50 protein-coding genes (1 of these 50 only partly in view) are annotated in these 57,671 nt (G+C 48.6%); 23 read left to right on the top strand and 27 right to left on the bottom strand.

What is annotated here, in order from left to right; all coding sequences use genetic code 11:
* Window positions 1–227 precede the first annotated feature (227 nt).
* Both V3O24_RS16485 and mfd read right to left on the bottom strand, forming a co-directional pair.
* Window positions 228–770, bottom strand: a complete 543-nt coding sequence (locus V3O24_RS16485) for a CsiV family protein (protein ID WP_331308060.1) — start codon at window positions 768–770, stop codon at window positions 228–230.
* Entirely contained in the window at window positions 767–4,234 is a 3,468-nt protein-coding gene (gene mfd, locus V3O24_RS16480; protein ID WP_331308059.1) for a transcription-repair coupling factor, read from the bottom strand. The genes V3O24_RS16485 and mfd overlap by 4 nt, the downstream gene beginning before the upstream one ends.
* A 320-nt stretch (window positions 4,235–4,554) precedes the next feature.
* Here mfd and V3O24_RS16475 point away from each other — a divergent pair, with 320 nt between their 5' ends.
* Entirely contained in the window at window positions 4,555–4,956 is a 402-nt protein-coding gene (locus tag V3O24_RS16475; protein WP_331308057.1) for a hypothetical protein, read from the top strand.
* Between the two features lie 175 nt (window positions 4,957–5,131).
* Here the strand turns inward: V3O24_RS16475 and V3O24_RS16470 are convergent, their stop codons facing one another.
* Window positions 5,132–6,739 (bottom strand): protein adenylyltransferase SelO family protein, encoded by a 1,608-nt coding sequence (locus tag V3O24_RS16470; RefSeq protein ID WP_331308055.1) that lies wholly within the window; start codon window positions 6,737–6,739, stop codon window positions 5,132–5,134.
* Window positions 6,740–6,979: 240 nt separating this feature from the next.
* Here V3O24_RS16470 and V3O24_RS16465 point away from each other — a divergent pair, with 240 nt between their 5' ends.
* From V3O24_RS16465 to motB, 4 genes are all read left to right on the top strand, one after another.
* A complete protein-coding gene (locus tag V3O24_RS16465; RefSeq protein ID WP_331308054.1) occupies window positions 6,980–8,713 on the top strand; it encodes a multicopper oxidase domain-containing protein in 1,734 nt (577 codons plus the stop codon).
* Between the two features lie 236 nt (window positions 8,714–8,949).
* Window positions 8,950–13,473, top strand: a complete 4,524-nt coding sequence (locus V3O24_RS16460) for an EAL domain-containing protein (protein ID WP_331308053.1) — start codon at window positions 8,950–8,952, stop codon at window positions 13,471–13,473.
* Window positions 13,474–13,887: 414 nt separating this feature from the next.
* Window positions 13,888–14,736 (top strand): flagellar motor stator protein MotA, encoded by an 849-nt coding sequence (motA, locus tag V3O24_RS16455; RefSeq protein ID WP_104422435.1) that lies wholly within the window; start codon window positions 13,888–13,890, stop codon window positions 14,734–14,736.
* 3 nt (window positions 14,737–14,739) lie between these two features.
* Window positions 14,740–15,702 (top strand): flagellar motor protein MotB, encoded by a 963-nt coding sequence (gene motB, locus V3O24_RS16450; RefSeq protein ID WP_331308052.1) that lies wholly within the window; start codon window positions 14,740–14,742, stop codon window positions 15,700–15,702.
* A 161-nt stretch (window positions 15,703–15,863) separates the two neighbouring features.
* On the opposite strand, the gene V3O24_RS16445 is transcribed toward motB, so the two are convergent.
* The 5 genes from V3O24_RS16445 to V3O24_RS16425 form a co-directional block, all read right to left on the bottom strand.
* Window positions 15,864–16,208 carry a hypothetical protein gene (locus tag V3O24_RS16445; RefSeq protein WP_104422433.1) on the bottom strand — a complete coding sequence of 115 codons (345 nt, stop codon included), beginning with the start codon at window positions 16,206–16,208 and terminating at the stop codon, window positions 15,864–15,866.
* The gene (gene nadA / locus V3O24_RS16440) at window positions 16,208–17,305 is read right to left on the bottom strand and encodes a quinolinate synthase NadA (protein WP_331308051.1); all 1,098 of its coding nucleotides are present in this window, start codon (window positions 17,303–17,305) and stop codon (window positions 16,208–16,210) included. Before nadA ends, V3O24_RS16445 begins: the two co-directional genes overlap by 1 nt.
* A 135-nt stretch (window positions 17,306–17,440) precedes the next feature.
* Window positions 17,441–17,959 (bottom strand): hypothetical protein, encoded by a 519-nt coding sequence (locus V3O24_RS16435; protein WP_146083302.1) that lies wholly within the window; start codon window positions 17,957–17,959, stop codon window positions 17,441–17,443.
* 150 nt (window positions 17,960–18,109) lie between these two features.
* Window positions 18,110–19,900: an aspartate--tRNA ligase gene (aspS, locus tag V3O24_RS16430; RefSeq protein ID WP_104422430.1), complete on the bottom strand. Its 1,791-nt coding sequence runs from the start codon at window positions 19,898–19,900 to the stop codon at window positions 18,110–18,112.
* Window positions 19,901–20,002: 102 nt separating this feature from the next.
* Window positions 20,003–20,260 (bottom strand): FmdB family zinc ribbon protein, encoded by a 258-nt coding sequence (locus tag V3O24_RS16425; protein ID WP_104422429.1) that lies wholly within the window; start codon window positions 20,258–20,260, stop codon window positions 20,003–20,005.
* A 107-nt stretch (window positions 20,261–20,367) separates the two neighbouring features.
* On the opposite strand from V3O24_RS16425, the gene pyrC reads away from it, so the two are divergent.
* Window positions 20,368–21,399 carry a dihydroorotase gene (gene pyrC, locus V3O24_RS16420; RefSeq protein ID WP_331308050.1) on the top strand — a complete coding sequence of 344 codons (1,032 nt, stop codon included), beginning with the start codon at window positions 20,368–20,370 and terminating at the stop codon, window positions 21,397–21,399.
* A 71-nt stretch (window positions 21,400–21,470) separates the two neighbouring features.
* Here pyrC and V3O24_RS16415 read toward each other — a convergent pair whose 3' ends face one another.
* A complete protein-coding gene (locus V3O24_RS16415; RefSeq protein ID WP_104422427.1) occupies window positions 21,471–22,232 on the bottom strand; it encodes a VacJ family lipoprotein in 762 nt (253 codons plus the stop codon).
* A gap of 101 nt (window positions 22,233–22,333) precedes the next feature.
* On the opposite strand from V3O24_RS16415, the gene rnt reads away from it, so the two are divergent.
* Window positions 22,334–22,954, top strand: coding sequence for a ribonuclease T (gene rnt / locus V3O24_RS16410; protein ID WP_104422426.1), 621 nt, complete (start codon window positions 22,334–22,336; stop codon window positions 22,952–22,954).
* Between the two features lie 40 nt (window positions 22,955–22,994).
* On the opposite strand, the gene grxD is transcribed toward rnt, so the two are convergent.
* On the bottom strand, window positions 22,995–23,318 hold the full coding sequence (gene grxD, locus V3O24_RS16405) for a Grx4 family monothiol glutaredoxin (RefSeq protein ID WP_331308049.1): 324 nt from the start codon (window positions 23,316–23,318) through the stop codon (window positions 22,995–22,997).
* Window positions 23,319–23,566: 248 nt separating this feature from the next.
* Between grxD and V3O24_RS16400 the strand changes: the two genes are divergently transcribed.
* A complete protein-coding gene (locus V3O24_RS16400) occupies window positions 23,567–24,049 on the top strand; it encodes a hypothetical protein (protein WP_331308048.1) in 483 nt (160 codons plus the stop codon).
* Between the two features lie 156 nt (window positions 24,050–24,205).
* On the opposite strand, the gene V3O24_RS16395 is transcribed toward V3O24_RS16400, so the two are convergent.
* Both V3O24_RS16395 and V3O24_RS16390 read right to left on the bottom strand, forming a co-directional pair.
* On the bottom strand, window positions 24,206–24,766 hold the full coding sequence (locus tag V3O24_RS16395; protein WP_331308047.1) for a putative 2OG-Fe(II) oxygenase: 561 nt from the start codon (window positions 24,764–24,766) through the stop codon (window positions 24,206–24,208).
* 1 nt (window position 24,767) lies between these two features.
* Window positions 24,768–25,577: a hypothetical protein gene (locus tag V3O24_RS16390; protein WP_331308046.1), complete on the bottom strand. Its 810-nt coding sequence runs from the start codon at window positions 25,575–25,577 to the stop codon at window positions 24,768–24,770.
* 734 nt (window positions 25,578–26,311) lie between these two features.
* On the opposite strand from V3O24_RS16390, the gene V3O24_RS16385 reads away from it, so the two are divergent.
* The 4 genes from V3O24_RS16385 to V3O24_RS16370 all read left to right on the top strand — a co-directional run bounded on the left by V3O24_RS16385 (window position 26,312) and on the right by V3O24_RS16370 (window position 29,714).
* On the top strand, window positions 26,312–27,805 hold the full coding sequence (locus V3O24_RS16385) for a hypothetical protein (RefSeq protein ID WP_331308045.1): 1,494 nt from the start codon (window positions 26,312–26,314) through the stop codon (window positions 27,803–27,805).
* A gap of 3 nt (window positions 27,806–27,808) precedes the next feature.
* On the top strand, window positions 27,809–28,210 hold the full coding sequence (locus V3O24_RS16380; RefSeq protein ID WP_331308044.1) for a YcfL family protein: 402 nt from the start codon (window positions 27,809–27,811) through the stop codon (window positions 28,208–28,210).
* Window positions 28,211–28,290: 80 nt separating this feature from the next.
* The gene (gene lpoB, locus V3O24_RS16375) at window positions 28,291–28,899 is read left to right on the top strand and encodes a penicillin-binding protein activator LpoB (RefSeq protein ID WP_331308043.1); all 609 of its coding nucleotides are present in this window, start codon (window positions 28,291–28,293) and stop codon (window positions 28,897–28,899) included.
* A gap of 11 nt (window positions 28,900–28,910) precedes the next feature.
* Window positions 28,911–29,714 (top strand): penicillin-binding protein activator LpoB, encoded by an 804-nt coding sequence (locus V3O24_RS16370; RefSeq protein ID WP_331308041.1) that lies wholly within the window; start codon window positions 28,911–28,913, stop codon window positions 29,712–29,714.
* A 63-nt stretch (window positions 29,715–29,777) separates the two neighbouring features.
* Here the strand turns inward: V3O24_RS16370 and V3O24_RS16365 are convergent, their stop codons facing one another.
* Window positions 29,778–30,284, bottom strand: coding sequence for a cytochrome P460 family protein (locus V3O24_RS16365; RefSeq protein WP_331308040.1), 507 nt, complete (start codon window positions 30,282–30,284; stop codon window positions 29,778–29,780).
* A 196-nt stretch (window positions 30,285–30,480) separates the two neighbouring features.
* Between V3O24_RS16365 and V3O24_RS16360 the strand changes: the two genes are divergently transcribed.
* On the top strand, window positions 30,481–31,470 hold the full coding sequence (locus V3O24_RS16360; protein WP_331308039.1) for a serine/threonine protein kinase: 990 nt from the start codon (window positions 30,481–30,483) through the stop codon (window positions 31,468–31,470).
* Here the strand turns inward: V3O24_RS16360 and rnhB are convergent.
* The 7 genes from rnhB to efp all read right to left on the bottom strand — a co-directional run bounded on the left by rnhB (window position 31,467) and on the right by efp (window position 38,035).
* The gene (rnhB, locus tag V3O24_RS16355; protein ID WP_331308038.1) at window positions 31,467–32,060 is read right to left on the bottom strand and encodes a ribonuclease HII; all 594 of its coding nucleotides are present in this window, start codon (window positions 32,058–32,060) and stop codon (window positions 31,467–31,469) included. The two genes, V3O24_RS16360 and rnhB, sit on opposite strands and share 4 nt — an antisense overlap.
* A gap of 31 nt (window positions 32,061–32,091) precedes the next feature.
* On the bottom strand, window positions 32,092–32,862 hold the full coding sequence (gene lpxA / locus V3O24_RS16350) for an acyl-ACP--UDP-N-acetylglucosamine O-acyltransferase (protein WP_104422415.1): 771 nt from the start codon (window positions 32,860–32,862) through the stop codon (window positions 32,092–32,094).
* A gap of 1 nt (window position 32,863) precedes the next feature.
* Window positions 32,864–33,307, bottom strand: coding sequence for a 3-hydroxyacyl-ACP dehydratase FabZ (gene fabZ, locus V3O24_RS16345; protein ID WP_104422414.1), 444 nt, complete (start codon window positions 33,305–33,307; stop codon window positions 32,864–32,866).
* A 59-nt stretch (window positions 33,308–33,366) separates the two neighbouring features.
* Window positions 33,367–33,867 (bottom strand): OmpH family outer membrane protein, encoded by a 501-nt coding sequence (locus V3O24_RS16340; protein WP_104422413.1) that lies wholly within the window; start codon window positions 33,865–33,867, stop codon window positions 33,367–33,369.
* Between the two features lie 105 nt (window positions 33,868–33,972).
* A complete protein-coding gene (gene bamA / locus V3O24_RS16335; protein ID WP_104422412.1) occupies window positions 33,973–36,360 on the bottom strand; it encodes an outer membrane protein assembly factor BamA in 2,388 nt (795 codons plus the stop codon).
* 80 nt (window positions 36,361–36,440) lie between these two features.
* Complete coding sequence (epmA, locus tag V3O24_RS16330; protein WP_331308037.1) at window positions 36,441–37,466, bottom strand: EF-P lysine aminoacylase EpmA; 1,026 nt, start codon at window positions 37,464–37,466, stop codon at window positions 36,441–36,443.
* Window positions 37,466–38,035, bottom strand: a complete 570-nt coding sequence (gene efp, locus V3O24_RS16325; protein ID WP_104422411.1) for an elongation factor P — start codon at window positions 38,033–38,035, stop codon at window positions 37,466–37,468. Before efp ends, epmA begins: the two co-directional genes overlap by 1 nt.
* A gap of 82 nt (window positions 38,036–38,117) precedes the next feature.
* Between efp and epmB the strand changes: the two genes are divergently transcribed.
* Complete coding sequence (gene epmB / locus V3O24_RS16320) at window positions 38,118–39,128, top strand: EF-P beta-lysylation protein EpmB (protein ID WP_331308035.1); 1,011 nt, start codon at window positions 38,118–38,120, stop codon at window positions 39,126–39,128.
* A 227-nt stretch (window positions 39,129–39,355) separates the two neighbouring features.
* On the top strand, window positions 39,356–40,105 hold the full coding sequence (locus V3O24_RS16315; protein WP_104422409.1) for a Crp/Fnr family transcriptional regulator: 750 nt from the start codon (window positions 39,356–39,358) through the stop codon (window positions 40,103–40,105).
* A 254-nt stretch (window positions 40,106–40,359) separates the two neighbouring features.
* On the opposite strand, the gene V3O24_RS16310 is transcribed toward V3O24_RS16315, so the two are convergent.
* From V3O24_RS16310 to V3O24_RS16290, 5 genes are all read right to left on the bottom strand, one after another.
* Window positions 40,360–41,493, bottom strand: a complete 1,134-nt coding sequence (locus V3O24_RS16310; protein ID WP_331308034.1) for a DUF1207 domain-containing protein — start codon at window positions 41,491–41,493, stop codon at window positions 40,360–40,362.
* 2 nt (window positions 41,494–41,495) lie between these two features.
* Window positions 41,496–42,110 (bottom strand): BON domain-containing protein, encoded by a 615-nt coding sequence (locus V3O24_RS16305; protein WP_331308032.1) that lies wholly within the window; start codon window positions 42,108–42,110, stop codon window positions 41,496–41,498.
* A gap of 342 nt (window positions 42,111–42,452) precedes the next feature.
* Window positions 42,453–43,538, bottom strand: coding sequence for an OmpA family protein (locus V3O24_RS16300; RefSeq protein WP_258076539.1), 1,086 nt, complete (start codon window positions 43,536–43,538; stop codon window positions 42,453–42,455).
* Between the two features lie 349 nt (window positions 43,539–43,887).
* Complete coding sequence (locus tag V3O24_RS16295; RefSeq protein WP_104422406.1) at window positions 43,888–44,790, bottom strand: 5'-nucleotidase; 903 nt, start codon at window positions 44,788–44,790, stop codon at window positions 43,888–43,890.
* A 10-nt stretch (window positions 44,791–44,800) separates the two neighbouring features.
* Window positions 44,801–47,746 carry an SPOR domain-containing protein gene (locus tag V3O24_RS16290; protein WP_104422405.1) on the bottom strand — a complete coding sequence of 982 codons (2,946 nt, stop codon included), beginning with the start codon at window positions 47,744–47,746 and terminating at the stop codon, window positions 44,801–44,803.
* A gap of 167 nt (window positions 47,747–47,913) precedes the next feature.
* Between V3O24_RS16290 and V3O24_RS16285 the strand changes: the two genes are divergently transcribed.
* Genes V3O24_RS16285 through V3O24_RS16275 form a run of 3 tightly spaced genes read left to right on the top strand, consistent with a single transcriptional unit; the run spans window position 47,914 to window position 50,335 of the window.
* Window positions 47,914–48,438, top strand: a complete 525-nt coding sequence (locus V3O24_RS16285) for an ACT domain-containing protein (protein WP_104422656.1) — start codon at window positions 47,914–47,916, stop codon at window positions 48,436–48,438.
* Window positions 48,439–48,446: 8 nt separating this feature from the next.
* Window positions 48,447–48,917, top strand: coding sequence for a peroxiredoxin (locus V3O24_RS16280; protein WP_181049821.1), 471 nt, complete (start codon window positions 48,447–48,449; stop codon window positions 48,915–48,917).
* Between the two features lie 2 nt (window positions 48,918–48,919).
* On the top strand, window positions 48,920–50,335 hold the full coding sequence (locus tag V3O24_RS16275) for a PhoH family protein (RefSeq protein ID WP_104422404.1): 1,416 nt from the start codon (window positions 48,920–48,922) through the stop codon (window positions 50,333–50,335).
* Window positions 50,336–50,704: 369 nt separating this feature from the next.
* Here the strand turns inward: V3O24_RS16275 and V3O24_RS16270 are convergent, their stop codons facing one another.
* On the bottom strand, window positions 50,705–51,466 hold the full coding sequence (locus V3O24_RS16270; RefSeq protein ID WP_331308030.1) for a hypothetical protein: 762 nt from the start codon (window positions 51,464–51,466) through the stop codon (window positions 50,705–50,707).
* 506 nt (window positions 51,467–51,972) lie between these two features.
* Between V3O24_RS16270 and V3O24_RS16265 the strand changes: the two genes are divergently transcribed.
* Window positions 51,973–52,497 (top strand): phosphatase PAP2 family protein, encoded by a 525-nt coding sequence (locus tag V3O24_RS16265; protein WP_104422402.1) that lies wholly within the window; start codon window positions 51,973–51,975, stop codon window positions 52,495–52,497.
* The gene (locus V3O24_RS16260) at window positions 52,494–53,534 is read left to right on the top strand and encodes an MJ1255/VC2487 family glycosyltransferase (RefSeq protein WP_331308029.1); all 1,041 of its coding nucleotides are present in this window, start codon (window positions 52,494–52,496) and stop codon (window positions 53,532–53,534) included. The genes V3O24_RS16265 and V3O24_RS16260 overlap by 4 nt, the downstream gene beginning before the upstream one ends.
* Before the next feature lie 51 nt (window positions 53,535–53,585).
* Here the strand turns inward: V3O24_RS16260 and V3O24_RS16255 are convergent, their stop codons facing one another.
* Entirely contained in the window at window positions 53,586–54,263 is a 678-nt protein-coding gene (locus tag V3O24_RS16255) for a hypothetical protein (protein ID WP_331308028.1), read from the bottom strand.
* Window positions 54,264–54,611: 348 nt separating this feature from the next.
* On the opposite strand from V3O24_RS16255, the gene V3O24_RS16250 reads away from it, so the two are divergent.
* From V3O24_RS16250 to V3O24_RS16240, 3 genes are all read left to right on the top strand, one after another.
* The gene (locus V3O24_RS16250; protein ID WP_331308027.1) at window positions 54,612–54,938 is read left to right on the top strand and encodes an integration host factor subunit beta; all 327 of its coding nucleotides are present in this window, start codon (window positions 54,612–54,614) and stop codon (window positions 54,936–54,938) included.
* Window positions 54,939–55,312: 374 nt separating this feature from the next.
* A complete protein-coding gene (locus V3O24_RS16245; RefSeq protein ID WP_104422398.1) occupies window positions 55,313–57,121 on the top strand; it encodes a GGDEF domain-containing protein in 1,809 nt (602 codons plus the stop codon).
* 45 nt (window positions 57,122–57,166) lie between these two features.
* A protein-coding gene (locus V3O24_RS16240; RefSeq protein WP_331308026.1) for a methyl-accepting chemotaxis protein crosses the window boundary here: on the top strand, window positions 57,167–57,671 show its beginning. 2,381 nt of this gene lie beyond the right edge of the window; 505 of the gene's 2,886 nt are visible here — the first part of the coding sequence; its start codon is at window positions 57,167–57,169; its stop codon lies off the right edge, out of view.

Raw genomic sequence — 57,671 nt, 5'->3', positions numbered from 1 at the left:
ATAAACAATCATATCCGTATTCAAAAAAAACCGATCATTCCCGATCCGGCCAATTTCTTGCCAAAAGTTATCCGTCCTCCGCCTTAAAATCAGGCTCCTATAATGCTCGCAAGAACAACCCCCCTCTGCTCACTGGGAATTCTAATACCGCCTCTATTCCGACTTGATCTTAATAACATAAAAAAACCGATACTCCAATTTTTCAACACCACACTTGGGTGTAGGCTTTATAAAAGACTGATTTTTACGACAGCCCCGAATTTGGGATGATCCAGATAATAGAGCTCATTCAGTTTAATGAATCGCTTTTCATTTAAGCGGTAAATCACCGCCTTCCCCGAATCGCCGTCAAAACGAGAACCCAGCTCCAAATCAACCGTCATTTGCAGGCCCTGATCGTGTTGCATCTGGAAATAACCGTCCAACTTGCCGTCCGCACCCTGAATATGCACGGGAGCGGCTAACCCTCCGCCGCCAATTGGCTGAATCCAGGCGACATGCAGGATAGGCCGGTAAACCGGGACTTTCGATAATGCGTCATAACTCTCATCCAGCGTTGTAGCACCCGGTTTTTTATAAGCGCTCAGTTCCGTCAACGCGGATGGCCACTTAATCTGGCTGGCGGCCTGTTCAAACACCTCGGAGTTGGGCATCGCTTGCGAGAATATGATCAACTCTATTTGATAAGCGCCATCTTCAGCTAAAAGCCGGTTACTGAAAAAAACCAGCATTGCCGTCAAACTGTAGGCCATTATTTTAATTATCGTCATTTTTTATCCGCCGGTTTAAGGGTTAATTTATCCAGCAAACCGGTTATAAACTCAAGCTTCTGCTCGGTCGTTTCAAACGGTTTACTGAACCTTAACTTGTCGGCCCCATCGAATTTATAAACCTGGGCCTGGGTTTGTATCAGCGAAATCAGCTGGTCGGTATTGATATTAGGCGTCGCAGAAAAAATAATGCGCCCGCCGCCGGCATTGGCCTCTATTTTCTTGACGCCCATTTTTTCGGCCTGCTGCTTTAATTCGGCGACGCTGAACAACGTCTTTACCTGCTCGGGGAATAAGCCGAAACGATCGATCATTTCCACCTGCAATTCACGTAAATCGTCCTTGGTTTCGGTATTGGAGATGCGCTTATACAACACCAGCCGGCCATGAATATCAGGAAGATAGTCTTCCGGGATCAGCGCCGATGCTTGAAGATCGACTTCCGGCCCCCGGTCTATCGGGGTTTCGAGCTCCGGCTGTTTGCCGGATTTTAGCGCATCGACCGCGCGCTCCAACAGCTCGGTATACAGAGTAAAACCGATTTCCTGAATCTGCCCGCTTTGGTCATCGCCGAGCAATTCGCCCGCGCCGCGAATTTCCATGTCATGCGACGACAACATAAAACCGGCGCCCAAATCGCCGGATGCCTCGACCGCTTCCAGCCGTTTAATCGCGTCTTTGCTCAATAAGGATTTCGGCGGCACGACAAAATAGGCGTAAGCCCGATGATGCGAACGCCCGACCCGGCCGCGCAACTGATGCAACTGCGCCAGGCCCAATTTATCGGCGCGATTGATGATGATCGTATTGGCGCTGGGTATGTCGATGCCGCTTTCAATAATCGTAGAGCACAACAGCAGGTTAAAACGCTGGTGATAAAAATCCAGCATGATGCGTTCCAGCTCCCGCTCCGGCATTTGTCCGTGCGCAATCTCGATCCGCGCCTCGGGCACCAGCGCTTCGAGCTCCCTGGCCATTTTTTCCATCGATTTAACGTCGTTATGCAAGAAAAACACCTGGCCGCCACGCTTGATCTCGCGCAAACAGGCCTCCCTGATCTGTGCATCGATCCATTCGCTGATAAAGGTCTTGATCGCATGACGGTTAGGCGGCGGGCTGGCGATAATGGAAATATCCCGGAGACCCGACATCGCCATATTCAAAGTGCGCGGAATAGGCGTTGCGGTCAGCGTCAACATATCCAGTTCATTGCGCAGCTTTTTGAAATGTTCTTTCTGCGTCACGCCGAAACGGTGTTCCTCGTCAATCACCACCAGCCCCAGCGCTTTGTATTTGATTTCTTTCGACAATAATTTATGCGTACCGATCACTATATCGACCTTGCCCTGCTCCAGGTCATCGGTAATTTCTTTTTGCTGCTTGGGGCTGACAAAACGCGACAGCACCTCGACGCGAACCGGCCAGTCGGCAAAGCGGTCGCGGAAATTCTGGTAATGCTGTTGCGCCAACAAGGTAGTCGGCACCAAGACCGCCACCTGCTTGCCGTTTTGCACCGCAATAAACGCCGCGCGCATCGACACCTCGGTTTTACCGAAACCGACGTCACCGCAAATCACCCTGTCCATCGGCTGAGGGCTGGCCATGTCGTCCAATATCGCCTCGATCGCGGTCTGTTGATCCGGCGTTTCTTCAAACGGGAACGCGTCGGCAAACGCCGCATATTCGACATTTTCGACATCAAACGCGTGGCCTTGCTTGACCGCCCGTTTGGCATGGATCTCCAGCAATTCCGCGGCGACATCCCGGATACGCTTAATGGCTTTTTGCTTGGCTTTGCTCCACTGATCGCCGCCCAGTTTGTGCAAAGGCGCATTTTCCGCGCTCATGCCGGTGTAACGGCCGATCACATGCAGCGATGAAACCGGTACATAAAGTTTGTCGTTATTGGCGTATTCCAGCGTCAAAAATTCCGACGCGACTCCGCCGATCTCCAAAGTCTGCAAGCCTAAGTAACGGCCGACGCCATGTTCCTGATGCACGACCGGCGAACCGATAGTCAGTTCATTCAGGTTATTGACGATATTTTCCAGCTCATGCGCCCCGGACTTGCGCCGCCTGCGCCGTTGCTGAACTTTTTCGCCGGACAACAGGTTTTCGGTGATGATCGCGATGGCCGGATTTTCGAGCCACAAGCCATGATCCATCGGCGCAACCAGAAGACACGGCGACACTTCGGACTGGAGAAACTTGTCCCAGCTTTCCACCTGCTTCACGATAATCTTGTACTGCCTTAATTTGTCCATCAAGGCTTCCCGGCGTCCTGCCGATTCCGAGACAAACAAAATCTTGCCGTCAAAACCATTTACAAACTGCTGCAACGCCAGGGCCGGCTGTTCCACTTTCGCATCGATGGTGACATTGGGCAGCTGACGGCAGTTGAAAACGATGCTGCCGGTATCCTTGGCAGCTATGCCGCCAAGCGTAATACGGGCAAATGCTTCGGTTCTTTGCGCCAGCTCATCGGTCGATAAAAACAGCAGTTCCGGTTTCAACAACGGTCTGTCCACATCGTATTTCCGTTGCTGAAACCGGTCTTCGGCTTCGGCATAAAAAGCCTGGGCGGTCGCGGCAAAACTATCCGCCGTCACCAAAACCGCCGACTTCGGCAGGTAATCGAACAATGTAGCCATTCGATCGACAAACAACGGCAAGTAATATTCAATGCCGCCGGGCGTGATGCCTTTGCTGACATCCATATAAAAATGGTTTTTCGGCGAAGTTTCCGGGAAAGCATCTCTGAAAGCCTGGCGAAAATGCTTGATGGCCTCATCGGTAAACGGGAATTCCCGCGCGGGGAACAGCTGAATCCGGTCAATTTTTTCCAATGACCGCTGCGTTTCAGGGTCGAATGTACGGATGGATTCGATTTCCTCATCGAATAACTCGATGCGATACGGCGCCTTGCCGCCCATCGGGAACAAATCGACTATCGACCCCCTGACCGCAAATTCGCCGTGCTGGTAAACCTGAGATACGCAATGATAGCCGACGCTTTCCAGCTTCAGGCGGTTCAGCTCCAGGTTAAAATCGTCGCCGACCTTAACCGCAAAACTGTTGGCCAGAACATGCTCACGGGGCGCCAACCGGTGCATCAGCGTCGTCACCGAAACCACCAGCGCGCCGCGCTTCACCTGCGGCAACAAGGCCAAGGTTTTGAGCCGTTCAGAGATGATTTCCGGCAGCGGCGAGAAAACATCGTAAGGCAAGGTTTCCCAATCGGGGAAATTCAAAATGGGGTGCTCGCCCTGTAAGAAGAACGACAATTCATGTTCAAGCCGCAAGGCGGTCTGATTATCCGGCGTGACCATGACAAACAGACGGTCTTCATTTTTAATGGCTGAAGCCAGCGCCAACGAATCGCCGCAGCCGGTTAAGCCCGCCCAGATCAGTATTTGATCTTGTTTTTGCGGCGTTTTAGGAGAGAAAATTAAGTTGTTAGCCATTATGTTCCGTTCCCATATGCCGTATGGGAATATGCAGTTAAGGCGCATCACGCCACGAATCTCGGCCAGCCTAAACTGGAATCACGCTTAATATTATAATCGCATAAGTTGGCTGGCGCTTGGACTATAGAACAAGCGCAGACACATAGTGTGCTGTGTGTAGTTTTTTAATCATCATTGTCCCGCCTTTTAGTAACCGCCTGCACTGGGGTACAATACCCCGAGTTGTGCCAAGTACATTCAAAGACGGCATGAACGGCAATGAACTATCATCCGCCCCATGTTGATCAAATTTAAATCAAATAAAGAGAGACGCCATTATGAAAAAAAGTTTGTTTCTGACTGTTGCGATGCTGATTTCCGGCAACGTAAACGCCGCTACCGATCATTACGTGTTGCGCGATGGCGACTATGTGCGCCACTTAAAAGTCACCAAAATCGACGACGATTACACCGTCAGCGCTGACGTAGACTTTGAAGCCACTGCCCAAGAAGCCGGCATCGCCCACTGTTCCGAGACCATTTCCGGCAAAGCCAAAAGCACAGGCGAGAACGAATTGCTGCTGAAAAAACATTCTGAAAGCTCGGCCAGTTTCTGCGAACTAAAAATCAAACTTAGCCCGAACGGCGCGAAGGTGGAAGAGTCGAAAGATTGCGGCACATTTACCGTAGGCAAATGCCACTTTTCCAGCGGCGACAAGGAACTGATTAAGATAAAATAATCGAGAATCAAGCTCATAGCCTGGATTCTTCTTCCTTACGGCCGCGCAAAGCAAACGCCGCCCAGGTGAAGAGGAATCCGTCATAAACATTATGACGGCAAACAAATAAAGCGGCGTTTCAACGCCGGAATGCATTGATCGGCAAGCCTTCCGTCCAAATGTTGCCGCATGCGCATTAAGAACTGCACGACAACATAGAACACCCGGCCCGTTGCCTCGCCCAGTCCGGGCGTTTTAAAGCGAACTCTTCCTTGCCAGGCTGATCGTCATAGGGATGACGCAATAATTCCAACAACTCGTTAACCATCGAAAAATCACCCTGCTCCGCCTTGTCTATCGCCAGTTGCGCCAAATAATTTCTCAGTACATAGTTGGGATTCGCCGCATTCATGGTCTTGATTCGCACCTCATCGGTAACGCCGGAGTTTTGCACCCGCTTGATGTAAGATTTAAGCCAGTTGCCAAGACGGGCCTTGTATTCATCGGTTAGCTGCTCCGGCACATAATAGGCTTCCATCAGCGGCGCCATCAAAGCTTCATTGCCGAGTTCAGCGTCCATGACCAGCATGCCGAGCTTGCGGTAAAAAATGGTCATGTCCGTTTCGACCGTTTGCAACAGGATCAACAGCTCGGTGTGTAATTCCTTATCGGTAGCCGGATCATAGGCATTAAGCCCCAGCTTGTCGGCGACCATTTTTTGCCAGCCCCGCTCAAAGGTGTCTTTATAGGCATTAATCGCCTGTTGCAGGGGCTCAACCTGTTCTATCAGCGGATAGATCGCATTGGCCAGCTGCCCCAAATTCCAGAAAGCGATTTGCGGCTGGTTGCCGAAACGGTAGCGGCGGTCCGCCGCATCGGTGGTGTTGGGCGTCCAGTTGGGGTCGTAATTTTCCAGCCAGCCGTAGGGACCGTAGTCTATGGTGAGGCCGAGTATCGACATATTGTCGGTGTTCATCACGCCGTGAACGAAGCCGACGCGCTGCCAGTGCACGATCATTTCCGCCGTTCTGCGGCAGACTTCTTCAAACCATTTGAGATAAACGTCGAATGACGGCTCGCCCAAATGCGGAAAGTCGGTGCGGATGGTGTAATCGACCAGTTTTTTCAGCAGCTCTATCTCGCCCCTGGCGGCAAAAATCTGGAAGTTGCCAAAGCGGGTAAACGATGGCGCAACCCGGCAAACTACCGCGCCCGGTTCGGGCTGCGGATTGCCGTTGTAAAACATATCCCGGATAACTTCCTCGCCGGTCAGTATCAAGCTCAATGCCCGCGTGGTCGGCACGCCCAGATGATGCATGGCTTCGCTGCACAAAAACTCGCGCACCGAGGAGCGCAGCACCGCCAAACCGTCAGCATTCCTTGAATAAGGCGTTTCGCCCGCGCCTTTCAGCTGCAAGGTCCAGTGCTCGCCTTGGCGATTGACTACTTCGCCCAGATTAATCGCGCGGCCGTCACCGAGCTGTCCCGCCCAGTTGCCGAACTGGTGACCGCCGTAGCAGGTTGCGTAAGGCTCCATGCCGGGCAACAAGCGATTACCGGCAAATACCTGGGTAAAATCGGCCGACTCGCAATCTTCCGGGCTCAAATCCAGCAGTTCTGCAACTTCCCTGGAATAAGCAACCATCCGCGGATCGGCGACTTTGGTTGGCGACACCCGCGAATAACAGGCGCTAAGAACCTGGCGGCGATTATTAACGGTTTCATAGTCGGCAGGTAACTCGCGTATAAAACGGTTATCGAAGATCAAGTCATCGAGCCCGGACGTCGTTGTTTGAGAATTCATTTATTTCGCTCTTTTGTCGGCAAGCGGCTGCCCGCATGCGTTTTCATCGGTTGGTAATAATTCTTCCGTACAATCATGGCATCACATACGGATTCGGCGAACAGCTCATGGCAATTTAGTCTTATTCTAGCGTTAAACATGAATTCTCGTTGATATTCAGTTAAAATGGCGGCGTTAAAAAACCCTCCGCTTTGTGTGGCGGTGCGCCATTTTATTTAATGTTTTTTCTGAGGTCGTCGTATGCGTAAAAACCTTCTTACCTTTATTGGGAGCGCCACCCTGCTCCTTATGCATCCTTGGAGTCAAGCGGCCAGCGATTTACCTCCTTCGGCCAAAGTGGACATGGGAGCGGTAGAAGAAGTCTGTTCCGACTTCACCCCCGCCAAATGGCGTGAAGCACAAGTCATTGATGGTGTTGCGATACAAGCTTCACGGCTCTGTAATCCCGACAATCCGGCCGATATCGCCGCCTTTGTAAAGGGTACCAACGGCATTTCCATGACGACACTGATGGAGACTCAGCTCGCAGCCGATGCGATTACCCTATCCGACGACATCGACGGCGACGGCGACCCGGATAAAATCATCATCAAGCTTGAAGTTGCCGAACTCAACGGTCATTCACCGGACATGAAAGACCCTACCACCACCTTCGACATAGCGCCTGGCATCCAACCGACTTTTTGGGTTTTCGCTCCAAAAACCCGCGACATGTCCACGCTAAGCATCTACGAGCCGATCGCCAACCCCCTGTTGCGCGTACCGTCTCCGGTAATCCGTGTCGAACAGGATGACGTGGTCTGGCTGGTTCTGGAAAACACTCATTATTTACCGCATTCCATCCATTTACACGGTATCGACCATCCGTTCATGGACCATGCCGGTGTGGGCAATGATGGCGTCGGACAAACCAGCAACATGGATACGATGCCCGGACAAAGCAAAACCTACGTGATCAAACCGCGCCAACCGGGCACCATGTATTACCATTGCCATGTTCAGCCACACACCCACATTCCAATGGGCTTACAGGGTATTTTCATCGTTGAGGAAAACCGCCCCAACAACTGGCCGCAAACCCTTAATGTCGGCGCAGGTCAAGTGCGTCATCCATCGGTTGCTGTGCTCGAAAAATATGCGCGGGAATATGATTTGCATTATGAATCGGCGGACAGGGAATTGCATGAGCTTATTGCCCGCTCGGCCAACGACCCACGGCTGATTGCCAAGCATATGAACATGGAATACGACACCACCGATGCCACCGATGATTATTTCATGCTCAATGGCCGTTCCTTCCCTTACACCCTAAGGGAATCATTGATTGAAATGAAACAGGATGAAAAAGTTAAACTGCGGATACTGAACGGTCACACCGAAGCCATGGCTGTGCATATCCACGGCCACAAGCCGACCATAACTCATTATGACGGCGTCGATAACGGACCCGGCTCATATATCCAGCGCGATGTACACACCATGGTGCCTGCGCAGCGTCTGGACCTGGAATTAAGCGGCATCGATGACGGATTGCACAGCTTTGGCCAAGGCATCTGGATGTTCCATGACCATGTTGAGAAAGCGTTTACCACTAACGGCGTTGGCGAAGGCGGCGACATCAGCCTGGTCGTTTACGACGGCTTCCTTGATGAAAAAGGTATTCCCAAATCGCATGGCATGAGCCTTGCGCCCTATTTCACCAAAGGCATGTGGAAACGCGATTACCCGATCTGGCAAGACTATGACGAGTGGCGCAGCTTAGGCCTGCCTGACCTGAAGGCAAGCTACCAACCGTCAAAAGTTGCGGTGCAAACCGTGCAACCCAAACGGACGGACGCAACGCCTGAAGCTGAACAGGAAAGCTCTTTTGTTGGAAACTTGCTATTCGGTTTAATTCTGGGGTTATTAAGTTATGTGCTGATAATTAATCGCCAATTGATTATTGACCGTGTTCGTAAACTGATTAATAAATAACTCCGTAACTTCGGATAAACCGCAAGGTGACTCGGCTAAGTGCGGAATACTGGTAAATAGGCGATTAAAAGTCTTTTATTCACCACGAAGGACACGAAAGAATAAAACTTCGTGTCCTTCAGTCTTCGTGGTGAAGTTTTTTTAAGTTTTTCTAATCGGTTTTTTTGTGAATTTACCTGTTATTAGTAAGAAGTTACAAAAATGACTATCAAGCATAGAAAGCGGATTACCTTAATATGATGCGAACCCGTGCCATACTTGTTATGGCATTGATCTGTCCTTGCTTTTTGGCGTCGGCTGAACCCATCCATCTACAGTTACGCTGGCATCATCAATTTCAATTTGCCGGATACTATGCGGCCTTAGAAAAAGGCTATTACAAAGAAGCCGGACTCGACGTTATTATCGACGAAGGCAGCCCGGAAAAAAAACCGGTGCAGGAAGTTCTTCAAGGCCGCGCCCAATACGGCGAGGCCAACAGCGAATTACTGCTGGAACGCTTGCGCGGCGCGCCGCTTGTCGCCTTGGCTGCGATCTATCAACACTCCCCTTCCGTATTAATCGCCCGAAAAGATACCGGAATCTCCTCGCCTGACGACTTGATCGGGAAAAGAGTCATGCTATTGAATCAGGCTGTCGACGCCGATTTTGTCGCCATGTTCAATAATGAAGGTATAGATATAAGCCGCATTCAAGCCATCCCCAGCAGTTATGAAATTCGTGATTTGATTGACGGTAAAGCCGACGCGTTTAATTCATATCTAAGCAATGAACCTTTTTTTCTAAAGCAACAAGGCGTTGAGTTCAACGTACTCAATCCGCGCAACTACGGTATCGATTTCTACAGCGACATTCTGTTTACAACGGAAAACGAGCTGAAACATCATCCTGAACGCGTAAAGGCATTCCGCCAGGCCAGCCTTGAAGGCTGGTATTACGCAATGGATCACCCGCGGGAAATCATTACCCTGTTGCTCAATAAATACAAAACCAATAAATCCAGAGAACACCTTGAGTTTGAAGCCGACGCCATACGCTCCTTGATCATACCGGACGTCATCGACCTGGGACACATGAATCCCTGGCGCTGGCGGCACATGGCGGAAACATTCGTCAAGGCGGGCATGGTTGAAAACGATAAATTTTTACAAGGTTTCAGCTATGATCCAAACCCCAAAGCCGACCAGGAAAAGCTGATCCAATATCTCAAAATCGCCGTAATCATTACCCTGCTGACCGGCGTTATCACCTTGAGCCTATTAGCCGCCTATAGATCGTTAAAACGAAAAAATAAAATAGCCGCTCGCAACGAAAATCTTTTACGTTTGGCCCATGAGACGGCAGGCATAGGCTACTATGTGACCGACCTGGCGACAGGGCGCTGGGAAAGTTCGCCCCTGTTCGATCAGATTTTCGGCATCGACGCGCGCTTTGAACGGGATATTCCCAATTGGGCTGCATTGATTGATCCTGAGCACCGACAGTCTGTGCTGGATCACTTCCAGAAAATAATCCATACCCACGAACGATTTTCGATGGAATATGTCATCATCCGACCCAGCGATGGCAAATCACGCTGGGTAGTTGATCATGGCGACATCGAGTACGGCAAAACCGGCAATCCCGCACAACTGATAGGCACCGTCCAGGATGTTACCGAACGGAAGCAAGCGGAAGCTGCGCTACGCGAGAGCGAGGACGCATTCCGGCACCTGTTTGAAGATTCCAACGACCCTGTTTTACTGATCAAAGAGGGGCGATTCATCGACTGCAATGCCGCTACGTTAATCCAGCTGGGTCTTAAGTCAAAATCGGAACTCATTAATTGCCGGCCCGATGAAATATCTCCCGCCTATCAGCCCGATGGACAACCATCGGATCAAAAAGCGGCTGAAATGATAGCTACAGCCCGGAAAGTGGGTTATCACCGATTTGAATGGCTGCACATCAGGGCCGATGGATCGCACTTTCCTGTAGAAGTGTCCCTAACGCCAATGACAGTGAATGGCGAGCTTATTACCCATGTCTGTTGGCGCGACATAACCGAACGCAAGGCCGTTGAAAACAAATTACGCAGCCGTACCGACGAACTGGCCCTGCAAAATCAAATTCTGCAATTAATTAATCGAGAGGACGATCTCCACAACATATTAGATGAGTTAGCGCGTCAAATTGAAGCGCTGCACCCTGACCTATTGTGCTCAATTTTGCTGCTGGATAACGACAATAAACATCTGCGCCACGGTGCGGCGCCAAGTTTACCCGATTTTTACAGTCAAGCCATTGATGGCTTGGAAATCGGCGATGGCGTAGGTTCCTGCGGTACGGCTGCGTATCTCGGCAAGACTGTCATCGTTGAAGATATACAACACCACCCCTATTGGGAACCGTATCGTGATCTCGCCAAGCAAGCCAATTTACACGCCTGCTGGTCGCATCCAATTAAAAACAATCAAGGCCGCGTGCTAGGAACTTTCGCTTTCTATCATCGACCTCCAGGGATGGAAGGAGTGTCGCACATGGTAGGGAACCAATGCGGCCGACCACCAGGGATGAAGAAAGCGCCGACACCGATGGAGAACTGGCTGGTGCAATCAACCGATGCCGAAATCAGCCTGATTAAGCACTATGCCGGTCTGGCGCAGTTGGTGATCGAACGGAACCGGTCAACGATGCAAATAGCGGAATCCCTGTCGATACTAAAAGCCACATTGGAATCCACCGGCGAGGCCATTCTGGCCGTGGATCTACACAATAATTGGCTGCTGTATAACCAAAAATTTATTGATCTATGGCAAATCCCCAATGAAGTTGCAGCCGCCAAAATTGGCGCTAAAGACGGCAGCATAGAATTATTGTACGGCCCCGATCAAATCAAAGATACCGAAGCTTTCTCAAATAAGGTAATCGAGCTGTATGCAACTCCCGAAGCTCATTCTTTCGATATTATTGAGTTTAAGGATGGAAAAATTGTCGAACGCTATTCCATCCCCAAACTGATTAACAACAAAGTAGTCGGCAGAGTATGGAGTTTTCGCGACGTTAGCGAACAAAAACGGGCGGAAGCCGAACTCCGCATCGCCGCAACCGCCTTTGAATCGCAAGAAGGCATGTTCATCACCGATGCCGATCAGGTTATTTTGAAGGTCAACAAGGCGTTTACCCGTATCACCGGCTATAGTCCCGAAGAAGCCATTGGGCAAACCGGTGCTTTGCTTAACTCGGGCCGTCATAATGCGCACTTCTACCAAGCACTGCAACACAGCCTGCAACAGGATGGCTGCTGGGAAGGCGAAATCTGGCATAAACGCAAAAATGGGGAAATCTACCCCGAATGGCTGATCATCACTGCGGTTAGCGATGCGAATAGCAAGATCAGCAACTATGTCGGCGCCTTCACCGACATCACCAAAGACAAGGAAGCGGAAGAAACCATTCACAATCTGGCCTATTACGATCCGCTCACCGCACTGCCTAATCGCCGCCTGATGTGGGAACGTCTGAAGCACAGCATTGATATGGAGCGGCGTGACGGCAAACAACTGGCGTTGCTGATGCTCGATCTGGATCGCTTCAAAGCGGTCAATGACAGCATGGGGCACTTGGCGGGTGACGCGTTACTGCAACAGGTTGCCGCCCGCATCAAGTCAAGGTTGCGCGAGGTTGACATGGTCGCTCGTTTGGGTGGTGACGAGTTTATCGTGCTGCTGGAAGATATTACACACCCGGAAGATGCAGCGCGGGTCGCGGAAGAAATCGTCGCCGACTTAAGCAAGCCTTTTGAGTTGCTGCAAAATAACAATGCCAATCCTGATGAGCCGAACCGAAAGGTCAGAATAGGCGCCAGCATAGGGATCAGCTTGTTTCCCCAGCATGGCGACAGCCCCGAAGCGCTGCTGGATAACGCCGACATTGCACTCTATAGAGCGAAAGATGAAGGCCGCGGTTGTTTTGCCTATTTTTCGGAAGAATTCACCATTATCGCCCGCGAACGTATTGCGCTGGAAACCCGTCTGCGCCGCGCCACTGAACAGCGGGAGCTGTGCGTCTATTATCAGGCGCAAATAGACATCGACAGCGGCCTGATAATCGGCGCCGAAGCCTTGGTACGCTGGCAAGATCCCACCGAGGGACTGATTTCGCCATCCAGCTTCATCTCCATTGCCGAAGAAACCGGGCTGATCGTTGAAATCGGCGCCTGGGTGTTGCGCGAGACTTGCCGGCAAGGCAGGCGCTGGATAGACGCCGGTTTGCCGTCATTAACTTTAGCGGTCAATGTCTCCCCACACCAATTCCGCCGTAGCGACATCAGCGCTCTGGTAGCCGATGTTTTGCACGAGACCGGTTTCCCCGCCGAACTATTAGAACTGGAACTCACTGAAAGCGGCTTAATGGAGAATGAAGACAAAGCCGTCGAGGTGCTCAATAATTTGCGCGCCCAGGGCGTCCGTCTTGCGATTGACGACTTCGGCACCGGCTATTCGTCGCTGGCTTATCTAAAGCGCTTCCCTCTGGACGTACTGAAAATCGACAAAAGCTTTATCGATGATATTCCCTCGCTGCAAGACGACATGGAAATCACCGCGACGATAGTCGCGATGGGGCATATTCTAGGATTCAAGGTGTTGGCCGAAGGCGTTGAAACGCTTGAGCAACTGGCATTTTTGCGGGAAAAAGGCTGCGATACCTATCAAGGCTACATCAAAAGCAAGCCCTTACCCGCCGAAGAATTTGCCCGGTTATTAATCGATCAAGCATAGGGAAGCCCTGAACAAACCGTTTTCGTTCATGCGCAACGAAAAGGCAATCAGCGCTTCCTAGTCTATTGGCATTACAAAATAACTCCGCAAAGATTGCGAACGGCTTCATGAGGGGACCTCTCTTTCATGCTTTCGCCGCCTTGATTACCCGGCTTTGGACCACGTCTTTGTCTGTGATGCCCGCGTTCTAAACCCGTACATACTCAAGAAAAACAAGGCAGTGAAAGATTGACCCTTGAATTTCAAATTCAAGTTAAAATAAGCTTACGGTTATGGAACAGCAAAAGTTCGGATTTAAAATCGGTTTTGGTGTCACCCGATATATAATCATGCCGTGAGCGTTGCTTAAACATCAGCGGCTATCGCATGATATTTAGTTTTTTTCAATATAAACCAAGCACATAAAGAGAACACATGTTAGTTATTGTCGGATATTTGATCCTCTCTATCTCAATCATGGGCGGATTTATGGGGGCCGGCGGACACCCCGGCGTTCTTTTTCAGCCCTTTGAATTTGTGATCATTATTGGAGCGGCCTTGGGCGCTTTCGTGTGCGGAAACTCCATAAATGTAATCAAAGAGGCTATCAGTCAGGCCACCGCCACCTTAAAAAGCACCCCGTACAATAAAGCCTATTACCTTGAGCTGCTGTTGTGTTTTTATGCGATCACCACCAAAACACGCAAGGAAGGCTTATTATCGCTGGAAAGTATTATCGACGATCCGAAAAGCAGCCCGGTCTTTACGCCCAGAATTCTCGGCGATCACCATTTATTGGAATTTATCTGCGACAACCTTCGCCTGATTGTAACCGGCGTTGAGGTCTATGCGCTGGAAGAACTGATGGATCAGGAACTCGAAACCCATCATGAAGAAGCCCATGCGCCGGTCAAAGCCATCCAGAATATCGCTGACGGCATGCCGGCCTTTGGGATTGTCGCGGCGGTAATGGGCGTCGTGCATACCATGGAATCAGTCGGTATTCCGCCCTCAGAGTTGGGCAAATTGATCGCCGCGGCCCTGGTGGGTACATTTTTGGGTATTTTACTTTCCTATGGTTTTGTCGGCCCCGTCGCTGCGGTCATGGGGGAACGTTCCGAAGCGTCAGGCAACGTCTATAAATGCGCCCAAAAAGGCTTGCTGTGTTGCGCCAAAGGCGTATCGCCGGCCATGACTGCGGAATATATGCGCACGATGATTTCTTCCTCCATGCGTCCCGGCTTTCTGGAACTGGAAGAACAGTTAAGAGCCAATAAAGGTTAAAAAATGGCCGACCAACAACCGATCATCATAAAAAAAATCAAAAAAGGCGGCCATGAATCTCATGGCGGCGTGTGGAAACTGGCTTACGCCGATTTTGTAACCGCCATGATGGCTTTTTTTTTACTGATGTGGCTGTTGGGTACAACCACCGAACCGGAACGCCGAGGCATTGCCGAATACTTTCAAGATCCTTTTAAAGCGTCCGCTGAAGAAAGAGGAGCCGATATCGGCGATCGCACCAGCATAATTCAAGCGGGCGGAGCGGATCTCACGTCACAAGATCAAGGCCAGGTTGACAAAGGCCTGACACCGGAAGAGAAGGAAATGACGGCAGAGGAAATAGAACAGAAAGCCGAAGAAATTGAGCGGGAAAAGCTCGAGAATCTGAAGGAAAAAATCCAGAATAAAATCGATACAACTCCAGAATTAACCGAGTTCAAGGATCAAATTAAACTGGAAATAACCTCCGAAGGCTTACGGGTTTTGATTGTTGACGCGCAGAACAGGCCCATGTATAAACTGGCTAGTGCCGAACCCGAACCGCAAATTAAATTGCTTTTAAGGGCGCTGGCTCCGGCCATCAACGAATTACCCAATAAAGTCAGCATAAACGGCCATACCGATGCACGGCCTTTTCCGCCCAATCAAAAGAAATATACCAATTGGGAACTCTCCAGCGACCGGGCCAATGCCGCTCGGTACGAATTGAATCAAGGGGGGCTTGCCGAGGAAAAGGTTTTAAGAGTTATCGGGTTATCGTCCAGTGTTCACTACAGCGCCACCACCGAACCGCTGGATCCGATTAACCGGCGAATTTCCATTATCGTTATGAACAAAAAAACCGAGCAGGAGATTTTGCAAACCGAAGGCGGCGACCCAAACACGCAAGGCACGCCACCGGAGGCCGAAAGCACATCGCCAAGTACTGATGAAACGGCGCCGCCCCAACAAACGGAACCCAAATAACGTTAAAATTTTTGTAACTTTTTCCGCGGCGCGGCAATCGAAGCCGACAAGCTGAAAACCACCTTTTAACGCCCTGTTCCGCTGTTTCATTATGTTTGGCGGCAATCGGGCTATCTTGTTTTTGACTTTAGCTTTTATCAGATTCGCCCTAAGCAACCGATTTATTCGGAAAACCCGTATAAATACATCACCTCATCCTCACCCTCCAGAATAAACTTTACGTCGTCATCGGAAATTTCAACATCCAGAGGATAAGGCTCAGCCGCATCGTCAAAATAATCGGATTTGATGTAAAACTCGTCATCACTTTCTTTTACCAGAACGACCGAATAGCACTCTTTGTCTTCGTCTTGATCGATATTTTTCAAGGTGAAACTGACACTGTTGCCATCGGGGGCTACGACCGGATTTTGCTCTGTTTGCTCATATTCGCAGGCTATATCTTCATCATCAATGAACACATATGTCATCGAAAAATGCTTTAAACGATTAAAATCTATCGACATCACATAACTCCCAACATGTTGTCCAGCGCTTTCTTGGCGTACTTCGCCACGTCCTCGGGCACTGTAATCCGGTTAACTACATGGCCTGCGGCCAGGTTCTCCAGCACCCAGGCCAAATGCTGCGGGTCTGTCCTGAACATAGTTGAGCACATGCACAATGTAGGCGACATGAAATGAACATTTTTACCCTGCGCCTTGCATTCGTCGTGCAGGCGGTTGACCAGATTGAGTTCCGTCGCCACCAGCCACCGGGTGTTGGCTTCGGCTTCGCGGACCGTTTTTAAAATGTACTCGGTGGAACCGATGTAATCCGCTTTTTGGCACACCTCGAATGCGGCTTCCGGGTGCGAAATAACCTTGGTTTCCGGGTAACGTTTAAGGAATTCGTCAATATGTTCCGGCTTGAATACCTGATGTACGGAGCAATAGCCGTTCCAAAGGATGATTTTGGCGTTGCGGATTTGCTGTTCGGTTAAGCCGCCCATCGGCTTGTTGAAATCCCAGGCCACCAAAGCCTCCAGCGGTATGCCCATCCGGTAACCGGTATTGCGCCCCAGATGCTGGTCGGGGAAAAACAGCACTTTCCGTTTTTTGGCAAAGCTCCATTCCAAAATCTTCTGGGCGTTGGATGAGGTGCAGACGATGCCGTCATGCTGGCCGCAAAAGGATTTAAGATCGGCCGCAGAGTTGATATAGGTAACGGGTGTAACCTCGGCCTCCACATCGATTACTTGCGCCAATTCATCCCAGCACTTTTGCACCTTGAGCAGATTGGCCATGTCGGCCATCGAACAGCCCGCCGCCATGTCCGGCAAAATGGCGATCTGCTCGGGACGGGACAATATATCGGCGACTTCGGCCATAAAGTGCACGCCGCAAAACACGATGTATTCGGCGTCGGATTGCGCCGCATCCCTGGACAGCTTTAACGAGTCGCCGGAAAAATCGGCATGCTTGAACACTTCATCGCGCTGATAATGATGCCCGAGCACCACGCAACGGCGGCCAAGCTTGACTTTGGCGGCGATAATCCGCGCATCGCATTCCTCATCGCTGAGTAAGGCGTAATCTTGAATCGGGAATGGGGTATTGGTCATAAATGAAACTCCTCTGCGGAGAATTTTGAGGTTAGTTTACTGCTTAACATCGGCAGAATATGGCGTTTGTGCCCTAAGAGGGAGAAACCTTAAAAATCTATAATCGCTTAAAACCGGCAGATACGAACCGATTTTTTAACCTGCATAGCTATGAATAATATTCATGTATTCTTTGCCGGTCTTGGTTAGTCTTTTCACAACAGCATGAAGAATACACAACAATTTCACCAATTCCAGCCCATCAATACCGGCTAAATCCCTGCCTATCACGGCATCGACAAAATTGAATCCCGCCGATAGGAACGAGCTGTCGCAGTTTATTTCAGTGTCTTTAAAATGATATTTATCAATCAGCAGCTCAAGGATTCTGATGGCATCGGCATCGTTTAAAGTCTTGTTATTTTCAATATCGTAAGCACAAAAAGCGCCTTCAATGGCATTGCTATAACCCGTCAATACATCACTTTCATGTACTTGATTGGTCGTAAAAGACGGCACTTCGTTATATTTCCGTTTCGGCTTTTGATAATATGAGCACTCTAAACAGGAATCTTCTTTGCGGATAGTTCCGCAGCACAAGCTACACACTAATCCATTAGCGATTACACACTGTCTTTTCCCTTTTCTTGAATTACATATTGGGCATTTAGCCATATTTGCTTTCTCTGTAATATTTGTTCATACCATACATAGCAACCGGCTTGGTAGGTCAATCCATAAAAGCATTTCACCACGAAGGCACGAAGAGCGCGAAGAAATAAAACTTCGTGTCCTTCGTGCCTTCGTGGTGAATAAAAAAGCTTTTTAGTCCTTAACTTTCTCTTTTCCCGCAGGTTTAATCAACCTGATGCCCAGTTCCTTCAACTGCTCATCGGTGACGACCGCCGGTGCGCTGACCAACGGACAAGCCGCCGATTGGGTCTTGGGGAAAGCAATCACGTCGCGAATAGAGGTTGATCCTGTCATCAACATGACCAGACGGTCAAGGCCGAACGCCAAACCGCCATGCGGAGGCGCACCGTACTTCAATGCATCCAGCAGGAAGCCGAATTTTTCCCTGGCTTCGTCTTCGCCGATGCCTAAAATCTCAAGCACGGTTTGCTGCATAGCGCTGCGGTTGATACGAATCGAACCGCCGCCGACTTCGGTGCCGTTCAACACCAAATCGTAAGCGCGCGATAATGCCGCACCCGGATTGACGACCAACTCTTCAACCGAGCAACTTGGCGCGGTGAACGGGTGATGAATCGCATTGTAACGACCGCTTTTTTCATCCCATTCGAACATCGGGAAGTCAACCACCCAAACCGGTTTCCAGTCGCCTTGCAGCAGGTTCAAATCATGCCCCAACTTGACCCGCAATGCGCCCATCGCTTCATTAACGATGTTCGCTTTATCCGCGCCGAAAAAGATCAAATCGCCGTTTTGCGCGCCGGTTTTGGCCAACACACTGTCCCAAACTTCCGCAGGAGCGAATTTAACGATAGGCGATTGCAAACCGTCGACACCGGCCGACAGGTCGTTGACTTTGATATAAGCCAAGCCTCTTGCGCCGTAAATGCTGACATATTTCGTTAACGCATCGATGTCTTTACGGCTTAATTCGCCGCCATTCGGTACGCGCATTGCAACGACGCGGCCTTTCGGATCGTTAGCCGGCGCCGAGAAGACTTGGAAATCGACGTCTTTCATGTCCTCGGCAACATCGACCAATTCCAGCGAAATCCGTAAATCGGGACGATCGACGCCGTAACGGGAGATGGCTTCCTGATGCGTCATACGCGGAAATTTGTCGCCCAGGTTTACGCCGATCACTTTAATGAACAACTGGCGGATCATTTCCTCCATGACATGCATGATCTCGTTTTCATCCATGAACGAAGTTTCGATATCCAGCTGGGTGAATTCGGGCTGACGGTCGGCGCGCAAGTCTTCGTCGCGGAAGCAGCGCACGACTTGATAATAACGGTCCATGCCCGCGACCATCAGGATTTGTTTGTACAATTGCGGCGATTGCGGCAGCGCGAAAAACGAATTTTCGTGGGTGCGGCTCGGCACGATGTAATCGCGCGCGCCTTCTGGAGTCGCTTTGGTTAGGTACGGCGTTTCGATCTCGAAAAACTCGTTGTCGTCGAGAAAATTTCTTAACACCCGCGTCACGTCGCGGCGCACCTTCATCTTTTCCTGCATCTCGGTGCGGCGCAAGTCGATATAGCGATAGCGCAAACGCAGTTCCTCGTTGACCTCGATCTCGCTTTCGACCGGGAACGGCGGGGTTTCCGACTCGTTCAGCACGACGATGTTTTTAGCCAATACCTCAATCGCGCCGGAATGCATGTTGGGATTAACCGTGCCTGCCGGACGGTCGCGAACCAAGCCGGTAATTTGTAATACATATTCACTGCGGACGCTTTCAGCCGTCGCGAAGGTTTCAGCCACGTCGGGATCAACCACAACTTGCACCAAGCCGGCGCGGTCTCTCAGATCGATAAAAATAACGCCGCCGTGATCTCGGCGTCTATGTACCCAACCGCAGATTGAAACCGTTTCGCCTAGCTGTTGTGTGTTTAATTCTCCGCACTTGTGAGTACGCATAAATTTTCCCTGTTGATTTAGTTAAGGTAAAAAGCAAAAGACGAAAGGCTCAAGGCGAAAGCGTGTTCGTTGTCTTTCACCTTGTGTCTTGCGCCTGTTTTATTAACTTTTGCAGTTGCCGGCCGGACAGCCGCCGGAAGGCGAACAACTGGCTTCGCCGGCGACATTCTTCTTGGCGCCGCTTTTAAAATCGGTTTCGTACCAGCCGCTGCCTTTTAATCTGAAGCCGGCTGCAGAAATCTTTTTCATTAATTCCGGCTTGCTACAGGCTGGACAGATAACGAGGGGCTCGGCGCTGAGTTTTTGTAACGCTTCGTGCTCATGACCGCATGATTGACATTGGTACTCGTATATTGGCATTTATCGCTCCGATAATAAGAAATAATAGCTACGATAAGTGCTGCGTTTAATTTTTCAAGGCACTTACTATAAAATAACCGCCTATTTTACAGAATTTAACTCCAATAATGAAAACATTAACCATCACAAGGCCGGATGACTGGCATTTGCATGTCAGAAACGGCGCTGTTTTAAAAACTGTCATGCCCCATACCGCGCGGCAATTTGCCCGCGCGATCATCATGCCCAACCTCAAGCCGCCGGTTACGACGGTGGCTCAGGCTTTGATTTATCGGGAAGAAATTTTAGCCGCAGTTCCTGCGGACCTGGATTTTACGCCGCTGATGACGCTTTACCTGACCGGCTCGACGACAACGGCTGAAATCAAAAAAGCCGCCGAATGCGAACATATCCATGCCTTCAAACTTTATCCGGCAGGAGCCACCACTAACTCCGATTCCGGTGTTGCCGACATCAAGGCTATTTATCCGCTATTGGCGGCAATGGAGCGGCATGACCAGCCCTTGCTGATTCATGGCGAAGTAACCGACGACGCTTGCGATATTTTCGACCGGGAGCGGGTGTTCATCGACACCTACCTAAGCGACATCACCCGCAATTTTCCTGGCTTACGCATCGTGGTCGAGCATGTGACCACAACTGAAGCCGTGCAGTTTGTGTTGGCTTCCACTCCCAATATTGCCGCAACCATCACACCCCAACATTTGCTTTTTAACCGCAATGCGATTCTGGCCGGCGGCATCAAGCCGCACTATTACTGCCTGCCGATCATCAAACGCGAGTCGCACCGTCTGGCATTAGTCGAAGCTGCGACCAGCGGCAATCCAAAATTCTTTTTGGGTACAGACAGCGCGCCGCACCTGACTTCGTTAAAAGAAAACGCCTGCGGTTGCGCCGGTTGTTACAGCGCCCATGCGGCATTGGAACTTTACGCGGAAGCATTCGAACGGGCGGATGCACTGAATAAATTGGAAGCTTTCGCCAGTTTTTACGGCGCTGATTTTTACCGGCTGCCCAGAAATTCAGGTACAGTCACGCTGGAAAAAACCGCCTGGAAAGTGCCGCCTGTTTACGGGAAAAATGACCTGTCGATTACGCCGTTGAAGGCTAATGAAGCATTACCCTGGAAATTGCAATAACCTGGATATTACCCACAAAAAAGGGCCGGTGCATAACTACCGGCCCTTTCGTGGATCCTTAAAGGTATGGATTAGTAAGGCTTAATCGGCCCCAAATTATCCTCATTAAACTCCTTATCAAGCTCCAGCAAATCATGTCCTTCCGGCAGGTTGCCATCGTGGATCAGGTATTCACGATGTTGAAAATAAGCGCTCTTAAAAAACGCATACCGGTCTACGGCCGCTTCTGTAGCAATTTTTTCAGTAGCCAAGTTGTCTGCACGTAAGTCGGCGGCATTCAACGCAAACAAGCCGCCGGTGATTGCCCCACTATCAATATAGCTGATCGGATTCATCGCCGCATCGCCGATCAGGCCGCCCACTCCCCGAGGAGAGCTTGGCCCGAAAAACGGCAACACCAGATAAGGGCCTGCCGGCACACCCCAGACGCCCATGGTTTGATCAAAATCTTCATTATGCTTGGGCAAGTCGATCATCTCTGCGACATCAATAAAACCGGCAAGACCGGCGACGGTATTCACGAGAAATCGCGATCCGTCCATACCGGTTTGTTCGATTTTGAACTGCAACAAGTCATTAATAGTTACGCCAATATCATTAATATTGCTGAAAAAATTAGTCACGCCGCGATCAACAAACGATGGCGTTATCCACTGATAGCCTTTGGCAACAGGCTTCATTGCATACTCGTCAAGATTATCGTTGAACGTCTGCACGCCTCTATTCCATTCTTCAAATGGATCCTGAGGATCTTTAGCGGAAGTTGCACACCCACCCAGCGCACCCAACAAAACAAGACATCCGAGTTGAGTGATTAATTTTTTCTGCCGCATTACATTTTCTCCACAACGCTGTTATTGATTTTCGCGTAACATATCATAAATCGCCGCATTTATTACTCATCATTTCAACACATCTTGGCATAACTCACAAAATGGATACACCTGCAATTCCCTTAGACAAACGTTTCCGGGGCTTCCTTCCGGTAATCATTGACATAGAAACAGCCGGATTTAATCCAAAAAAAAATGCATTACTGGAGATTGCCGCGGTTATTGTTGAATATAACGGCAACGGCGACCTGGAAGTAACCGAACGTTATACAACACATGTCATTCCCTTTAAAAACGCCGAACTGGACGAAGCCGCTCTCAAATTTAACAAGATCGATCCGCACCATCCGTTTCGGATGGCTATCGAAGAGAAAGATGCGCTACACATGCTGTTTAAGCCGATTAAAGAAGCCGTCAAACGTAATAATTGCACACGGGCAATCTTGGTCGGCCACAACCCGGCTTTCGATATCAGCTTCCTGAATGCAGCCATTCAACGGACCCAAATAAAACGCAGCCCTTTTCATCCGTTCAGCACTTTCGATACCGCGACGTTGGGAGGATTGGCCTATCAGCAGACAGTGCTGGCGAAAATCGCCCAATCGGCAGGATTGGACTGGGATAACGAAAAAGCGCATTCAGCGCTCTATGACGCCGAAAAAACAGCGGAACTGTTTTGCATGATCGTCAACCGCTGGAAGGAACTGGAATCACGAGCGTAGATCGGGTTCGCGTAGCGTAACCCGACAAGTCAAATACAACTTATTCTTCTACACCGCCAACCGCAGCCAACATCTTTGCCAGCTCACCCTTTTGATAAAGATCGGTAACAATATCGCAACCGCCGACTAATTCGCCGCCAATATAAAGCTGGGGATAGGTCGGCCAGTTCGAATACTCTTTAAGCGCCTCGCGAAGCTCGGGATCCTCGAAAATATTAACGTGCTTATATTTGGCATGGCAGGCCTCTAACACCTGCACTGTTTGACCGGAAAAGCCGCATTGAGGAAAATCCGGCGACCCTTTCATATATAAAACCACCGGATTATTTTCAATCTGGTCTTTAATTCTTTCTATAACGCTCATGATGATAATCACCCAATAAATGAAAAACCCACTGATTTTATCAACTTTATAACGGCTAAAAAAGAAAATCTTGCAATCCGGCCGCCGGGGCAACCGCTGAGCACACTAATCGGCGTCATTTAACACCCCACTTGGAATGGCTTTATCTGACAATATCTTTTGCTTGATTTAATAACAGACGTACTATAGAAACAAGAAATATTCCGGCTAATGCCGATAGATTAATTAACGCACGAGGTATTTTGCCCATGCTTAGCGTAGCTGTCCAATTCATTTTAGGCTTGGCCTATGCCAATGCGGGCGAATGGCTGATGCATAAATACATTCTGCATGGGCTGGGACGAAATCGGCATAGTTTCTGGGCTTACCACTGGTATGAACATCACGCCGCCTGCACCCAAAACGCCATGCTCGACCCGGGCTATCAGTCCATGAATCTAACAACATGGAATCCTCAAACCAAGGAATTAGCGGTGTTGATAAGCATTGTACTGCTGCATGCGCCACTGTTGATCATGTTCCCACTATTTGTAGGCACACTATATGCCTCCTTAATGCTTTATTACTATAAACATCGTAAGGCCCACCTTGACCCGGCTTGGGCTAAACGGCATTTGCGCTGGCATTGCGACCATCATCTCGGCGGCAATTCCCCCGGTAACTGGTGCGTTACCTGGCCTTGGTTCGATTACCTAATGGGAACCCGCATTAAAAGCAAAACCCTCGAATAGACTGACGAAACCAATTCTTCAGGGAAAATATATTTTCACACCCAGTTAAGAAATTATGCAGTCCAATCACCATTTTTTAATCGCATTGCCGAAAACATTACGAATCCATTATATCCGCTTAATTACTAAATTGCCCCTGACTCCGAAGAACCTTGATTAGTCATCAAATGTAAAATTCATGCTAATAATAATTCTATTATAATTGCTTAAATTTTTAGTTACGCAATGTAACAATGTGCTATCAAACATTATGAACTTACCCGTTTCCGCTTTCTCCAAATACATTTTAGTTACAAATGGATTCTCATGAACTTTAAATACTATATCCCCACTATTATGTGGAACATCTACATAATATACCGCACTTACCTTAGCTCCCTTATTGTAATTAGTATGGGTTGCGTGATCGTGCCAATTGGTGCTTTCATTGTGTTGATGCACAACCGCCCAAACAACTTCATTCGGGTCTGATGTTGGAACGGGTTTTATTTTCAACCCATATTGTTCCTCAAACTTATCCATCAAAGTGCGCATCAACTTTTTAACTTCTGGAAATAAGTCCAGTCTAATATCCTCATAACGAATATCTTCTGGACTATCTTCCATGAAGTTTCTTCCTTCGTAATTACGCAATATGTTAGCTTTTAACTTTAGGTTATCTATATTGTCCAAATGTCCAACTAAATACTCTAATGTGTATAACACCTTGCTTTCCATATTAACTCTTTGGCAGTGCTTTGGAAAATCCGTTAGGTAAAGTTCTAGTGCATATTAAAGTTGCTACAATTGGCGACACTGCGGCCCCCATCGCGATCCCAACTCCAGCAGGCGTTCCCCACAATGCGGCCGAATCTAATGAGTAGTAAATACAATTTGAAACACAATTAAATAAAAGGTCTTGATTCACTTGCCCCTTTACACCAGGTATCAAATAAATTAATTCTGTAGACGCTTCCGCCAATGCTATTGCAGTTGCATATTTTCCAGCAGTTGAAATCATAGTTACATATAATGAACTCATCGTAGTTGATGTCGCCGCCCCCTCTGGCTGCGCAGGCGTAAATGCTGCGACGAAACCCATCGATAGCGACGCCGTTAGACCAATTCTACAAGCGTTCTCATCAATCCACGCATAAGCGTCTACTGCCGCATCTTTAACAGCCTCAACACCAGCAATAACTTGTTGCTCAGCTTGTTTTGATAAATCGTTAAACTCCTTTGAAGTTGTATCAATACCAGCCTTTGCCATTTCTTCGGTATTTTTCAATACCGTCGCTTCAATGCTTTCAGTTCTAGCGGCCGTATCATTAGCAAAATCGACTGCGTAATTGTATGTATCAGTTGCGACATTGATAACGGTAGTTGTAGTATCAACGACCGTATCAATCGTATCCGTTGCGCCTTTTTCAATTGCTTTTCCAGCATCTTTTCCGGTATCTACGACTGCTTTACCGGTATCTTTTGCACCCTTGTCTATTGATTTGCCAACACCCTTCGCACCTTTACTGACAGATTTTGTCCATCCCATAATTTCCACCCCATAATTTTAGTTGTTTATTCCGTTGTAAGATTAAAACCAACGCGTTCCAGGCGTCAGATTTATCATGATTTTTTGACATATGATATCGCTCTTAACTGAAAAGAGGCGATAAAGGCCAATAGGTTGTTTTCAGTTATTTTTTGATTTTTTAGTCGTTTCTGCGGTGCAATTTTGGCAGATTGACCGAACATAGCTTCGATCTCATCCTAAAACCTGCCCTATAACATCAGGTTCAAGTCTTGCATTGTGCATTTTTGAAAAAAATACGGACAGACTAAGGTGGTTCTGAGCTTCTGTAATTTAGTGGTCAACCGCTCCTATTTGCTAAATTCACCCTTTACGACCGGTTTTCATTGTTCACTATTTCACTATATTTGTATAGTCGGTCTAAGCTTACAAATGAGTTGACAAGAACATTCCGGTTTACGGCAAACAAAGATATGGTCTCGACGATGGGCGGCAAAAAAATGAATGCGACCTATCGTCTGGAAGAATAAAAAACAGATAAATAACTTAAACTTATTCCAATTGTCCTCCGTTATTCACAAATCCCGACACATTGCTATCGCTGTAATGCCGTAAAGTGCATCAGCTCAAAAAAATTGGGTTATCAAAAAAAACATTTATACTTCCTCTACTGCGTTGGCATCTTAGTTACGGACGACACCGAAGCTAGCGGGTAAAAACCGTACACCACCATAATAATAAAACAAGGAATCCTCATGCCCCTCTTTACCTCTTCTCCAGGCCTTGCCCTGCCTTTTGTATTGATGCTGACGCTATCCGGCTGCTCCGCAATGCGCAGTTACGATAATGAACTCAAACAAACCATAGATCTGGTCGGACAAGGCCAGCTTGATCAAGCCTTAACTCAACATGAAGCCAACAACACCGGCGGCGACTTAGATTTGCTTTACTATCTGGAAAAAGGCGAATTATTGCGTTTGAAAAGCCAATATAAAGACAGCGCAGGCGCGTGGATGTTGGCCGACCGGAAAGTCAATGAGTGGGAAAATGAGGCCAAAATCAGGGCCGGCGCCATTTTGGAAAATGTCGGCGCGGTGGTGCTAAACGACAAAACCCGCCGCTACGACGGGCATGATTATGAAAAAGTCATGCTGTCCACCCGACTGGCTCTGGATCACTTATCGGCAGGCGACTGGAATGCCGCCAGAGTTGAGATCAAGAAAACCCACGAGCGCGAAGCCATTATCGCGGAAATCAACGCGAAAGACGCCGAGGCGCTGGAACAGGAAAGCAAGGAAAAAGGCATCGCCACAACCTTTAAGGATTTGAACGGTTATCCGGTCGAAACGCTTAATTCGGCCGAAGTCACCCGACTGAAAAACGGTTACCAAAGCGCTTTCAGCCATTATTTGGCCGGTTTTGTCTATGAAGCCTTGAACGAACAGGGACTCGCCGCGCCCGGTTACCGGCAGGCGATTGAGCTACAGCCTAATATTAAAATTCTGGAAGACGGCCTGGCGACGTTGGAAGCCCGTACTAGCCTCCGTAAACCTGCCGAAACCGATGTGTTGTTTGTGGTTGAATCCGGCGCCGCGCCCGCGCTTAGCTCAGTCACTATTCCTGTGCCGGTCATCGTCAGTAATTTGGGCGTTATTCCCATATCGTTTCCGGTACTGCATTCAGACCCCAGCCGCACTCCGCAACCCAGCACCCTCGGCATCGACGGCAAGGACACCCTGCCATTAGCGGGTGTGACCAGTCTGGATACAATGTCCAAACGAGCATTAAGAGACGATATGCCGGGAATTATCGTTCGGGGCATTCTTCGTGCCGCGGCAAAAGCAATGTCCCAAAAAGCCTTGATGGATCAAGGCGGCGGTGCGGCGATTGCCGGCATTGCGCTGAATATAGCCAATGTCATTACCGAATCCGCTGATGAACGCACTTGGCGCACTTTGCCTGCAACCATCAGCATTGCCCGCGCAACATTGCCTTCCGGCAAGCATGGCATCGCCATCGGCGGCAGCAAGCAATCCATCGACATCAAAGGCTCTCACGCCGTCGTGGTGACGCGTCTGCTGGGCAATCAGGTTTATTGGTCACAACCGGCTTATGGGCCGCAAATGCCGGTTTATGCCGCACCCGCTGTTATTGAGCCTGCGAGCGATGATAGCGCGGTAGCAACCAAAGGCACCGCTAAATCCAAAAAGAAAAAAGCCAGAAAACCTGTCCACCAAGCAAAAGGATAAACCATGCATCCGTTTAAAATCGTACCGTTAGCAATTGCTTTGTCGCTGCTCAGCGGCTGCGCCAGCCACAAGCCGCCGCCACGGCCCGGCAGCATCCATGCCAAAGTCGAGCAGCTAAGTGAAATGTCGTATCTGCAAATAACCGACCTGCGCGCCGTAAAACGCAATCATCTGTTGACGGTGCAGGCGGAGATCAACAATACCGACTCGGATAATCAACAGCTTTACTATCGCTTTAAATGGCTGGATGCCAACGGCTTTACGGTCGGCAGCGAGGAAGCCTGGAAACCGGTGTTGGTTTACGCTTACCAGAAACAAACGTTAACGGCCGTCGCGCCGTCGCCCCAGGCCACGGATTTCAGGCTTGTTGTGCAAAGCCCGGATAACACCGGCGATCTGCCTTAGATAACGGTAACGGCGACTTTAGCGCCTTTTCGATATATTGAGCGACTGAAGTCGCCCCACACCAACAGAGACATAAATCCATGTATAACTATTCAAATGCATTCAAAGCCACAACGATAGCGCTGCTGTTAAGCGGTTGCGCTACGCAGTCGCCAACACTCAGCTCGGGCAATGTCGAATACGGCGACAGTAAAGCGGTTGAAACTTTGACTAACGAGTTCGGTTCCACCGATCTGCAAACCATAGCGGAATCAATGGCCGGCTCGCTATTGCAATCCGCTCCCCTGGCTGCAAAACAGCGCCCTTTAGTAACAGTCGCTGATGTAAAAAACAGAACCAGCGAATACATAGACACAAAATCCATCACCGATTCGATACGCGCTAAAATCCTGAAAAGCGGATTGGTGCGTTTTGCAGTGGACACCAGCGCCATGCAAACCCAGGTCGAGGAGTTAACCCGGCAAAATCAAACCGGCCTATACAAAAAAAGCAAATCCAAGAAAATGGGTAACATGGAAGGCGCCGATTTCCGTATCGAAGGCTCCATCACCTCTATCGTCAAACGCGCAGGCGATGTCAAAGACGTGTACTACAAATTCAGCTTGCAACTGGTGGACAACGAATCCGGCATCATGGAATGGGCCGACGAAAAAGAAATACGCAAAACATCCAATAAATCCATGTTCTAGTGAGCCGCCCAATGAAAACGTTGCGTTTGTTATTCCTGATGTCGTCACTGTTTGGGGCTTGTAGCGCCCAGGCGACTAAAATCGCGGTAACCGATCTGGCTTATGCCGAGCGTGTCAGCGGTTATTTTCATATTGTCGATTATCACAACAAGTCGTCCGAGCGCGCGAGCCACAGCGAGCGGGAACGGGACGGTTTTGAAAGTTCCTCGGCTTCGAGCCGTTCATCGTATAACGGAAAATCACAGACCGATTATACCGAGGTCGAAAGCAGTTACAGCTATATCGAATATGGCGAGTTGCGTAAATTTGTCGGCGACATTAAAGGGGAAATCCTTAAAACCGGCGACTTTAAACTATCGCAAGCCAAGCCTTATACCGCCAAGGGCGGCGAACAGATCTACGACATTATCAGCCGCATCAAAAAAGGCGCTTATCCTGGGGCCGATTATGTGTTATTCGGCACGGTCAGCGATCTTGATTTTCGCAATGAAGTGAATCCCATTATCGGTACTGACACGCTGTCCAGCACTTTCAGCTTGACGCTGGTCGCGGAGTTCAGCCTGATCAGCACCCGCACTTACGAAGTCAAAGCCGCCTTTAGCGCTACCGGCGAGGGTCAGGATGTTCGTGTTGTGACCGGAGGAAGCCGGGTGGTTCCGAGTCGAGGCAAGGTTGTTTCGGAAGTGTCAAAAAGCCTGGGTCTGGATGTGGCGCGGCAGATTAATGAACAGCTGGGCATCGGCGCCTATCAAAATACCGCCCCTGCATCCGGCAATGCCATGCAGGAAGGAGAGGTCGTACACTTTACCCCGTAAAATCAGAAGCTAACGTTAACGGATCAGCACGAGCACTGATCTGTTAACGCCTGGTGACGCTATTTATTTTAGTGCGTTAAAGGTATAAACGTAATCGTTATCCTTCATCGGCATGTGACAAGCAAAACATTCCTTCGCTTTAGCTTCCTCGTGCATGACGAGCTTGCCGCCTTCCCAATGGCCAAATCCCCAACCGCCGGTATTGGCGTATTTTTTTCCGTCCTTAACCATCGCCTCGGCAGAAGCGAATTCACCGGGAACAATCGCTTGCGGCCAATTGGGATGCGTGCTTTCCTTCCACACGACTTTAGCTAAAATGGAGCCGTCCGGCCAAGGCTTGGTCTGTTCTTTTCGTGCTGCGGCGATAGCCGTATCGTTACCCAGAATAGCCCGCAGTGTTTTTTTATCTTCCCTGTGGGAAACCGATAATAATCGCCAGTCGATATATTCGCCGTTGACCGGTTTTGCAGTATCTGCCGGCGTTTTAGTTTCCGCGAATAATGTTGCGGATAAAAACAAACAACCGGCAGACAGAAATAAACCCAATTTAAGATTTTTCGATTTTTTCATATACCTCTCCGTTCTAGTTCAGAATGCGTTTTAGAATTTGAGTATTTAGCTCTTGATCGGCCGCATGAATTAAGCCGCCCGATAGAAAGTAATGCCCGAATGTTATACCAGAAAACTAAGCAACTAACGCTGTTTTCGTTAACCGGGTAACGACATAACATTAGCCGAATCGGTGTTCGGCGTTACAATAGTAATCATGAATACGAATCTCACTCCTTTTTCAGCACTGACGCCCGATATTATTTTGAACGCGCTCGACGCTATAGGCCTGCATAGCGATGGCCGATTGCTCGTGCTGAATAGTTACGAAAACAGGGTTTACCAGGTCGGCATGGCGGATACATCGTTTATTGTGACCAAGTTTTACAGGCCCGGACGCTGGACATCTGCGGCCATTCTTGAAGAACATGCTTTTGTTCAGGAATTGTTCGAGTCTGAAATTCCTGTCGTTCCGGCGACGCCGTTTGGCGATCATCAGACGTTAATCGAAGCCGACGGTTTCCGCTTTTCGGTATTCCCAAGACAAGGCGGTCGCGTGCCAGAGCTTGACGGCCGCGAAACACTGGAATGGATGGGACGGTTTATCGGCCGTATTCATGCCGTCGGCGCTTTACAGCCGTTCAAGGACCGGCCGACGCTTGATATTGCCGGTTTCGGCGATGAACCAAGGGCTTATCTGCTGGCGAATAACTTCATCCCCGCCGATCTTACCGAGGCTTACCGTAGCGTGAGCGAACATGCGCTGGCTGGCGCAAGACGTTGCTTCGAGCGCGCAGGCAAGGTGAAAAACTTGCGCCTGCACGGCGACTGTTATCCCGGCAATATTTTATGGACCGATGACGGCCCGCATTTTGTCGATTTCGATGACAGCCGGATGGGGCCTGCGATACAGGATTTGTGGATGTTGCTGTCCGGGGATCGCGCCGAAATGACCGTGCAGTTAAACCATCTGTTGGTCGGCTACCGGACTTTTTACGATTTCGATATCCGGGAGCTGCATCTGATAGAAGCCCTGCGCACCCTGCGTCTGATCCATTATTCAGCCTGGATTGCTCGGCGCTGGGATGATCCGGCGTTTCCTATGGCGTTCCCGTGGTTCGATACGCCGCGCTATTGGCAGGACAGGATTATTGAGCTGCGCGAACAGATCGCGTTAATGGATGAAGGGCCGCTTGAGTTGGGTTAAAGCTTACCTTGCAGCATGGACTTTACCGGGTTGAATGTTCTTCTATGCACATCTAAAAAACCGAACCGCTCAATTTCGGCCAGATGCTGTTTGGTACCGTAACCTTTGTGCTCGTGAAACGCAAAGTCTGGATACTGCTGATGATAGTCAACCATCAGCTTATCCCGCTCGACTTTCGCCAATATTGACGCCGCGCTGATCGCCTGCACTTTGCTGTCGCCTTTGACGATGGCTTGGGCGGGCATGGACAATTTGGGGAGACGGTTGCCATCCACTAACACTTCATCGGGCTGGATGTGCAATCCTTGTACCGCTCGTTGCATTGCCAATAAAGTGGCCTGAAGAATATTGAGTTGGTCAATCTCTTCAACACTGGCTTGCGCAATCGACCAGCTTAAAGCGGCTTCTTTGATCAGGATGTAAAGACTATCCCGTTTGCTTTCGCTAAGGATTTTGGAATCGGCCAATCCGGCTATCGGCCGCATCGGATCGAGAATGACCGCCGCAGCAAAGACCGGACCTGCGAGGGGCCCGCGCCCGGCTTCGTCAACGCCGGCAACAAGAACTTTGGTTGAAAACCCATCATCCATAACGGCTTCAGTTTAAGCGCGCCAAAAGCGCTTAACGCAATATGCCCCGGCTGACGTTGCGCAAAAAACTGACCATGTCGGACAATTCTTTGCTTTCCCCGGCCAAATCTTCCATTTGATCGATGGCGTCTTCGAGGCGCAAATTGGTCTTGTAAATGATCTTGTAAGCTTTCCTGATTAAGCGGATGTCTTCGGGGGATATGCCGTTGCGCTCCATGCCGACCGAGTTTATGCCGTGCGGCCGGGTGGGCTTGCCGCCGACCATTACGAACGGGGGAATATCCTGGGTAATTGCGCTGCCCATCGCGGCAAAGCTGTATTGGCCGATCTGGGTAAACTGATGCACCAACGTGAACCCTCCCAAAATGGCGTGGCTGTGCAAATGCACATGCCCGGCCAACGAAGCGCCATTGGCCATAATGACGTGATTGCCGATGATGCAATCGTGCGCTACGTGGGTATATGCCATAAACAGGTTGTCATTGCCTATCTTGGTAAGGCTTTTATCCTGCTTGGTGCCTCTATGCATGGAGGTATACTCGCGTATCGTATTTCTATCGCCGATTTCCAGCCGGGTGATCTCGGCCGCATACTTCTTGTCTTGGGGATCTTCGCCGATGGACGTGAATTGATAGATACGATTTTGCTTACCTATCGAGGTAGGCCCTTTAATAACGACATGGGAGCCTATAACGGTACCCGCATCAATCTTTACATCAGGCCCGATAACGGAAAAAGGGCCGACCGACACGTCATCAGCCAGCTCCGCCTTGCTATCAATTATCGCTGTTGGATCAATCAAATTAATTTACCACGGCCGCACATCTGATTTCGGCGCTCGCAACGAACTCGCCGTCAACTTCGGCGCAGCATTCGAATGCCCAGATATTGCGTTTGCTTTTAAGGAATTTTGCTTCCAGCATCAATTGATCGCCGGGCACAACGGGTCTTTTAAACTTAGCCTTATCGATGCCGACCAAATAATAAATCATTCCGGCCAGTTCATCCCCTGCTGTTTCGGATGCCAACAACCCTGTCGATTGAGCCAAAGCTTCCAAAATCAGTACGCCGGGCATAATAGGTTTTTGCGGAAAATGCCCTTGAAAAAACGGTTCGTTATAAGTGACGTTTTTCACTCCCAGCAACCTAACGCCGGGCTCGCATTCGATCACCTTATCAACCAGCAAAAAAGGGTAACGATGCGGCAGGAATTCTTGTATTTGTAAAATATCTAGCTTAATGGACATGTCTAAGGATTTTTCTTATAAAGTTGATGACGATGCGATGAGATAAAAACCGTGTGTAATTATTCCGGCATGGCTGACAACTTTTGCTGAACTTGGCTAGTCACGTCAATTTTTTCACTGGCATAGATAACGCCATCAGTGAGTAATAAATCAAAATTTTGGTCTTTGGCTATTTCCCGAATAGCTTCAACGATGCGGCGTTGCAATTTGCCCAATTCTTCATTGCGACGGGCATTGAAATCTTCGCTAAACTCCTGCTGGGCTCTTTTTGCATCCCGTTTCTTGTTTAAAATATCCTTTTCCAGGTTGGCCCGTGCCGACTCCCCCATCACGGCGGCGTCTTTGGTCATTCTTTCGTCCATGCTTTGGATTTCTTTTTGCTGAGCGACTAATTGTTTATCTCTAGGTGAAAACTCTTGCTCCAGGCGTTTTTTGGCTTTTTCCGCCTGAGGTGCTTTTTCAAGAACGGCTGGTATATTGACAAAGCCAATTTTTAAATCAGCATAGCTCGCATTAGCAGCGAGCAACAATCCTAAAAATAAAGCAATTTTTGTTTTCATTGTTACACGGTTCTCTGGTGAAATTAAAATAAGTAATGATTAAGAATAAGTTAAATCATATGCCGAATTATAGGGGATAAGCCTGTTAAACAAAACCAACTTCTTCTAGAAATTTTGCCCGAAGTTGAATTGAAACATCTCTTTTTGATCCCCTGTAATAGTGCCATCGGCTGCTGTTGTGGTGGATTTGGCATTTAGCGGTAACGCGGCACTGACAGACAAAGCGCCGAACGGAGACATCCACTCGCCTGAGACCCCGACAGAATATTTTAGGTTATTCGTTTTAAAACCGTCACTAATGGACCCTGCATCCATAAAGGTGCCTAACCTGACTGATTTTGTCTCAGGTAAAAAAGGCACAGGGAAAAACAATTCGGCATTCCCGATAATTTTGCTGGAGCCGCCAAACGCATAGCCATTGGAGTCTCTCGGCCCCACAGTATTATTCTTAAAGCCCCGTATAGACCCGGTACCGCCGCCGAAAAAATTCTCAAAGAAAGGCAAAGCGGTTGTCTTTCCATAACCATTCCCGTATGCCGCCTCCCCTTGCAGTCTGAATGTAAAATCTTTAGCCAGGGGGAAATACAATTGATGTTTGTAAGTAAGCTTATAATATTCCAGATCGCTGCCGGGGACTGTCGCCAACGCGGAAAAACGCTGTTGTTGCCCTTTATTCGGGAAGATAGCCCGGTTAAGCGTATCATGAGTCCAACCCACCGATGGCGCCAATGTCAGAAACGAATCGCCTGTCGCCTTAACTTTCTTCCGGGTATTGGCCCCTCCTGCAACGTTACCGTTTGAGTTATTTGCACAAATATCCGTGCCATTATTGCCATAAATGAAGTCGCAAATCTGATTGGATGAATAACTGGTTGCACTCAACGAAGTATGTTTTACATCGATATCGAAACGCAAGCTGTCGAACTCATTTAGCGGTATGCCGAAATTGATCCCGGCATTCGCCACATTGGTTGAATAATTGGCAATATTAATTTGGCCGGCATTTCGCTTGGTATAACCCACATTATAACCTTGACTGACGCCATCCACGGTGAAATAAGGGTTTAAAAAACCAAACTGATAACTTGTTAAGTAACTACTATTGTTAAAGGCAAGATTCACCCGCTTACCCGAGCCGAACACGTTATCCTGAGCGATATTGGCATTCAATACGATACCTTGAACCTGAGAAAAACCGACGCCTGCCGACAAATTGCCGGAGGGCTTTTCCACGACTGAATAATTAACATCGATCTGATCCGCGGCGCCTGCAACCGGCGGCGTTTCCACAGTGACTTCTTCAAAATAGCCCAAGCGTTCAAGACGCGTTTTCGACCGTTCAATTTTCGAACTGGACGCCCAGCTGGACTCCATTTGCCGCATTTCCCGGCGCAACACTTCATCGCGGGTTTTGCTGTTGCCTTTCATGTTAATACGCCTGACATAAACGCGCTTGCCCGGATCGACAAAAAAAGTCATATCGACGGTCTTTTTCGCCTCATTGATTTCCGGCACCATGTTGACGTTAGCAAACGCATAGCCGTCATCACCCAAGCGGTCGGAAATTGCTTTAGAGGTTTCTGTAGCGTTTTTCCTGGAAAAGATTTCTTCCGGCCCTACCTTGACCAGCTTGATAAGTTCGGGAGGATCGACCACCAGATTACCGGCTAACTTGACTTTATCCAGCGTATAAACATCGCCCTCTTTGACATTGATCGTGACATAAATATCTTTTTTGTCCGGGGTGATCGCTACCTGCGTCGACTCGATATTGAAGTTGACATAACCGCGATCCAGGTAATAAGAACGCAAAGTCTCCAAATCCGCCGACAACTTTTGTTTGGAATACTGGTCGTCCTTGGTATAGAACGACAATAAATTCGACGTATTCAACTCAAGATTGCGCAACAGGGTTTTATCGTCGAAAACGTTGTTTCCGACAATATTGATCTGTTTAATCTTGGCTACCCTGCCTTCGGAAATCTTGATATGAATACCGACCCGGTTGCGGGTAAGGTTAGACACGTCGGTCTTAATCTTTAAGCCGTATTTGCCGTGGCTGAAATATTGGCGGCTTAACTCCTGCTCGACTTTATCCAGCACTTGCTGGTCGAACACCTTGCCTTCGGCCAAACCGATTTTCTTTAAGGCTTTAGTCAAGTCATCCTTGCTCAAATCCTTATTGCCTTCAAAAATGATCTTTGCAATCGAGGGCCGCTCCACCACGTTAACAATCAACGTTGATCCTTCCCTTTCCAGAGAAATATCCTTAAAAAAACCGGTTTTGAATAGCGCCTTGATTGCCGGAGCGACATTATCCAATGAAAATCTTTCTCCCACATTAACCGGGAGATAGTTATAAACGGTGCCTACAGAGATACGTTGCAGACCTTTGACCTGAATATCCTCTACAACAAACTCTTCATCACCTTTAACCGCCTGGGAAACAAGTAGAAACAGCAATAGCGCGCGCGAAAAAGTATTTAATTTCATGTAGAAGTCTAAGAATGAAACAGCTATTGTCCAATATTGAAAAACTGCCGGATTATATCACAGTAAATATTTAAAAAAGCTTAAGCCCTATGAATCGGAAAACTAAGCACATCATCAATGGATGCACTACCCGACAACAGCATCAATAAACGATCCAAACCTATAGCCATGCCTGAGCATTCCGGCAGCCCCGACTCCAGAGCCGCAATAAGACGTTTGTCTTTAACGGAAACAGGCAGTTTTTGTTGTTGCCTGATCGCCAACTCCTTATCAAAGCGACTGCTCTGTTCCGCCGCATCCGTCAGCTCATGATAACCGTTGCCAAGTTCAACGCCGTTGACAAACAATTCAACCCGTTCAGTGATCTGCGCGCATTGCTCATTGATTCTGGCTAATGACGACTGACAAGCGGGATAACCGTAAACCATGCACAACGCATTTTTACCCAAATGCGGCTGAACGTTATGGCTGAAGATAAAATCCAGCCACAATGCATGATCGTGTCCGCAAATATCCACTGCCTCCGATAACCCGCATTCCCTGGCAAAATTGCAATAGTCTTGATATGAAAATACCAGAGGGTCTAAACCGGTAAATGAAACAAACACGTCTTGATAACTGACCCGTTGTGTTTCCTGTAACGGCAGATCGATAAACAGCCCACCGACCAGCTCGGCGATTTCATCCATTAACTGAGGCAAGGTAAAACCGACACGATACCATTCCAACATCGTAAATTCGGGATTATGAAAACGCCCCGACTCGCCGTTTCTGAAAGCTTTGCCGATCTGATAGATGGAACCGCTGTCGGCGGCGAGCAAGCGTTTCATTGCGAACTCAGGTGATGTCTGCAGGAACAGCGTTTGCCGGGATGGCGACTGCCAAGCTTGTTCCTGACAGGCTTCCGGCGTACACACCATCCCTGGCGATAAATACTCAGTCGTGAAAAACGCCAGCTGCGGATCGGTTCCGATGCTGTTGCCAAGCAGCGGCGTCTCCACTTCCAGCACCGACCTGTCGGCAAAAAACTGACGTATCTTCGCAAGCGTCCGCGCCCTTAACCGCAGAAGCTCTATGGCGCAAGTCGGCTGCCACTCTTGCAACACTATTCTTTTACGCGGGAAACGTATTCGCCGGTACGGGTATCGACCTTAATCATTTCACCCTGCTGCACAAACAGAGGAACCCTGACCACTGCACCTGTATCCAGAGTGGCCGGCTTGCCGCCGCCGCCTGAAGTATCGCCACGCACGCCCGGATCGGTTTCCACAATGGTCAGCTCGACAAAGTTAGCGGGGGAAATAGCAAGAGGCGCATCATTCCACAAGGTCACCGTACAAGAATCCTGATCTTTAAGCCATTTACCCGCATCGCCGACGATTTTTTCGTCGCATTGATACTGTTCAAAAGTATCCGGCACCATAAAATGCCTGAATTGGCCGTCGTTATACAGATATTGCATCTCGACATCGACCACATCGGCGCCTTCAAGCGACTCGCCCGATTTAAAGGTTCTTTCAATCACCCGGCCGGTTTTCAAATTCCTGATTTTTACCCGGTTAAACGCTTGGCCTTTACCCGGCTTTACAAATTCATTTTCAATAATTGCACAGGGATCGTTATCCAGCATAACTTTTAACCCGGCTTTAAACTCGTTGGTGCTATAAATGGCCATTTTATCCTCAAAGATGACAAACAATGTAAAACTTAAGCATTATAATAGAGCCAACAACCGATAGAAAATTTAATAATCTCTGATGTCCGAGCCGCAATCCGAAATCCAGCACTTTACTAAACACTGGCAACAGCAACTTGCCGAAGCTTTTAATAACATTGACGACCTTTGCCGTTACCTGGACTTATCGCCGGATGACTTGCCGGTTTCAACCGCTGCCGTTGAAGATTTCCCTTTACGCGTACCTTTAAGTTTTGCCGCCTGTATCGAAAAAGGCAATCCGCATGATCCTTTATTACGCCAAGTACTGCCCATAAAAGATGAACTATTCGCTTATCCAGGTTTTAGCAATGATCCTGTCGGCGACCTTGCGGCCGCCACCCGGACCAGCGTTTTGCACAAATATCATGGCCGGGTTTTGTTTATCAATACCGGCAGCTGCGCCATCAACTGCCGGTATTGTTTCCGGCGCAATTTTCCATACGCCGACTTGCAGCTTGGCAAACAAAAGGAAACTACCGCCATCCAAGCCATACGAGACGACGCAAGTATCTCGGAAGTTATTTTAAGCGGCGGCGACCCTTTATTGCTAAGCGACGCAAGATTAGCCCGGCTTATGCAGCAATTAAACGGCATTAAACATTTAAAGCGCATCAGGATACACAGCCGTCTGCCTATCGTCCTGCCTGCCCGCATCACCGATGAATTGATCGACACGATACGCCAAAGCCCTCAGCAAATTGTAATGGTCGTCCACTGCAACCATGCCAATGAAATCAGTGCCCGCGTCATTGCCGCCTGCAACGCACTGAAAAACAGCGGCATCACCTTGTTTAACCAATCGGTGCTGTTAAAAGGCGTCAATGACAACGCGGAAATCTTATGCGAACTGAGCGAACGGCTGTTCGGCAACGGCGTCATCCCTTACTATCTGCATTTATTGGACAAGGCCACGGGAACCGGGCATTTTGAGGTTTCAGAAACAGAAGCGTTGGCGCTAATCAAGCAAGTTCAAGCCGCCCTGCCCGGCTATCTGGTTCCAAAGCTCGTCAAAGAACAGGCTGGAGCTGCATCCAAGCAACCTGTTTTTTAGAGTCATCAGATTCCCTTGGCTCTGCCCGCTTTACCCATCCCGGTCGCCAGTTTAGGCGTTAGCGGCATAAGGCATTCAGCTCAATAGCGAATTCGCCCGATAAACAAGAATTCTTATTGCGTGAAAAGACGACATTCTCTATCCTACAGCCGCTTAACATATCACCCACCGCTTTGTTTAGGTGGCTAACGCGATTCGATCTTAACTTACAAATAGGAGCGTTACTTATGACTGACTCGCATGACCCGCGGCAAAACCATCTTCTCGACGCTCTGCCCGAAACCGAATACGAACGCATTTCTCCCCATCTTGAACTGGTTCAGATGCCGCTAGGTGAAGTCCTTTACGAGTCCGGCGCCAAGTTGAGTTATGTCTATTTGCCAACGACCTGTATCGTATCGCTGCTTTGCGTGATGGAGAATGGTGCGTCGGCCGAAATCGCCGTGGTCGGCAACGAAGGCATTATCGGTGTCGCGCTGTTCATGGGCGGCGAAACAATGCTCAACCGGGCTGTCGTGCAGAGTGCGGGCTATGCCTATAGACTGCGGGGACACTTGCTTATGCAGGAATTCACCCGTGCGGAGGGGCCTCGCAACGGAGTGTTGCATAATTTGCTGCTGCGTTATACCCAAGCGCTGATTACCCAGACAGCGCAAACGGCGGTCTGTAATCGGCATCATTCAGTGGATCAGCAACTTTGCCGCTGGCTGCTGCTAAGCCTGGACCGGCTCACGTCGAACGAATTGATTATGACTCAGGAATTGATCGCCAATATGCTGGGAGTGCGCCGCGAAGGCGTCACCGAGGCCGCCGGGAATTTACAGCGCGCGGGATTAATTGATTACAACCGTGGCCGTATCACAGTACTGGACAGGCAGGGTTTGGAATCGCGGGTTTGCGAGTGCTACCAAGTGGTCAAAACGGAACTCGATCGCCTGCTACCCGCCCCAACCCACCCATTTGAGCAGGCCGATTAGCACACTGGAGATCCACTTCAGCCTATCCCCGATCGGATGCAGGTTTTGATACTGTCGTAGACGATGCCAAGCGTTCAGACTCGTAACCATGACTTTCCTGTCAGCCTCCGATTGCATGACCTTCCCGGTTGGTTTTCCAGAATTTACCAGAGTAATCCGAGAAACGCTTCCTTTTCGGAATCATCCTATTCCAGATGATGTCAGGCAAAGCGTCTGCCGTTTACGGACAGACGCTTTGCCCTCTCTATCTTCGGTTAGAAATGATAATGCGCACCTAAGCCAACATATTCCACTTTCTCTTTATAAAACTGCCCACTAGGAGAATAGCCGTTATAGTACTCTGCAAGAACCTGAAGCTTCCGGCCTAATACGCCTGAATTTCCAAATTCAACGCCCGCTCTGGCCGACACATCCGTACTCCAGTTATTTTCATCGTAATTCTTGATGTCAGCTGCAACGATAGGCCGCATTGATGCAAAATCTATGCGCCAAGGACTTCGAAACTCAACACCATATTGCGCCGACCATATCTTAAGCGTCGAAGGTTCTTTGTGGAACAGGCCTCCCCCGCCGCCATACAAGCGGACTCCATAGGGGAGTTCATAAGAGAGCTTTAAATCCGCGCCTTCGTAACTGAGGTTTACTCGCTCGAATTTCGTATTTATCTTGCGCAGCAGAAATTCGTCGCCAAGATGTGAACTTTGGTGATAAATACGGCCAAACGCTGAAAACTGGCCAGCACGCGCACTTGAATAGACTGCGGCAATAAAATCTGTGTTGACCAGATCAGACGATGAGGCCCCCAGATTGAAGTCACTAAAGACTCCTGCTTGCAGCCCTGTTTCCCATTGCGCAGTGGATTGTCCGAAATTACTGCGATAAAACGGTATCGTTTCACCAAAGCTGACAGAAGCTATATCTCTGCCATCAAAATTATTGCTCTGATAGTTACGGTAAGCAGCCGAGAAATGGGCCCAACGCGTATCGGCCAATAATGGCTTAAATAGATGACCGGTGGGCAAAAGTCCTGTCGGCAATAAGGTTGTTTCAGCGCCTGATCCAACCCCATCGCCCGCAGCTTGGACAGACTTTGAAGAATCAGCCACAGACTGCCGGCTAGTCGCTTCCGATAGTTTTACCGCCTTAACCCCGGGAATTTCCGCTAACAGCCGCACCGCTTTGGTCCGGTCGGCGGCTTCCAAACTACTCACCGGCAAAGTAATTACACCATCCTGTACAACTAATGTCGGCATATCACGTTTTAAATCATGCTTTAACACGCCAGCGGCATAACCGGCTATGTAAGCGTCATCCTGATCCGTGGCATGAGCAAAAGACACGGGGACCAGCATAACGCCAAAAACAACTATGAATCGTAAATAGACCATTATTATTTACCCGGCGCGCTCTTTACGATCAAGTCAGTTTGCACTGATTTTACATTCTTCTGACTATTGGCCACTTCCACCGCCCTACCGATGCTTTGCTCGGAATCAACAGTGCCGCTCAACTTCACTACGCCTTTATCAGTCGTCACCTCGATATGGGATGCATTAAGTAAAGGATCATTTAAAATCGCCGTCTTAACCTCTGTGGTAATAACCGAATCATCGATGTATTCCCCCGCTGTTTCAGCCTTATCAACTACCGACTCTTTTGCGCCCTCAATATTTTCTCCTGCTTTTTCTGTCGCCTGATCAAGTTTTTTTCCAGCCTTTTCCAGCGCTCCTTTAGAGGCGTCAGTTGATTCATTGACGTATTCTCCGGCTTCGTCGGCCTTCTTATCCAATGACTCTTTTGCAGCGTCAATTTTTGTTTCTGCTTTTTCAGTCGCTTGTTCAATCTTTTGCTCAGCTTTTTCAGCCGCACGATCGATTTTTTGCCCTGCTTTTTCTGCTGTGCCTTCTTGTTGGCACCCCGCCAGTCCGAGAACAGCGGATAAACAGCCGATCACAACAACGTTAGCGGCTAATTTTTTTTGTTTGTACTCGTTGGTTATTTTCATTGGTTATTCCTTTGCGTTGTATTTTTTAAAAATGCGCCAAATGACATTAAGGGAACCCCATTAGAGAAAAACGTCAGGTAAAAGAAATTCCCTCTATTTGAATCGAGCGCATTGGATTGAAAGCTCATACAAATTCTAGCGACAACATCAGGCAGGGTCTGTACGGTATCGTACATAAGGCCCATCCAATTTGAACAAACGCCATTGAGAAAAGAAAACAGCCCGGTTTCGGCATTCAAGCTCGGACTGGTTAGCATAAAAAAACCCGCTTGAAAGCGGGTTTTTGTGTTTACAGCATTTAGACAATTCCAGCCGACTTATTTTCGCGGCCTTATAGCTTGATCAATATTCGATCCAGATCAACTCGACACGACGGTTTTCAGCCTTGCCTGCTTCCGTGCTGTTATCGGCAATAGGTTGGGTTTCGCCATAGCCTTTCGCAGTCAACTTGTTGGTGACGCCTTTCATTTTAAGGTATTCAACAACTGACTTCGCGCGCCGTTCCGACAACTTCATGTTGTAAGCATTGGTGCCTTCGCTGCTGGTATGCCCCTGGACTTCAATATCGTTTTTCTGAGGATAGGCAACAAGATTTCCTGCGATACCATCAAGCAGTTCCTTGGCATTCAGTGTCAACTCCGCAGAATCATATTTGAAATGCTGGCCTGTCAATACAAGTCTGATTGGGCATCCCTTATTATCAATCTTACTGCCTTTGATAGTTCCGGGACATTTATCCAAACAGTTGTTAACACCGTCAGAATCCGTGTCGAGGGTGGAACAATTTTCAACTGCGGCAACCGGGACGGCTGCGATTGGAGCCTCAGCCCTTGTTGCAGGTTTCGGCTTGTCGCCAAACGGAATGACAAAACCAACGTTGACGGTCATATCGTGGAACTCATCTGTACCCGGCTGTACGTGGGCATTGAGATTGTTGTTGTAACGATAACGCACATCACTGCGGAGCAAGAAGTTGTCGTGAAGCTCGTAGGTAAAACCTGCGCCTGCTTCGCCGATAACGCCTACACCGCAATTAGCGGAAGCACATGTGTTCATGGCGCCTACTCCGACGACGGTATAAGGCGAGAATTTATCGCGGAAGAAATAATACTGTACATCAGCCGTGCCGCCCGCCAGATCCCAGGGACCGTTATCGCCGCCAAATCCTTCATAAAACCCTTTAACCTCGACGTTGAAATGTTTATCGAGGATCTTGCCAATGCCCATGCCGCCCCCCCAGCCATCGCTTGCTCTACGGTCGCCACCGGTTTTGACAAACGAAGCGAAAGGCGCCACATACCAACGGTCATCCTGGAATGCATCGGCGGCTTGCGCCAGCGGCAGAAAACCCGCAGTGAGTAACGGGGCAATGAATAGTAAATTCTTTTTCAGCATAATATTTTTCCTTATCTCTAGTTTATTTTTCATCAGGGTCTTTAGAATTGATCTCGTTATTTCGTTTCGATTCACACTATCTTGAACCAGCATCCATTACCTTTTATGCTATTTTACAGAAAATACTCCTTACAAAATCAGTGTTGCTATAAAATCTCAAATGTAGCTTAACCGCAACATCAGCAGCCCGTCTGTACGTTACCGAACATAATAGCCTGATTGAACGGGATACTTGCGTATTTTTTAAACGCATGCGGCAAATTCATCGCGCATCATACCTACGCAGGAACATACTGGATTCATGAGGTTTGATATGTTCTTCTTGAGCTCCGCACCCTTCGTCGTGAGCGCGAGCAATAAAGGCCAAAAAAATTTTAAACGGCTACTTACCCTGTATCTGGTTAGCAATGCCGTGCGGCACATGCGCGGCGGCGACATGCTGGGCTGCTGACTCGCAATGCCCTTTTTGGTCATCGAAGAAAATATCCGCACCGAATGCCTTCAGAAAATCGCCTTTCGCCATTCCGCCCAAAAAAAGCGCCTCATCGATACGAATACCCCAGGCCCTTAATGTCCTGACCACCCGCTCATGTGCCGGCGCAGAACGTGCAGTCACTAGCGCCGTTCTAATCGGTGATGATTGGGAATCAAACTGCGTCTGGATATGATGCAGGGCGCTCAGGAAATCCTTAAACGGGCCGCCCGGCAATGGCGTTTTGGCTTCGTTGCGTTCATTTTCGGTAAATACAGCCAAGCCGCGCTGCTGATAAATCCGTTCCGACTCATCCGAAAACAATACGGAATCCCCGTCAAACGCGATACGCAACTGATCGGAATAATGCGCCACCGAAGGACCGCAAAGAATAGTCGCCGCAGCAAACCCGGCATCCAGCGCCTTGGCGACATCATCGGCATTAGCCGATAAAAACAAATGCGCCCCGAACGCCGGGATATAACTGTAAGGCGATGCGCCGCTGGTAAATGCCGCACGGATAATGGCTAACCGATGATGGGCAATGGAATTGAAGATTCTTAGCCCGGTATCCGCACTATTTTGCGATAACAGGATGATTTCAACCAGCGGGTCATTGGGGCGGCTGTCGTTGATAGCCAGCAGCTTTTGAACCAACGCAAAGCCGTAACCCGGCGCCAGAATTTCATCCTCGTGCTCTATCTGATATTGGCAGAAGGCTTCCTTGCCTTGGGTTTCAAATATCGTATGCGATTCATCCAGATTGAATAACGCTCTGGACGATACCGCCACGACCAGCTTTTTTTCTCGCATAGCCGAAGTTCTAATTATCGCTTACCCAAACCGAATCCAAATTGAGTGCTCTTTTTATTTTGTCGGTATTGGCCTGCGCTTCTTGTTTGCTTTTAAACCCCCCGACTCGCAATCTGTACATCGTTGTATTCTTCTCACGGACAGGGATTACTTCGGCAAAAACGCCTTGCCGGGCAAATTCCGCCGCTTTACTTTTAGCAAACCATTCCTGTTTGAAGGCAACCAGATTTACACCCCATTTTCCAGGCGCTTCTTGCCTTTTTTCCTTCACCGGCTCTTGCTTTACAACAATTTTTTCAGCCGCTATTGGCTTGGCTTTTACCGTTTCAGGTTGAGTTTTTTCTTTGGCGGCTGCGGTTTCATGCGCAGCCTCTACCTTGGCGGGAGCCGGTTCTGTTTCGTGCGCGTTTTTCTCTTTAGCCGGAGCATGTTCTACACCTGTTTTAGCCGGCGTAACCGGCTGCGGCTTCACTTCTTTAACCGGTTCAGGTTTAACCGGTTCAGGCTTATGAACGACTTCAACTTTCGGTGGAACTGCAACGGCTGGTTCCGAAACAGGCTTTGGCTTTACGTCCGGCCCGCCAATCTTGACCTGCAACACATCCATCGCCTTACTTACCATATCCTGTTTCGCGACAATATCAGGCAGCTTGTGATTTAACAAATCGACGGGAAACTGTGGGTTCCCTTTCAGCTCCGTTATAAAACCATCGACCTGCTGATTCAATTGCACAACTGAATTCCGCATCGCATTCATTTCTTCATTGGGATTATTGGCGGCGCTCTTCGCCAGACTTGCTTCAAGCGTTGAAACCACTTCATTTAACTTTGAGACTTCAGTTTTCGCGCCATAAATCATCATACCCAGCCCGGCTGCCGTGCTTAATGCAACGACGCCAAATCCCAATGCTACATAACTGAAAAGCTTTGCTTTTTTAACCTTACTTTCAGCCTCTTCAAGCTGTCTTTTAATATCTTCCTGTTCAAACCCAAATGGACTCAACTTTACATTGGCAACGTCTTCTTTCTCAGGCGCGGCAGTCTGTTCCGAACCCGGTCCGGCAACCGCTTCGTTATCTCCCGGTTTTAACCCGGCAGTTTCCGTGTCAAACCCCTGAACCGCTTCATCCGGCCCTAGAAAACCAGAGTCGCCAAAAACATCCGCCAACTCATCGTCTTTATTGACGCCTGCATCAGAAATTTCCATATCCGCCGTAATATCAAAATCAGGCAAAAGAAAATCATCTTCCTTCGCCGAGGAGGGTTCTTCAGCTTCCCCTAACTGAACGCCCTCTGCCTGCCAGGAAGAATCGTCACTAACTTCATCGAGCTGAAAAAGGTCATTAATTTCACTCAAATCCGCATCATCCCCAAACGCCTCGTTCTTTCCAAGATTTTGATCTAACTCGCCTTCCGCATCAAAGCCGGCATCCGCAAGCAAATTGTCAATGCCGTTATCATCCTGCAATTCATTAAATGATTCTTCGGCCACCGTCTCCAGCTCTTCATCGGCGGCAGGTAAATCCGCAGACTCCGAATCACCCCGAATCAAATCGGAACTATCAAACTCATCGCTAAAGCCGGAAAAATCATCGATCTCATCCGCTATATCTTCTTCCCGATCCTCTGCATCGACGGCTTCCGCAGCCGGTGCAGCAGTCAGTTCATCATCCTGAATCAGATCCGACTCATCAAAGTGATCGCTAAGGAAAGAAAAATCATCGTTCTCATCCGCTATATCTTCTTCCCGATCCTCTACATCGACGGCTTCCGCAGCCGGTGCAGCAGTCACTTCATCATCCTGAATCAGATCCGACTCATCAAAGTGATCGCTAAGGAAGGAAAAGTCATCGACCTCATCCGCCAAGCCTGTACCGGCCTCTTCTTCCACATCGGATTCATCGACGACTTCCGTGGTCTCAGTCGAATCCACTGCCGCTGATGCAAACTGTTCGACATCCGATAATGCTTCCGCGGAAGCCTGTTCAGATTCAGCACCGGCTTTTTCATCCTCGGCCGCATCCGACAAGTCCTGTTCAACAAATTCAGGCTCATTGAAGTCGCTAAAATCCGAAAACTCATTCACTTCGTCAAGCGCGCCAACATCTTTGTCCAGACCGGAGCCATCGGCGATTTCTTCGGGCAGGGGCAAATCCGCTACAGCCTGTTCAGCTTCAGCCGTCTGTGATAAATCCTGTTCAACAGCTTCAGGCTCATTAAAGTCGCTAAAATCCGAAAACTCATCCACTTCGTCAAGCGCGTCAATATCCTTGTCCAGACCAGACTCTTCGACGATTTTTTCGGGCGTAGTCAAACCTCCCGCCGTCGAAGCCGCTTCGGTAACGTCATCATCCTGAATGAGATCCGATGGGTCAAAATCATCGCCAACAAGGGCCATAAAATCATCAAGCTCCTCCTCTTCCGTCGCAGATGCCGAGTCCTGTCCACCCATTTCCGGCTCGTTGAAGTCACTAAAACCCGAAAAACCGTCCTGTTCGTCCGCCGCACCGGCATCCTCTGCGTTTGCTTGCTCCGGCGCATTATCCTCATGAAATCCGGTATCCATTAGCAACCTGTCAATAGCATCCTCGTCATCCTGCGACTCATTCGACGAAACAAAAGGCAAATCCTCTACAGTCCGCCCTACTTCGATAACGGCCGACTGGTTTTTTTCCGGTTCGTTAAAATCGCCTCCAAAGCTATCAAAACTCAAAAGTTCATCCAACTCGGCATCTTTCGCGTCATATACCTGCTTTTTCGTTTCTGTTTGCCCGGACGCATCGTCTGCATCAAACCCGGCATCCATCAACAATCTATCAATTGCATCAAGATCATCATCGTCTTGTATCTCATTCGACGGAAGTAAGGATGATTCCGCCTCATCCAGCATGGCATCCAGATCAACAGTAAGATTATCGCGTTTTTCTTTTGCTTTTTTATCCATTGAATCAGTCATATTCAGGCTCGGTGATGAGTTTTAAGATAACCACACGGTTTAAATGCAGCGTTAGGTGCTTATCGGCAGAGAAACAATTTTATTCATTTTAATACCAAATAAACTGAATGTTCATCAAGTTTCACCAATTTGATGCTAAACTCCCCAAAAAACTTCCAAGAAACAAAATGCAACTAGCCATCACCGTCTTAGGCAATTATCAGACTCATTTTATTGCCGAAATATTACCCGCCGTGCGCGACTGTAAATGCAATATCCTGGAAATAAGGCTATCCCGTCTCGCTCAGTCCTCCGCCGCATACCTGCTGATTCAAGGCAACTGGAATCAAATTGCCAAATTTGAAAACACCCTGGACATTATCCAGAGACGGCTGGACATCAAAATCCATACCTTAAGGCCGGAGCAGAAAGACAAGGCCAAAGAATGCGTTCCATACTCATTGGAAACAATATCCCTCGACCGCGATAGCGTCACAGAATCCATTACCTCGTTTCTGTTCGACCGGAAAATAGATATTGAGGAAATAACCGGCAGCTGCTATCAGGCGCCCTATATCCAGACTTCCGTATTCTCAACCAAATTTGTAATTTTAATTCCCCCGCAAATTCACCTGTTGTCGCTACGCGAAGAATTTATGGATTTCTGCGACCAATTGAATATAGACGCCATTCTTGAACCCATAAAACGATAACTTTAATAATGATAACTCCCGGCAACCCTGTACCCGATTTTGAGGCTTCATCTACCGGCGATAAAACGGTAAGGCTAAGCGACTACCAAAACAAATATCTCGTTATTTATTTTTACCCTAAAGACAACACGCCCGGCTGCATCCAGGAAGGCCAAAGTTTCCGCGACAACATTGAACAATTCACTGCGCTGAACGCCGTCATCGTAGGCGTATCGCGTGATACTGTCCGAGTTCACGAGGGCTTTAAATGCAAACAGGAATTCCCCTTCGACTTGCTCTCTGACCCGGATGAAAAGCTATGCGAACTGTTTGACGTTATCAAGATGAAAAACATGTACGGCAAGCAGGTCCGGGGCATCGAGCGCAGCACCTTTTTGATCGATCCTCAGGGCCTACTGGTTCGAGAATGGCGCAAAGTCAAAGTCAAAGGACACTGCGAAGAAGTCTTGCAAGCCTTGCATGAACTAACAGGGAATTAGCCATGAATATTCAAACATCACCGCCTAAGAAGCTGTTCGTCTTGGACACCAACGTACTGATGCATGATCCAACCGCGATCTTCCGCTTCAAGGAACATGACATTTTCATCCCGATGATTGTCCTGGAAGAACTCGATCATGCGAAAAAAGGCCTGACCGAACTGGCGCGCAATGTCAGACAAGTCAGCCGTTTCCTGGACGAATTAATCCGCGACGCCAACCAGCAAACCATCAACGACGGCTTGCCGCTATCAAGTATAAAACACGGGCCGAACACCGACACAGCCGAAAGCGGACGCCTGTATTTCCAAACCAGCGCGATGACCGCATTGCTGCCGGAAAGCATGCCCGGCAATCTGGCCGACAACTCGATACTCCGCATCGTCCTGGCGCTCACTAAGGAACTGCCGGGCACCACCGTTATCCTGGTCTCAAAAGACATCAACATGCGCATCAAGGCGGCGACCCTGGAGTTGCTGGCCGAGGACTACCATAACGACCAGACTCTGGATGACATTGACCTGCTATACAGCGGCTCAATGGCGCTGGAATCCGATTTCTGGGCCGTTCACGGCACCAAAATGGAATCCTGGCAGGAAAAAGACCGCACGTTTTACAAACTGGACGATCCGCTGGTCGCCGAATGGTACCCGAACCAGTATTTGTACATAGAAGACGAGACCAACTTTGAAGCCATCGTCAGATCTTGCGAAGGACAGGTTGCGGTATTGGAACTGGCCAAGGATTATCGGGCAAGACGCAACAATATCTGGGGCATAACGGCAAGAAACCGGGAGCAGAACTTCGCCCTCAATGTCCTGCTGGACCCCAACATTGACTTTGTCACCTTACTGGGTACGGCGGGTACGGGCAAAACCCTGCTGGCTCTGGCCGCAGGCCTTAACCAAGTCATGGAAAAGAAAACCTACCAGGAAATCATCATGACCCGAGAAACCGTGCCGGTCGGTGAAGATATAGGCTTTCTGCCCGGCACCGAAGAAGAAAAAATGGCGCCGTGGATGGGCGCATTAATCGATAACCTTGAACTGCTAAGCCACAATGCTGAACAGACCGAATGGGAACAAGGCGCGGCCAGCAACATCATCATGAACCGGGTCAAAATCAGGTCGCTTAACTTTATGCGCGGACGCACCTTCCTGAATCGTTTCTTGATCATCGACGAAGCGCAAAACCTGACCTCAAAACAAATGAAAACCCTGATCACCCGCGCAGGCCCCGGAACCAAAATCATCTGTATCGGCAACCTGTCGCAAATCGACACGCCTTATTTAACGGCGACGACCTCAGGCTTAACCTATGTTGTAGACCGTTTTAAAACCTGGCCGCATGGAGCCCATATCACCTTGCGCCGCGGTGAGCGTTCACGCTTGGCCGATTACGCTTCAGATATTTTATAAAAGAAAGTATTTTGCATTGTTAACTTAATATCAAACAATACATCATAAACAAGGAGCGGGCAGCGCCGCGATATTTGGGCGGCAATTATTGCAGGATTTTAGTAATTCCACCGCAGCGGGCATTGCCCACTCCTCCTTCGGTGCTTAACTTAAAGGCATTGGCAGGACGATACCGTCAATTTTAATGGGGGGGGCAGACTCTGAGGTATCCCCACGAATCACCCTATCTCCAACTTGCCAGAATAACCTATTAACAGCGCCCGTGCCAGACGCCCGGCTCTATCTCAATTCCATGATTATTTGGTCTGGACAATGGGGAGTACTATAGCTCACCATTGATTTTGATTTAATAACGTCATACGGGTATTTTTAATCTAACTTATTTTTAGCCAAATAAGTAACAAAGCCTTTTAAATGGTCTTTTTCTTCATTGGTATCTAAGTTTATCGTTCGGAATTCTTTATAAGTAATACAGGAATCAGCCCCTTCGTCTACGTTTATAAAAATGGATCCTATTAAAATCAGGTATTTCCCTACGAATTCATCTTTTGATTTCGTAATCAAAAGATGAATTCTTTCTTGTACAGCTTCATACATGACTTCCGTTGCTTCTTGTATCGGATAGGGTTCATCTTCGATTCGTACTTTGTTTTGTTGAAACAATTGCACAATAGTATCTTCTTGGTAATCGAGTAAACTGGGTTCTTGCGGTTTGTCATTTATTTTATCTAGTGCCGCTTGTGCAGCTCCACAACAGTTTGATTCATGATCTTGACCTCTGCGGACCACTTTCCCGATTTTCCCCTCTTTAGTTATGCCAATATGCGGTCCGTAAAAAATGAGCAATGCTCCATCCTCCGGCATGTGATGTGCGAATGCTTGTATACCCGTTAGTCCGGTAAATGGAAATCCATCTAATCCTCCCAGATAAAAAGGGCCTAGTAAACCACTATCTGATATTGAAAACTGCATGGCGTTTATATCATCGCTGCAAATACTGTTGGCAGTCATTACTTCATCTGGATTGAAACCTATCTGCTTTAGATATTCAATAACTAATTTTCCAAATATTTCAGAATAAATTGCGTTAGGGTAATATTTTCTTATTGTTTTAAGATATGAATTGTTCATGATTATTATTTCCTTACTTACTCATAGGCTTTTCGGTTTACGCCCCGTTTATTTAAGTGGGTTCTGGTCTCCACTTTTTAAAACTTATTTATAAAGGTAATGGTCAGTCCGTAGTTTAAATTTACCCATAACATCTGTATTCACGAAATAGATGTAGGCAATCAAACCTAAAAAAGGCAAATAAATATTCTTGTTATGTAAAAGAAGACGCTGCCCTCATGTGCATCCTGTCCGGCGGACATGCGGCTTTATTGACAATACCCCACTGACGTTGTGACGGATATGATACTTTCAACGCTGGGTTTTGTCCTAACATTTATATTCCGCCTTACTTGAACCTGCCGCCCTACCAGGCTTGTTATGTGCAGTCTTATTTGCACGCCCTGCTTGAATCTCCCCGCTGTCACAAAACCGTCAACAAACGTTCATTTCTTTGTCACAGAAGAGTTTTACTCTTTGCCCAGAAGGTTAATGCTTTGCAGAACTTCCCTCAGGAGGATAAAGATATGAAACTGCTCTATTCCATCCATAAATACGACGTTTTCATGTTCACCTGGCTGATCAACGCCAGAATGCACGTCCACTTGACCAAGGCCGGCCGTTATCTGTCAAAAACCGGCGACGGCCAGCTTTACCTGGTCATCACAGGCTTGTTGTATTGGTCTGAGGGCTGGGAAAGCCCATTTCTGCAAGCCGTTCTACTGGGTTTTTCAATCGAGAGACCGATTTATTTCGTGCTCAAAAACGGCCTGAAGCGCAACCGGCCGCAAGCGGCCTTACAAAATTTCCGCAGCATCATTACCCCCTCGGATAAGTTCAGTTTTCCATCCGGCCATACGTCCGCCGCGTTCATGATGGCGACGCTGCTTGGCTATTATTTACCTCCCTTAATGATCCTGCTTTATTGTTGGGCGACATTGGTTGCATTCTCCCGTGTGGTTCTGGGCGTGCATTTTCCGACCGACACGTTGGTAGGCGCTATTTTGGGCATCAGCACCGCACTTTTCAGCTTGGGACAAATCGTAATATGAAAATTTTTTATGGCGTACAAGGCACCGGAAACGGCCACATTACTCGCGCACGGGTTATGGCGAAAGAACTCCATGCCGCAGGCATCGACGTTACCTTTCAATTTAGCGGACGCCCTGCGGATAAGTATTTCGATATGGAAATATTTAACGGCTACCAGTTGCGTACCGGCATGACCTTTAATACGGAAAAAGGGCAAGTCAATTATCTAAAAACAGCGCGTGACGCAAACCCCATTACTTTCATAAAAGATGTAAAGTCGCTCGATTTGAGCGGCTATGATCTGGTGATCAGCGATTTTGAACCGGTCACCGCCTGGGCCGCAAAAAACCGGAAAATACCGGTTTTAGGCATCGGCCATCAATATGCGTTTAACCATAACATCCCCAGAAAGGGATCGGACCCTATCGCCGACCAAGTCATAAAGTATTTTGCCCCCGCGGATGTGGGGATCGGTTTGCACTGGCATCATTTCGGCCAGCCCATTTTGCCGCCGATTATCGATACGCCCGAAACACCGAAAAGCATTATCAAAAACAAGATCATCGTGTACCTTCCGTTCGAAGACCCGAATGAAGTCGTCCGGCTTTTGTCGCCCTTTAAGAACTTTCAGTTTCACGTTTATTCGCCGGAAGTGGTTCCGTCCCAATTCGATCATATCACCTGTAATCCTCTGTCGCGCGACGGTTTCCAGAAAGATTTATATGATTGCGCGGGCATTATCAACAATGCCGGATTTGAACTGGCCAGCGAGTCGTTACAGATGGGCAAAAAAATCCTGGCTAAGCCTCTACACGCGCAAATGGAACAAATCTCCAATGCCGCGGCCTTACAGCAGCTCGGCTATGGACATGTCATGAACGATCTGGATGCAGCGGTTATTGAACATTGGCTGCACGACAATCACGCCGTTCATATTACTTATCCCAATATCGCAAAAACGCTGGTGCAATGGATACAGGACGGCATGCCCAAAATGGATGCGGATTTTATTGAAGACGTATGGGATTCGGTGGAAGTTTTGCAAATCAAGCAATAGCAGGCCGTGTACCGTCTGTCATGATCGTAAATGATCCGATGATGTCCCCGGCTAAACACTACGTGGCGGACTGCTTTTATCCAGCACCGCAATCACTTCCTCGCAGCTGATTATATTTTCCTTGTTGCTGAGAATATAGTCAGCCAATCGCTCAATAGCCTGCCAATAAACAGGTGAATTTATGAACTGAAAAGCTTGCCCGAACAACTCGGCCAGCTTTTCTTCGTGCCGGCGCCTGTCCGCGATAAAGATGTCCAGGTATTCATAAACCTTCTCAAGATCGGATGTCCCGCCGTAATAATGCAGGGCATCGATGTTAACCAAGCGGGCATTAAACTGCTCGTCATCGCGCAGGGCGACATGCCTTGCTTCCGCCAGCGGCCCGATCAGCAAATTGATCATGTCCGCCTCAAAAGCCGTCTGATATACGTCCTGCTCGGCAGATGAGAAATAGCGCGTACTTTCAAGCAACGCAACCGGCAGGCTGTGAATCAGGCGCCCTCCTTCTACGACTGCGGCAAAGCGATCATAGGCGAGGTTGTTCGGAAGACCGGATTTTAGGCGATCCAGCGGCTTAATGGTGATTTGAAAATGCACCGGGGGCAGTTGTTTTTGTTTATTGTAAAGATAAATGGCCGTCGCGTGACCGGCCTCATGGAAAGCGGTTTGTCTGATCAACTCTTGATCATTAACAAAGCAGAATGCATCAGCCTGGTAATTCCGTTTCATTGCTCCACCCGTAGGCTAAAAAGATGCGGCCAGCGCTGCTGACCGCACATAGAGGAAGGACAGTTAACTCTAATCCCCTTAAGCAAGGGAGTGACACACAAGAGTTGCACACAGTCTAATGAATGAAACCGGCCTTGGAAATGTGACTTATTGTCGCGCGACAATAAGACGCGGAAAATGGCGCGATATATGCTTATTGTTTGTTCTTGCGTTGTAAAAACGCCCTAAAGCCGCATGAATACTGGGCTTAAACAAATCATTATCGGCAGTCTTCAGGGCATTTCACGCAGAAAAACAGGGCATATGCCACACAAACCTGAGCAGACCTTAAACAACACAGAAACTGGTATGACTAAATCGAAACTCATTGATATATTGACTAAGAAGCGGCCTCATTTGGAACGAAAACAAGTGGAATCGGCGGTTGATTGCATGATCGAGCATATGAGTGCAGCGCTGATGTCTAACGATAGAATAGAAATCCGGGGATTTGGCAGTTTTTCCCTGCATTATCACCCACCCGTTACCGGCAGAAACCCCAGAACCGGCGCTGAATTAAGCTTGCCGGCCAGGTATTCGACCCATTTCAAACCGGGCAAAGAACTACGGCGGAGAGTTAACAAGGTACCGGGTTGTAACGGCGAGTTGCAGCCAAATACAACCGAACGCGGATGACTGTGCAAAATTGCTGATTACAGTTTTGCAGCCCGATACGGCAAGACCGGGTTATTCTCTTGACCAGCGCTGCATGCGCAAAATAGCGCCGCCGTTACCGAAACTGTCTACCAGCCAACCTGACTCGCCTTTGTAAGCGTCGGGATGAAATACGACTGCTGACATCGCCGCCGCGCTAGCGGCGTTTTTCTGCAACAAATAGCGTTAACCGCTCACAATACTAACCATAAAAGATCTATGTTTTCAGCAAGTTATATAGAATACTACTCTTTCTTGTCAAATGCGGAAACATTCGTGTCATCACAAAGAAATATTCACGTAATAAAAGCCGCCTATCCTACCCTAAACCTCAACATGTTTAGGGGATCTATCAAATGCCGGATCTGCGCAAAGAAATAATCAACATCCTTGATGGCAAGCTCCTAACGCCGCATTTCCAGCCTATTGTTTCCCTGACCCATAAGAAAATTCTGGGTTACGAGGCGCTAATCCGGGGTCCATCCAATAGCCCTCTGCATAGTCCGTTTAACTTATTTACGACGGCCGAACGGTTCAATTTAAGCACAAAACTCGAGTTCCTATGCCGGGAAATAACCATACAACGCTACGCCGACCTGGACATTAAAGAAAAGCTGTTTATCAACGCCAGCCCGTTGGTGCTGCTGCAACCGGAATTTAAAAAGGGCGAAACACTCAGGTTGCTAGATCAGTACGGCGTCAATCCGCGCTCGGTAGTCATTGAATTAACCGAGCACAAACCAGCCGATAACTACGAAATCATGCGCGCCTCGGCCAAACACTATCGAGGCATGGGCTTTGAGATTGCTCTTGACGACTTGGGCGCCGGTTATTCGGGATTAAGGCTCTGGGCGGAATTACTGCCCGAATATGTAAAAATAGACAAACACTTCGTCCACAGCCTCCATAACGACCCGATCAAACTTAATTTTGTCCGCTCGATTCAAAGCATGGCGGTCTCCCTCAATTGCAGCGTCATTGCCGAAGGCATCGAAACACAAGAAGAATTCAAAGCCATAGAAAAAATCGGCATTACTAATGCCCAAGGCTATTATTTTGCCCGGCCAACGGCTGTTCCCGTAAAGGAAATCGACAAAGCGCTGTTTGCTATCGAACAGGATACGGATTGCAAAAGCGCTCCATTCAATAACGCCACAACAGCGGTCCAGATCATCAGGGACATCACGCCTATTTCAGCCAAAACCACCATCAGCGACGTCATGAACCTGTTTCATCACAACAGCGAACTGACCATATTGCCTCTGGTTGACGACAACATAGCGTCCGGCATTATTTTTCGTGACAAATTTCTTACCAAACTGTTCTCCAGCCGATACGGCATCGACTTACACGGCAAAAACCCGATCAAAATGTTTATCGAAAATACGCCGTTGTGTATCGATAAAAACATGCCGATCGATTTAGTCAGTAAGCAGCTGACCTCATTAATGACCAATGACCCGGCTTTTATCATTACCCATAACGGGGAATATATGGGCGTAGGCACTCTGCTGGACTTACTCGCCGAATTCACCCGCCAGCAAATCGATAACGCCAAACACGCCAATCCCCTGACACTGTTGCCGGGCAGCGTTCCGATCAATAACCAGATCAATCAATTGCTGGCTAACAAAATCCCGTTCGGTTTCGGCTATTTTGATCTTGATAACTTCAAACCTTTTAACGATGTCTACAGCTACGATGCCGGCGACGCGATCATCAAAGCCGTCGCCAATACGCTGATTCAATACATCCCGGCAGAGAGCGGCCGGGTCGGTCATATAGGCGGCGATGATTTTATTGTAATTTTTACCTGCGATGACTGGTTAACACGCTGTAAAAACATACTGAAAGCCTTTGAAAGCACCGTCCCGTCCCATTACAGCGACAAGGATATAAATGCCGGGGGCATTCATACTGAAAACAGGGCCGGAGAGAAATGTTTTTTCCCGTTGATCAGCCTGTCCGTCGGCCTGGTGGATCCGGTATCAACGAGCCAGTGCCAATCCCATGTCGATATAGCCGACTTGGCATCCGAAGCCAAAAAAATGGCAAAAAAAATACCCGGCAACAGTCTCTTTATTAACCAACGAATGGCCGCAAAAAATTCCGGCAATTTTCAATCCTTTACACACTCAGCAACCAAACTGCACATAGTTAATTAAGCCTAAAGCGTCTCTTTTAATAACAAACTGACCGGGGAACAGCTCATGAAAATTAATAAGCACGTAACCGATGTGGAACATATTCTTACCGATGCTGATTCTATTGTTTCCAATACCAATTTAAAAGGCGTTATCACTTATGTTAACGATGCTTTTATCCGTATCAGCGGCTATTCCAGAGAAGAACTGATCGGCGCATCGCACAACATCGTGCGTCATCCCGACATGCCGCCCGAAGCCTTTGCCGATTTGTGGCGTTCGATGAAAGCAGGCCGCCCGTGGACCGGCATCGTCAAAAACCGCTGCAAAAACGGCGATTACTATTGGGTGCTGGCTAATGTCACACCGCTTTATGAGGGCGATCAACTGGTCGGCTACATGTCGGTCCGCAGCAAACCCGCGCATGAACACATCAAGACCGCGGACGCGGCTTACCGGTTATTTCGCGAAGGCAAGGCCCGCAACTTGAAAATCCAGGACGGCAAGGTCGTAAGACCCTCTATTTTAAAGCAACTAGAATTCAGCGATTTGACCATCAAGGCCCGTCTGA

The sequence above is a fragment of the Methylobacter sp. Wu8 genome (assembly GCF_036440755.1).
In the GTDB taxonomy this organism is placed as follows: Bacteria; Pseudomonadota; Gammaproteobacteria; order Methylococcales; family Methylomonadaceae; genus Methylobacter_A; species Methylobacter_A tundripaludum_A.
Note: the sequence above shows the minus strand (reverse complement) of the source record. Positions and strands in the feature narration are given on the sequence as shown.

Coding starts and splice junctions, on each gene's coding strand:
- V3O24_RS16485 (WP_331308060.1), bottom strand. CDS start 770: ATGACGATAATTAAAATAATGGCCTACAGTTTGACGGCAATGCTGGTT.
- mfd (WP_331308059.1), bottom strand. CDS start 4,234: ATGGCTAACAACTTAATTTTCTCTCCTAAAACGCCGCAAAAACAAGAT.
- V3O24_RS16475 (WP_331308057.1), top strand. CDS start 4,555: ATGAAAAAAAGTTTGTTTCTGACTGTTGCGATGCTGATTTCCGGCAAC.
- V3O24_RS16470 (WP_331308055.1), bottom strand. CDS start 6,739: ATGAATTCTCAAACAACGACGTCCGGGCTCGATGACTTGATCTTCGAT.
- V3O24_RS16465 (WP_331308054.1), top strand. CDS start 6,980: ATGCGTAAAAACCTTCTTACCTTTATTGGGAGCGCCACCCTGCTCCTT.
- V3O24_RS16460 (WP_331308053.1), top strand. CDS start 8,950: ATGATGCGAACCCGTGCCATACTTGTTATGGCATTGATCTGTCCTTGC.
- motA (WP_104422435.1), top strand. CDS start 13,888: ATGTTAGTTATTGTCGGATATTTGATCCTCTCTATCTCAATCATGGGC.
- motB (WP_331308052.1), top strand. CDS start 14,740: ATGGCCGACCAACAACCGATCATCATAAAAAAAATCAAAAAAGGCGGC.
- V3O24_RS16445 (WP_104422433.1), bottom strand. CDS start 16,208: ATGTCGATAGATTTTAATCGTTTAAAGCATTTTTCGATGACATATGTG.
- nadA (WP_331308051.1), bottom strand. CDS start 17,305: ATGACCAATACCCCATTCCCGATTCAAGATTACGCCTTACTCAGCGAT.
- V3O24_RS16435 (WP_146083302.1), bottom strand. CDS start 17,959: ATGGCTAAATGCCCAATATGTAATTCAAGAAAAGGGAAAAGACAGTGT.
- aspS (WP_104422430.1), bottom strand. CDS start 19,900: ATGCGTACTCACAAGTGCGGAGAATTAAACACACAACAGCTAGGCGAA.
- V3O24_RS16425 (WP_104422429.1), bottom strand. CDS start 20,260: ATGCCAATATACGAGTACCAATGTCAATCATGCGGTCATGAGCACGAA.
- pyrC (WP_331308050.1), top strand. CDS start 20,368: ATGAAAACATTAACCATCACAAGGCCGGATGACTGGCATTTGCATGTC.
- V3O24_RS16415 (WP_104422427.1), bottom strand. CDS start 22,232: ATGCGGCAGAAAAAATTAATCACTCAACTCGGATGTCTTGTTTTGTTG.
- rnt (WP_104422426.1), top strand. CDS start 22,334: ATGGATACACCTGCAATTCCCTTAGACAAACGTTTCCGGGGCTTCCTT.
- grxD (WP_331308049.1), bottom strand. CDS start 23,318: ATGAGCGTTATAGAAAGAATTAAAGACCAGATTGAAAATAATCCGGTG.
- V3O24_RS16400 (WP_331308048.1), top strand. CDS start 23,567: ATGCTTAGCGTAGCTGTCCAATTCATTTTAGGCTTGGCCTATGCCAAT.
- V3O24_RS16395 (WP_331308047.1), bottom strand. CDS start 24,766: ATGGAAAGCAAGGTGTTATACACATTAGAGTATTTAGTTGGACATTTG.
- V3O24_RS16390 (WP_331308046.1), bottom strand. CDS start 25,577: ATGGGATGGACAAAATCTGTCAGTAAAGGTGCGAAGGGTGTTGGCAAA.
- V3O24_RS16385 (WP_331308045.1), top strand. CDS start 26,312: ATGCCCCTCTTTACCTCTTCTCCAGGCCTTGCCCTGCCTTTTGTATTG.
- V3O24_RS16380 (WP_331308044.1), top strand. CDS start 27,809: ATGCATCCGTTTAAAATCGTACCGTTAGCAATTGCTTTGTCGCTGCTC.
- lpoB (WP_331308043.1), top strand. CDS start 28,291: ATGTATAACTATTCAAATGCATTCAAAGCCACAACGATAGCGCTGCTG.
- V3O24_RS16370 (WP_331308041.1), top strand. CDS start 28,911: ATGAAAACGTTGCGTTTGTTATTCCTGATGTCGTCACTGTTTGGGGCT.
- V3O24_RS16365 (WP_331308040.1), bottom strand. CDS start 30,284: ATGAAAAAATCGAAAAATCTTAAATTGGGTTTATTTCTGTCTGCCGGT.
- V3O24_RS16360 (WP_331308039.1), top strand. CDS start 30,481: ATGAATACGAATCTCACTCCTTTTTCAGCACTGACGCCCGATATTATT.
- rnhB (WP_331308038.1), bottom strand. CDS start 32,060: ATGGATGATGGGTTTTCAACCAAAGTTCTTGTTGCCGGCGTTGACGAA.
- fabZ (WP_104422414.1), bottom strand. CDS start 33,307: ATGTCCATTAAGCTAGATATTTTACAAATACAAGAATTCCTGCCGCAT.
- V3O24_RS16340 (WP_104422413.1), bottom strand. CDS start 33,867: ATGAAAACAAAAATTGCTTTATTTTTAGGATTGTTGCTCGCTGCTAAT.
- bamA (WP_104422412.1), bottom strand. CDS start 36,360: ATGAAATTAAATACTTTTTCGCGCGCGCTATTGCTGTTTCTACTTGTT.
- efp (WP_104422411.1), bottom strand. CDS start 38,035: ATGGCCATTTATAGCACCAACGAGTTTAAAGCCGGGTTAAAAGTTATG.
- epmB (WP_331308035.1), top strand. CDS start 38,118: ATGTCCGAGCCGCAATCCGAAATCCAGCACTTTACTAAACACTGGCAA.
- V3O24_RS16315 (WP_104422409.1), top strand. CDS start 39,356: ATGACTGACTCGCATGACCCGCGGCAAAACCATCTTCTCGACGCTCTG.
- V3O24_RS16310 (WP_331308034.1), bottom strand. CDS start 41,493: ATGGTCTATTTACGATTCATAGTTGTTTTTGGCGTTATGCTGGTCCCC.
- V3O24_RS16305 (WP_331308032.1), bottom strand. CDS start 42,110: ATGAAAATAACCAACGAGTACAAACAAAAAAAATTAGCCGCTAACGTT.
- V3O24_RS16300 (WP_258076539.1), bottom strand. CDS start 43,538: ATGAAAAATAAACTAGAGATAAGGAAAAATATTATGCTGAAAAAGAAT.
- V3O24_RS16295 (WP_104422406.1), bottom strand. CDS start 44,790: ATGCGAGAAAAAAAGCTGGTCGTGGCGGTATCGTCCAGAGCGTTATTC.
- V3O24_RS16290 (WP_104422405.1), bottom strand. CDS start 47,746: ATGACTGATTCAATGGATAAAAAAGCAAAAGAAAAACGCGATAATCTT.
- V3O24_RS16285 (WP_104422656.1), top strand. CDS start 47,914: ATGCAACTAGCCATCACCGTCTTAGGCAATTATCAGACTCATTTTATT.
- V3O24_RS16280 (WP_181049821.1), top strand. CDS start 48,447: ATGATAACTCCCGGCAACCCTGTACCCGATTTTGAGGCTTCATCTACC.
- V3O24_RS16275 (WP_104422404.1), top strand. CDS start 48,920: ATGAATATTCAAACATCACCGCCTAAGAAGCTGTTCGTCTTGGACACC.
- V3O24_RS16270 (WP_331308030.1), bottom strand. CDS start 51,466: ATGAACAATTCATATCTTAAAACAATAAGAAAATATTACCCTAACGCA.
- V3O24_RS16265 (WP_104422402.1), top strand. CDS start 51,973: ATGAAACTGCTCTATTCCATCCATAAATACGACGTTTTCATGTTCACC.
- V3O24_RS16260 (WP_331308029.1), top strand. CDS start 52,494: ATGAAAATTTTTTATGGCGTACAAGGCACCGGAAACGGCCACATTACT.
- V3O24_RS16255 (WP_331308028.1), bottom strand. CDS start 54,263: ATGAAACGGAATTACCAGGCTGATGCATTCTGCTTTGTTAATGATCAA.
- V3O24_RS16250 (WP_331308027.1), top strand. CDS start 54,612: ATGACTAAATCGAAACTCATTGATATATTGACTAAGAAGCGGCCTCAT.
- V3O24_RS16245 (WP_104422398.1), top strand. CDS start 55,313: ATGCCGGATCTGCGCAAAGAAATAATCAACATCCTTGATGGCAAGCTC.